Origin of the sequence: Aeromonas sp. PS2Canimalfood6, from assembly GCF_048276795.1 — a bacterium.
Taxonomy (GTDB): domain Bacteria; phylum Pseudomonadota; class Gammaproteobacteria; order Enterobacterales; family Aeromonadaceae; genus Aeromonas; species Aeromonas caviae.
The window spans coordinates 1-55,794 of record NZ_JBLUXC010000020.1 but is presented as its reverse complement, the minus strand read 5'-3'; the positions used below and the strand labels follow the sequence as shown (position 1 = coordinate 55,794).

The 55,794-nt window shown below is 60.8% G+C and carries 60 protein-coding genes and 1 pseudogene (2 of these 61 cut by a window edge); 44 read left to right on the top strand and 17 right to left on the bottom strand.

Annotated elements, in window-relative coordinates; translation table 11 throughout:
* Window positions 1-23 carry the start of a hypothetical protein gene (locus ACNPAA_RS10660; RefSeq protein WP_017411486.1) on the bottom strand. The gene continues 196 nt to the left of window position 1, outside the view, so the window shows 23 of its 219 coding nt (coding positions 1-23); its start codon is at window positions 21-23; its stop codon lies beyond the left edge, outside the window.
* Window positions 1-1,351, bottom strand: partial view of a hypothetical protein gene (locus tag ACNPAA_RS10655; protein WP_417891754.1) — the 5' portion only. The gene continues 14 nt to the left of window position 1, outside the view; 1,351 of the gene's 1,365 nt are visible here — the first part of the coding sequence; its start codon is at window positions 1,349-1,351; its stop codon lies off the left edge, out of view. The genes ACNPAA_RS10660 and ACNPAA_RS10655 overlap by 37 nt, the downstream gene beginning before the upstream one ends.
* Window positions 1,348-1,692 (bottom strand): hypothetical protein, encoded by a 345-nt coding sequence (locus ACNPAA_RS10650; protein ID WP_219143824.1) that lies wholly within the window; start codon window positions 1,690-1,692, stop codon window positions 1,348-1,350. Before ACNPAA_RS10650 ends, ACNPAA_RS10655 begins: the two co-directional genes overlap by 4 nt.
* On the bottom strand, window positions 1,689-2,627 hold the full coding sequence (gene rdgC, locus ACNPAA_RS10645) for a recombination-associated protein RdgC (protein WP_201955713.1): 939 nt from the start codon (window positions 2,625-2,627) through the stop codon (window positions 1,689-1,691). The genes ACNPAA_RS10650 and rdgC overlap by 4 nt, the downstream gene beginning before the upstream one ends.
* 20 nt (window positions 2,628-2,647) lie before the next feature.
* Complete coding sequence (locus ACNPAA_RS10640) at window positions 2,648-2,842, bottom strand: hypothetical protein (RefSeq protein ID WP_417891753.1); 195 nt, start codon at window positions 2,840-2,842, stop codon at window positions 2,648-2,650.
* Window positions 2,843-2,885: 43 nt separating this feature from the next.
* Window positions 2,886-3,464 (bottom strand): phage N-6-adenine-methyltransferase, encoded by a 579-nt coding sequence (locus tag ACNPAA_RS10635; protein WP_322130523.1) that lies wholly within the window; start codon window positions 3,462-3,464, stop codon window positions 2,886-2,888.
* Window positions 3,461-3,865 carry a hypothetical protein gene (locus ACNPAA_RS10630; RefSeq protein ID WP_128296010.1) on the bottom strand — a complete coding sequence of 135 codons (405 nt, stop codon included), beginning with the start codon at window positions 3,863-3,865 and terminating at the stop codon, window positions 3,461-3,463. Before ACNPAA_RS10630 ends, ACNPAA_RS10635 begins: the two co-directional genes overlap by 4 nt.
* A complete protein-coding gene (locus tag ACNPAA_RS10625) occupies window positions 3,862-5,079 on the bottom strand; it encodes a hypothetical protein (protein ID WP_417891752.1) in 1,218 nt (405 codons plus the stop codon). Before ACNPAA_RS10625 ends, ACNPAA_RS10630 begins: the two co-directional genes overlap by 4 nt.
* A 50-nt stretch (window positions 5,080-5,129) precedes the next feature.
* Window positions 5,130-6,218 (bottom strand): hypothetical protein, encoded by a 1,089-nt coding sequence (locus ACNPAA_RS10620; protein WP_113736119.1) that lies wholly within the window; start codon window positions 6,216-6,218, stop codon window positions 5,130-5,132.
* Window positions 6,219-6,266: 48 nt separating this feature from the next.
* A complete protein-coding gene (gene bet, locus ACNPAA_RS10615) occupies window positions 6,267-7,244 on the bottom strand; it encodes a phage recombination protein Bet (RefSeq protein ID WP_171269030.1) in 978 nt (325 codons plus the stop codon).
* On the bottom strand, window positions 7,241-8,086 hold the full coding sequence (locus ACNPAA_RS10610; protein ID WP_417891751.1) for a PD-(D/E)XK nuclease-like domain-containing protein: 846 nt from the start codon (window positions 8,084-8,086) through the stop codon (window positions 7,241-7,243). Before ACNPAA_RS10610 ends, bet begins: the two co-directional genes overlap by 4 nt.
* A gap of 388 nt (window positions 8,087-8,474) precedes the next feature.
* Window positions 8,475-8,840, bottom strand: a complete 366-nt coding sequence (locus ACNPAA_RS10605) for a hypothetical protein (RefSeq protein WP_223954923.1) — start codon at window positions 8,838-8,840, stop codon at window positions 8,475-8,477.
* Window positions 8,841-8,842: 2 nt separating this feature from the next.
* Window positions 8,843-9,034 (bottom strand): PA3496 family putative envelope integrity protein, encoded by a 192-nt coding sequence (locus tag ACNPAA_RS10600; protein ID WP_210556666.1) that lies wholly within the window; start codon window positions 9,032-9,034, stop codon window positions 8,843-8,845.
* Window positions 9,035-9,608: 574 nt separating this feature from the next.
* Complete coding sequence (locus ACNPAA_RS10595; protein ID WP_417891750.1) at window positions 9,609-9,911, bottom strand: hypothetical protein; 303 nt, start codon at window positions 9,909-9,911, stop codon at window positions 9,609-9,611.
* Between the two features lie 345 nt (window positions 9,912-10,256).
* Complete coding sequence (locus ACNPAA_RS10590; protein WP_104452577.1) at window positions 10,257-10,961, bottom strand: hypothetical protein; 705 nt, start codon at window positions 10,959-10,961, stop codon at window positions 10,257-10,259.
* Between the two features lie 18 nt (window positions 10,962-10,979).
* Window positions 10,980-11,750: a LexA family protein gene (locus ACNPAA_RS10585; protein WP_264818116.1), complete on the bottom strand. Its 771-nt coding sequence runs from the start codon at window positions 11,748-11,750 to the stop codon at window positions 10,980-10,982.
* On the opposite strand from ACNPAA_RS10585, the gene ACNPAA_RS10580 reads away from it, so the two are divergent.
* The 44 genes from ACNPAA_RS10580 (at window position 11,737) to ACNPAA_RS10365 (ending at window position 55,611) form a co-directional block, all read left to right on the top strand.
* Window positions 11,737-11,967: a hypothetical protein gene (locus ACNPAA_RS10580; RefSeq protein ID WP_104452578.1), complete on the top strand. Its 231-nt coding sequence runs from the start codon at window positions 11,737-11,739 to the stop codon at window positions 11,965-11,967. The two genes, ACNPAA_RS10585 and ACNPAA_RS10580, sit on opposite strands and share 14 nt — an antisense overlap.
* Before the next feature lie 33 nt (window positions 11,968-12,000).
* The gene (locus ACNPAA_RS10575; protein ID WP_264818117.1) at window positions 12,001-12,702 is read left to right on the top strand and encodes a phage antirepressor KilAC domain-containing protein; all 702 of its coding nucleotides are present in this window, start codon (window positions 12,001-12,003) and stop codon (window positions 12,700-12,702) included.
* 41 nt (window positions 12,703-12,743) lie between these two features.
* Window positions 12,744-13,133: a hypothetical protein gene (locus ACNPAA_RS10570; RefSeq protein ID WP_417891749.1), complete on the top strand. Its 390-nt coding sequence runs from the start codon at window positions 12,744-12,746 to the stop codon at window positions 13,131-13,133.
* Window positions 13,134-13,136: 3 nt separating this feature from the next.
* On the top strand, window positions 13,137-13,355 hold the full coding sequence (locus ACNPAA_RS10565) for a hypothetical protein (RefSeq protein ID WP_417891748.1): 219 nt from the start codon (window positions 13,137-13,139) through the stop codon (window positions 13,353-13,355).
* Window positions 13,356-13,408: 53 nt separating this feature from the next.
* Window positions 13,409-13,564 (top strand): hypothetical protein, encoded by a 156-nt coding sequence (locus ACNPAA_RS10560; protein ID WP_202040915.1) that lies wholly within the window; start codon window positions 13,409-13,411, stop codon window positions 13,562-13,564.
* Entirely contained in the window at window positions 13,557-13,688 is a 132-nt protein-coding gene (locus ACNPAA_RS10555; RefSeq protein WP_109421920.1) for an adenylate cyclase, read from the top strand. The genes ACNPAA_RS10560 and ACNPAA_RS10555 overlap by 8 nt, the downstream gene beginning before the upstream one ends.
* Window positions 13,689-13,749: 61 nt before the next feature.
* On the top strand, window positions 13,750-14,526 hold the full coding sequence (locus tag ACNPAA_RS10550; RefSeq protein WP_417891747.1) for a replication protein: 777 nt from the start codon (window positions 13,750-13,752) through the stop codon (window positions 14,524-14,526).
* Entirely contained in the window at window positions 14,516-15,928 is a 1,413-nt protein-coding gene (locus tag ACNPAA_RS10545) for a replicative DNA helicase (protein WP_045789802.1), read from the top strand. Before ACNPAA_RS10550 ends, ACNPAA_RS10545 begins: the two co-directional genes overlap by 11 nt.
* Window positions 15,921-16,133 carry a hypothetical protein gene (locus ACNPAA_RS10540; RefSeq protein WP_417891746.1) on the top strand — a complete coding sequence of 71 codons (213 nt, stop codon included), beginning with the start codon at window positions 15,921-15,923 and terminating at the stop codon, window positions 16,131-16,133. Before ACNPAA_RS10545 ends, ACNPAA_RS10540 begins: the two co-directional genes overlap by 8 nt.
* A gap of 75 nt (window positions 16,134-16,208) precedes the next feature.
* Entirely contained in the window at window positions 16,209-16,502 is a 294-nt protein-coding gene (locus ACNPAA_RS10535) for a hypothetical protein (protein ID WP_111896631.1), read from the top strand.
* Window positions 16,499-16,678, top strand: coding sequence for a hypothetical protein (locus ACNPAA_RS10530; RefSeq protein ID WP_143237284.1), 180 nt, complete (start codon window positions 16,499-16,501; stop codon window positions 16,676-16,678). Before ACNPAA_RS10535 ends, ACNPAA_RS10530 begins: the two co-directional genes overlap by 4 nt.
* Before the next feature lie 2 nt (window positions 16,679-16,680).
* A complete protein-coding gene (locus tag ACNPAA_RS10525; protein WP_264098072.1) occupies window positions 16,681-17,124 on the top strand; it encodes a recombination protein NinB in 444 nt (147 codons plus the stop codon).
* Window positions 17,121-17,438: a Ref family recombination enhancement nuclease gene (locus ACNPAA_RS10520; RefSeq protein ID WP_417891745.1), complete on the top strand. Its 318-nt coding sequence runs from the start codon at window positions 17,121-17,123 to the stop codon at window positions 17,436-17,438. Before ACNPAA_RS10525 ends, ACNPAA_RS10520 begins: the two co-directional genes overlap by 4 nt.
* Window positions 17,435-17,857, top strand: a complete 423-nt coding sequence (locus ACNPAA_RS10515; RefSeq protein ID WP_417891744.1) for a hypothetical protein — start codon at window positions 17,435-17,437, stop codon at window positions 17,855-17,857. Before ACNPAA_RS10520 ends, ACNPAA_RS10515 begins: the two co-directional genes overlap by 4 nt.
* Complete coding sequence (locus ACNPAA_RS10510; protein ID WP_182954114.1) at window positions 17,854-18,552, top strand: TIGR02642 family protein; 699 nt, start codon at window positions 17,854-17,856, stop codon at window positions 18,550-18,552. The genes ACNPAA_RS10515 and ACNPAA_RS10510 overlap by 4 nt, the downstream gene beginning before the upstream one ends.
* A gap of 168 nt (window positions 18,553-18,720) precedes the next feature.
* A complete protein-coding gene (locus ACNPAA_RS10505; protein WP_042880552.1) occupies window positions 18,721-19,035 on the top strand; it encodes a phage holin family protein in 315 nt (104 codons plus the stop codon).
* Window positions 19,035-19,517, top strand: coding sequence for a TIGR02594 family protein (locus tag ACNPAA_RS10500; protein WP_113070507.1), 483 nt, complete (start codon window positions 19,035-19,037; stop codon window positions 19,515-19,517). The genes ACNPAA_RS10505 and ACNPAA_RS10500 overlap by 1 nt, the downstream gene beginning before the upstream one ends.
* A 53-nt stretch (window positions 19,518-19,570) precedes the next feature.
* Window positions 19,571-19,795 carry a hypothetical protein gene (locus ACNPAA_RS10495; RefSeq protein ID WP_417891743.1) on the top strand — a complete coding sequence of 75 codons (225 nt, stop codon included), beginning with the start codon at window positions 19,571-19,573 and terminating at the stop codon, window positions 19,793-19,795.
* A 1-nt stretch (window position 19,796) separates the two neighbouring features.
* Entirely contained in the window at window positions 19,797-20,027 is a 231-nt protein-coding gene (locus tag ACNPAA_RS10490; RefSeq protein ID WP_210558058.1) for a hypothetical protein, read from the top strand.
* Window positions 20,028-20,098: 71 nt separating this feature from the next.
* A complete protein-coding gene (locus tag ACNPAA_RS10485; RefSeq protein ID WP_395263681.1) occupies window positions 20,099-20,260 on the top strand; it encodes a hypothetical protein in 162 nt (53 codons plus the stop codon).
* A gap of 312 nt (window positions 20,261-20,572) precedes the next feature.
* Window positions 20,573-21,151, top strand: a complete 579-nt coding sequence (locus tag ACNPAA_RS10480; RefSeq protein ID WP_417891742.1) for a hypothetical protein — start codon at window positions 20,573-20,575, stop codon at window positions 21,149-21,151.
* Between the two features lie 326 nt (window positions 21,152-21,477).
* Window positions 21,478-21,675, top strand: a complete 198-nt coding sequence (locus ACNPAA_RS10475) for a hypothetical protein (RefSeq protein WP_417891741.1) — start codon at window positions 21,478-21,480, stop codon at window positions 21,673-21,675.
* A 22-nt stretch (window positions 21,676-21,697) separates the two neighbouring features.
* A complete protein-coding gene (locus tag ACNPAA_RS10470; protein ID WP_210538423.1) occupies window positions 21,698-22,057 on the top strand; it encodes a hypothetical protein in 360 nt (119 codons plus the stop codon).
* 59 nt (window positions 22,058-22,116) lie between these two features.
* Window positions 22,117-23,814: a terminase gene (locus tag ACNPAA_RS10465; RefSeq protein WP_417891740.1), complete on the top strand. Its 1,698-nt coding sequence runs from the start codon at window positions 22,117-22,119 to the stop codon at window positions 23,812-23,814.
* The gene (locus ACNPAA_RS10460) at window positions 23,814-25,940 is read left to right on the top strand and encodes a portal protein (RefSeq protein ID WP_417891739.1); all 2,127 of its coding nucleotides are present in this window, start codon (window positions 23,814-23,816) and stop codon (window positions 25,938-25,940) included. Before ACNPAA_RS10465 ends, ACNPAA_RS10460 begins: the two co-directional genes overlap by 1 nt.
* A gap of 119 nt (window positions 25,941-26,059) precedes the next feature.
* Window positions 26,060-27,016 carry a Gp49 family protein gene (locus tag ACNPAA_RS10455; RefSeq protein WP_408804460.1) on the top strand — a complete coding sequence of 319 codons (957 nt, stop codon included), beginning with the start codon at window positions 26,060-26,062 and terminating at the stop codon, window positions 27,014-27,016.
* A gap of 131 nt (window positions 27,017-27,147) precedes the next feature.
* Window positions 27,148-28,074 (top strand): hypothetical protein, encoded by a 927-nt coding sequence (locus ACNPAA_RS10450; RefSeq protein WP_417891738.1) that lies wholly within the window; start codon window positions 27,148-27,150, stop codon window positions 28,072-28,074.
* Window positions 28,075-28,145: 71 nt separating this feature from the next.
* Window positions 28,146-29,363 (top strand): DUF4043 family protein, encoded by a 1,218-nt coding sequence (locus ACNPAA_RS10445; RefSeq protein WP_280094127.1) that lies wholly within the window; start codon window positions 28,146-28,148, stop codon window positions 29,361-29,363.
* A 65-nt stretch (window positions 29,364-29,428) separates the two neighbouring features.
* Window positions 29,429-29,818 (top strand): hypothetical protein, encoded by a 390-nt coding sequence (locus ACNPAA_RS10440; RefSeq protein WP_280094126.1) that lies wholly within the window; start codon window positions 29,429-29,431, stop codon window positions 29,816-29,818.
* 66 nt (window positions 29,819-29,884) lie between these two features.
* Complete coding sequence (locus ACNPAA_RS10435) at window positions 29,885-30,322, top strand: hypothetical protein (RefSeq protein WP_280094125.1); 438 nt, start codon at window positions 29,885-29,887, stop codon at window positions 30,320-30,322.
* A gap of 1 nt (window position 30,323) precedes the next feature.
* The gene (locus ACNPAA_RS10430; RefSeq protein ID WP_114522648.1) at window positions 30,324-30,905 is read left to right on the top strand and encodes a hypothetical protein; all 582 of its coding nucleotides are present in this window, start codon (window positions 30,324-30,326) and stop codon (window positions 30,903-30,905) included.
* Window positions 30,906-30,917: 12 nt separating this feature from the next.
* Window positions 30,918-31,595, top strand: a complete 678-nt coding sequence (locus tag ACNPAA_RS10425; RefSeq protein ID WP_417891737.1) for a DUF6682 family protein — start codon at window positions 30,918-30,920, stop codon at window positions 31,593-31,595.
* 9 nt (window positions 31,596-31,604) lie between these two features.
* Window positions 31,605-33,320, top strand: a complete 1,716-nt coding sequence (locus ACNPAA_RS10420; protein WP_417891736.1) for a phage head spike fiber domain-containing protein — start codon at window positions 31,605-31,607, stop codon at window positions 33,318-33,320.
* Complete coding sequence (locus ACNPAA_RS10415) at window positions 33,317-33,553, top strand: hypothetical protein (RefSeq protein WP_417891735.1); 237 nt, start codon at window positions 33,317-33,319, stop codon at window positions 33,551-33,553. Before ACNPAA_RS10420 ends, ACNPAA_RS10415 begins: the two co-directional genes overlap by 4 nt.
* Window positions 33,540-33,845: a hypothetical protein gene (locus ACNPAA_RS10410; protein ID WP_417891734.1), complete on the top strand. Its 306-nt coding sequence runs from the start codon at window positions 33,540-33,542 to the stop codon at window positions 33,843-33,845. The genes ACNPAA_RS10415 and ACNPAA_RS10410 overlap by 14 nt, the downstream gene beginning before the upstream one ends.
* Window positions 33,846-34,108: 263 nt before the next feature.
* Window positions 34,109-35,554: a hypothetical protein gene (locus ACNPAA_RS10405; protein WP_417891733.1), complete on the top strand. Its 1,446-nt coding sequence runs from the start codon at window positions 34,109-34,111 to the stop codon at window positions 35,552-35,554.
* Complete coding sequence (locus ACNPAA_RS10400; protein WP_417891732.1) at window positions 35,554-40,830, top strand: phage tail tip protein; 5,277 nt, start codon at window positions 35,554-35,556, stop codon at window positions 40,828-40,830. Before ACNPAA_RS10405 ends, ACNPAA_RS10400 begins: the two co-directional genes overlap by 1 nt.
* Complete coding sequence (locus tag ACNPAA_RS10395; protein ID WP_111896610.1) at window positions 40,830-41,189, top strand: hypothetical protein; 360 nt, start codon at window positions 40,830-40,832, stop codon at window positions 41,187-41,189. Before ACNPAA_RS10400 ends, ACNPAA_RS10395 begins: the two co-directional genes overlap by 1 nt.
* Before the next feature lie 8 nt (window positions 41,190-41,197).
* Window positions 41,198-41,836, top strand: coding sequence for a hypothetical protein (locus ACNPAA_RS10390; protein WP_111896609.1), 639 nt, complete (start codon window positions 41,198-41,200; stop codon window positions 41,834-41,836).
* Window positions 41,837-41,846: 10 nt separating this feature from the next.
* Window positions 41,847-42,221: a hypothetical protein gene (locus ACNPAA_RS10385; protein WP_042878069.1), complete on the top strand. Its 375-nt coding sequence runs from the start codon at window positions 41,847-41,849 to the stop codon at window positions 42,219-42,221.
* Window positions 42,221-42,478, top strand: a complete 258-nt coding sequence (locus ACNPAA_RS10380; protein WP_111896608.1) for a bacteriocin — start codon at window positions 42,221-42,223, stop codon at window positions 42,476-42,478. Before ACNPAA_RS10385 ends, ACNPAA_RS10380 begins: the two co-directional genes overlap by 1 nt.
* 9 nt (window positions 42,479-42,487) lie before the next feature.
* On the top strand, window positions 42,488-43,888 hold the full coding sequence (locus ACNPAA_RS10375) for a hypothetical protein (protein ID WP_417891731.1): 1,401 nt from the start codon (window positions 42,488-42,490) through the stop codon (window positions 43,886-43,888).
* A 130-nt stretch (window positions 43,889-44,018) separates the two neighbouring features.
* A complete protein-coding gene (locus ACNPAA_RS10370) occupies window positions 44,019-55,334 on the top strand; it encodes an LPD38 domain-containing protein (protein ID WP_417891756.1) in 11,316 nt (3,771 codons plus the stop codon).
* Between the two features lie 73 nt (window positions 55,335-55,407).
* Window positions 55,408-55,611: a hypothetical protein gene (locus tag ACNPAA_RS10365; RefSeq protein WP_270835507.1), complete on the top strand. Its 204-nt coding sequence runs from the start codon at window positions 55,408-55,410 to the stop codon at window positions 55,609-55,611.
* A 112-nt stretch (window positions 55,612-55,723) separates the two neighbouring features.
* Here ACNPAA_RS10365 and ACNPAA_RS10360 read toward each other — a convergent pair.
* A pseudogene (locus tag ACNPAA_RS10360) lies at window positions 55,724-55,794 on the bottom strand (IS200/IS605 family transposase); the annotation flags it as partial.

Below are 55,794 nucleotides of genomic sequence, written 5' to 3'. Positions count from 1 at the left end.
ATGATGGGCTCGCGGAATCGCACGGCTCACCTCCTTTGGCTTCTGCTGCCTCCAACATCAGCTGCACCACATCTGCAGCTGAGTTTGCATCGAGCACTGACAATGCGGTGGCTGCACTAAGCCCGGCAAAAACTTGTCCGGCCAGGGAGGGTTGTTGGTTGCAAGGCAGCCCCACTTGTCGTGGCGGAAGCTGGAAGGAGTCACCCGTCCACGGCACCTCCCCGGCGATCCGCTTGAGCAGCGCTGCGGCGTCGTGGGCTGGGTCCTCACTGAACCCGTTGGCGATGGACTGAAGCACCGTGGTGAGCTCGAACTCCTGGCCTTCGGTGATGGTGCGGACTTTCACCGATTCTGGCTTAGGGGCTGCGGAGAGCATCCTTCTCCATGCGTCCTGCGAGTCTTCCGACACGCCTGGCTTATCTATGACCACGACAGGACCAGTGAGCTGGATCTCGCGCAACATATCTGCAGACAGTTCTGGCAACTTGCCGAGAATGGCATGCTGCAGCGCTTGGAATTTGGCCGGGCATTGCTGGTAGTTCTCGGCTGATCGGTAGGCTGCCTCAATGACCGTTGCCACCTTGACCCCTGGCCGGAACACGACCCCTCCAATGCGGGCTGGTTTTGTAATCCAGTGTGCCAAATCAGCGCGCAGATACTCTATTTGGGTACCTCCCACGCTATCGGCGCACCAGGTTACCTCGCGGTTCCCCAACTCATCCCTGGTGGGGAACGGTTCATTGTGATCGCCAAAGTCATCGCTCACTTGCAACCAGATGCGCTTCGGCGCGGTGCGGGTTACCTCGGTGCAATCTGGCAAGCTTGTGAGTTCCGGCACCTGGCCAGCCAGCACAGAGTCGATGCTGGACACTATCGACTGCACGATCTGTATTTCAGACTCAGGGCACGATAGCGGAGAAACGTACCTGCGCGCACGCCGCAACAACTCCGCCAGTGCCTGCTCGTGCTTGTGGTGGTTTGCCAGCAGCTCCAGTCGCGAGCGCAGAGGGTGACGGTCTGGGACGATGCCGGAGAGAATGGCACTACTGATATCAATGCCAACCCGATTCCGTTCGCTAAGCAGCTCGTTGATTCTAGCGAATGCACCCTCAAGGCGAGCGCGCAGGAGGCGAGGCCCGGTGTGAGCTTCTAGTTCTTCGGTGGTGAAACCGTCGCAGGCATTCCAGCAAGCTGCCAGCCGCCGGGCATTGGCGGCGGTGACTGACTCGGCGACCAAGTGGCCGCCGTAGTATTCGACGGCATCGCTGCCGCTCATTTCTGGGACGGGGTGGTCTGCCACAACCGCCCCGGAATGGCCCACCCGCAGCAGGCCCTTGGTGTGTTCGTTCATACATCCCCCAGCATTCTGATTTCGTCGTCCGTCAGGCCAGCGGCCCGTGCCTTGTCCATAACGCGCAGCCGCTCGGCGTTGAGCGCGTCAGCGCGGCGATCTGCGTCGTTGGGCTCGATGATGCTCACCGGCGCCAGCCAACTGCCGCGCACCTTCACGGCGATCTCCTTGCTGACGTTGGCGTCGCTCCCCTGGACGCCCTTGCGTGTCGCCATGCGTGCGGCGGTGGATGCTGATCCGCAGACGTGGATCGGGTACTCATGCCCACGCCCCTCGGTGAGGTCGGTGTTGGTGTAAACCACCCAGACCTCTTTGGTGTCGGTAATGGTGATGTCGGTCATGCCGCCTTCTCCTCTGCCGGGGCTTGGTAGTCCATCATGGTGCAGAGGTCGGTGATGGCCTTCGACAGCAGGATGAGGTTTGCAGCGTTGCACTGGCGCCAGTGGTGGGCGTAGTCATCGGCGTCATCGTCGGAGTCGTAATCCGGCATGGCGATGGCGCGCAGGCTAAAATCACTGTTCAGCTTGAAGCTGATGGGTTCGTGCCAAAGCTCCAGCTCTTCCACCTGGTAGCCAGCTTCCAGCAGAGAAACCACATCGGATGCGCGATCCCCGTTGAGATCCATGCCCTTGAAGGTCACCATCTCTTGCGCGGTGTCGGCAGACTTGAGCTTGACGAACTGGAGCGGGGAGAAGGGGCCGAGCGCTTCCGGGCGCTCTGCACTATCGGTCAGGTAGTCTTTCAGGCGGTTGCTGATCCCCATCTTGATGTCGTCGATGTGGATGGTCTGGGTCTTGAGGGAGCCCATGCACTTCACCAGCAGGTGCATGACCACCTTGAGCGGGCGCTTGGTGGTGGTGTTGAGGTACAGCAACTCGTTGCTCTGGTCGTACAGGGCGTGGATGAGCGTGGTTTCATATTCAGCCGTGGCGGCCATCTCAACAATCAATTGGTCCTTCATGGCCAGTTTCTCTTTGCGAGTAACCTTCTCCCGCAGACCGGAGCTGATCAGCGCATCAACGCGCTCTTTGAGCTTGCGGTTGACGATCTTGGTCGGAATGAGCTTGGTATCTTGGCGCACGACGAATGCGTAGCCGACGCCTGGCAGGTTGGTAACAAGCTCGCCGGTCACCTGGTTGTTCTCGAACCCGGAGCAGCTGAGCTGATTTTCAGTGAGCGGAGTGAAGGAGAGCTCGGCCAGGTGTTCGCGCATTGCTGCGATGGCTGGGAGCTTGGCACTGTAGATGCTGGCGGATTTGATAACGGAATGGTTCATGGTCTGGGTCCTTTGGTCGGTTAGTTGCGGGCTTTCTTGGCCTGCAGGTCGTGGAGCTTCTTGGCTGCGGCCTCGGCGGTTTGCCTGTCGCAGGTGATGCCGCCTGGCAGAACGAACTTGCCGGGCTGCTTGGGATCGGGCATGACGACGCCCAACCCGATGACTACTGCACCGCAGTAGGGGTTTTCCGTGGCTTTCATGGGGGTCCTCGACATACCCACCGTTCCTGTGGGGATAGCGGTGGATGGGTTGGGGGTATCAGGCGGCAACGCTGATGGGCTCTGCTCCGGCCAGCAGCAGTGTCAGCTTGCTGACATCGCGGATCCGGCATTCACCGCGCCAGTTTGGAGCGAAGATGAGGAGCATGGAGCCCTTGGGGTTGCCCTTCATCTCCTCGCCGGTGGCCTTGTTGATGAAGCTCACCCGGCCGTTGCGCCATTTGCCATTGGCATCGTGGTAGCCGGTGATGTGGCGAACTTCGCTGGCGCGCTCACCGGGGTACCATTCCGTGCTGGTGTCCTGGGGTACCAGCATGACGGTACCAATGCCGCGCCCCTGCTGCTCGATGGCCTTCTCAACCCACGGCCCGATATCGGAGTAGGGTGGATTGAGCCAGGCCCATGGGGCCCGCGCCGACGGGCTGATAAAGTCGCCCCAGTCCACGCTCAGGGCGTCGATATCTGGCGTCAGGAACTTCTCGCAGAGCGCCGTTTCCGGCAGGGCGGCGGCATCGAGGGCGAAGTTGAATTCCAGATCCAGCGCCCGGAACAGCCAGAGCGGTGTCTGGGTCATGTCGCGGGTGGCTTCTGGAGTGGTGGAGCCGCGATAGTCGCTCATGCTGTCTCCCCCTCTGCTGCACCTACCTCAAGGAGCTCTCGGCCAAGTTTGGTGATGGTTGCCTTGGCGCGACCGTGCCGGATCCGCGCCTTTTTGCGCTGCTGGATTAGGGTGTGGGCCTTTCGGCAGTGCCCACAAATCCCGCTGCTCGCGATTTCGTCTAGGTATTCGGCGGCCTCCTCGATGGTTAGCCGGCGCTCTGACTGGTGGCCGCCATAGTGATCCTCAGTGGTGGTAGCCGTGTAGGCTTCGATCAGATGCGGGCGCTTCGGGTAGTCGGCCTCCTGCGGGCACTGCTCCAGCTCAAACGCGATCTCGCCGGTGAGCCTTTCGACTTCCTGCCGCGTCTCGCTATACCGGAGGATTGCCTGCATGGCGCGGTTCTCGAGCTTCGGTTTCACGCTGCCTCCTTGTGCTGCTCAGCGTGCTGGCCAGCTGCAAACTGCTCCTCCCACAGCTTCACCTTGAGCTCGCAGGCGTAGACGATCTGGCCTACCAGCTTCGCGCCGATCCCCCTGACCTTATTCAGTGCAGCTCCCTGATTGCTCAACACTTTGTAGAGGGTGTCGAGCCCGGCTTGCTCAAGCGGTCTGATCACGCGCGGCGGAAGGCCGCATTCATGAATGCTTACCGTCTTGGCCCAAGTGGCGCGCGGCAACAGGTGGGGATGGCTCTGCTCCAGGGCCTCCTGCATGAAGGCGAAGATGTCCCGAGTCATGTCGTCCGGGGCCCCGGAACCATAGGGCGCCGGGTAGATGGGGTTCATCCACTGGCTCAGCATGACCGAGCAGCCGGAGCCATCGGATTTCATGGCGTGCAGCTTCCAGCTGAGGTCGTTGATGAGGTAGGGGAGGTTTGATTTCAGGCCATGATCCACCATGTATACGTCCCAGAGCGTGCCATCCTCACCCTTGTAGGTTTTGCCGAGGTGTTTGTGCCAGATCAGCTTAGCGGCTCGGGCGCTCTCCAGCTCCATGATGATGGTGTGACGGCGCTCCAGCTCGCGATCCTGCTCGTTGATGGCGCTCAGCAGCTCACTGATACGGCGCCCCAGCTTTAACACTTCCGCACGGTAGGAGGCTTCGTTGCTCTTGTGCTTGGCGATCGCAGTGCGCTGCTCCTCCAGCAGCTCGTTCTTCTCCTTGATGCGGCGTTTCATGCCTGCCGGATCAATGGCGTTGAGGTCGGCCAGTTGACGCTCGAGCTGGCGGGTGGCGTACTGCAGGGCGCCGTACTTGGTCTGGACATCGTTCAGGATGCGCTGGGCCTTGTAGAGCTCGTCTGCCATGGCCTCCAGCTCGGCGGCGCCTTCTTGCCGTGCTGCTGCAATGCGCTGCTCGGCTTCGGCTACCTGCTGGCGCAGCTGGCTGACCAGGGCAGCCTGGGTGAGCAGCTCGCCATCCCGGCCTTCCAGCTCGCCGATCAGGGTGTTGAACTCGTCGATGTGGGCGTTGGCCGCCTCGCTGATCATGGTCAGGTTGGCAGTGAGCAGGGTTTCAAAGCTGCCAATGGCGGCTTTGGCCGGGCCGTCCGGCATCAGCAGGATGTTGCGGATCTGGCTGGTGAGGGTGTGCAGGGCGAGACTGGTAGCCTCGCTGGGGTTCAGCGTGGTCATGGTTGGTCCTCTGGAAGTGCAAAAGCCACCGTTGGTGGCGGGGCGGGTGATCAGTAGTTGATGGTCAGATGGTCGATCTTGTTGCTGGCGATGTGCTTGATGAGGTTGATGGCTTTCCCCTCATCGATCCCTAGGCCCATCAGGTCCATCAGGATGGCGTTGTTGACGGTGCGGCGGTGCTCCATGTCGGCGGCGCGACGCTCGTCTTCCTGCTGCTTGCGTGCCTGCTCCTGCTCGATGCGCTGACGCTCTTGCTCTGCGGCGCGGGCAGCAGCCTCCTCTGCCATGCGTGCGGCGTTGGCTTCGGCCTGCTGGCGGGCCAGCTCGGCGGCTTCGGCATCGCGCCGGGCTTGTTCTTCACGTTCACGGGCGACCTGGGCTTGGCGTTGGGCCTCCTGCTCGCGGTGCTGGGCGGCTTCACGCTCCAGGCGCTGGCGATTCTCTTCCTGAAGGCGGGCTTGCTCCGCCGCCTGCTCGGCTATCAGGCGCTCGCGGTCGATGCGATCCTGTTCGGCCTGCTTCTGGCGCAGCTGTTCCAGCTCTGCCTGTTCGGCTTCGTACTTCTGGCGGGCTGCCAGGGCCTCGCCGAGGCGCTTGGTTGCGAGCTCCTTGGCGACGGTCGCCTGGGGCAGCAGCTCTTGCCAGGAGTCGTCCAGGGCGTTCTGCTCGACCTCCTGCAGCATGACCTGCAGGTCGGCGGCGGCGATCTCGATACTGGCAGAGGATCCCAGTTCATTGAGGCGGGCCAGTCGGGATTGCAGTGCTGCCACCCGGGCCTCCTCTGCCGCTTCGTACTGGGTGAGCGGGGCGCGCACCTCGTCTTTCAAGGTGTCCAGGGTGTCGCGCAGGGTTTTGCGGTTGGCGTCGATGCGCTTGGGGATCTCCTTGTACTGGTCGGTCAGCTCTTTGCCGAGCCCGTCCAGGTAGGTCTTGGTGCGGGCGACAGCATGGGCGACGCTGGCGATCTCCTTGCGGCCCTTGGCGGTGGTGATGTCGGGTACCAGGCTGGTTGCCTTCTGGCGGATGTCGGCCAGCAGTTCAGCCACGCCCTGGCCCTCGGTGAACAGGGCGACGGCGGTAGTGGGTTCGATGACAACCAGCTGGGCTTGGGTATTGTCGGTCTTGGCTTGTTCGGTCATGACGGGTCCTTAGGATTGAAAAGGCCCGCAGTGAGCGGGCCTGATGAGTTATTGCTGGGCGCCGTTCCCGGCACTGAGTTGCTTCTTGCGCTCGCCGGCGATCTGCTTGATACCTGCGATGATGTTCTGGTCGCCGGTTTCGTTGGCCCAGGTCCAGGCGGTGGTGTAGGCCTGCTGCCATTCGGTGGTATCACATGCCCCCTCGATGGCGGCGCAGTGGTCGGCGTAGGCGTTGGCGTGGTCCGCCTGGGCGGGTTCGGCCATCTGCTCATGCTCCAGGGTGACCGATTCGGTGCTCTGGCCGCGGATGGCATCCAGGGTGCGGCTCTTTGCCGGTGCGCCATGCTGCGGTTGGCTACCTGGGATCTCGTTGATGATGATCTCCTTGCCCTCCATCTCCTCGGCGGTGGGCTCGCTACCGATCTCCGGCCAGGCCTTGCGCAGCGCCTGCGCCTCGGTGCACTTGGCGAGCTGGGCATAGGGCCGCTTGCGCCACATGGCGTTGGGGCACTCGGTCTTGCCGCTCTGGGTGGCGTAGTTCTCCTTCCAGCGCTCCAGGGCGTGGAAGGCAACCCGCTGGCCGTTGACCATCTTATAGACGGTGTACTTGCACCACTGCGGGTAGGTGACCTTGATCTTGGCGCTCTGGTTGTAGGGGTCTTGGAACTCTTCGGTGACATCCGGCCCGAACACGGGTTCATCGGCCCCCGCGTAGTTGCCGGAGCGATCGGCCTGGATCCGGTACATGCCGATCCCGGGCATCGGCACATCCCGCCAGACCTTCTCTTTGCTGCGGGCATCGGTTACCTGCATGGGGACGAGGTGGACCGGCTTGAGCAGAATATCCAGGCCGCGCGCCTTACAGTAGTCGATGGCCATGACCACCGAATCGGGGTTGGCTCCCGGGTAAATGGTGTTGCACAGGGCGTTCCAGGTCGGCTCGTCGATGCCTCGCTGGACAAGAATGGGGAACTGGGCGGCGAAGTTATCGGCCGCCTGCTGTTTGAGGCTGGTGATGTTGCTCATGCTGCTTTCCTTGTCGCCCAGGCTGGGCGCTGGAGGGGTTTGAAGTCGTGCCAGTCGTTGTTGACCCGGCAGTCGTGGAAGCGATGGAGGTCGCGGCGGAACAGGTCCTTGCCCGCATCCTTCCAGTCATCCGTCAGGGGGCGCACCCGCACCGGGTAGCGGCCACAGTTCACGCTGGTGCTGACAGCCAGAAAGACGAATTCCGGCTCCTCGCCCATCACCCGGTGGAAGCCTTCGGAGTACATGGCATCCTGCACGTGGTAGCGGAAGTCCTCGACATGGCGCTCGAAGCGCCCCATATCGTCCACCGACTTCACGTCGATCATGATGGGGTGATTGCTCAGGTGGCGGTCGGGGCGGATCCGGCACAGCTCCTGGGTCTGGGGGTCAATCCAGTAGAAGGAGGCCTCGCTGTGCCCTTCCTGCTCCAGCAGCCAGCGTGCGTCCGGGTGGGCCATCACGCTGTCGCGCATCAGGTAGAGCTTGCGTCCCTCCTCGGCATCCATCACCGTCTTGCCCAGCTCGGCGCAGCTGGCCAGGAACTCTGCCTCTTCTGCTTTGCCGGCGTTGGTGCGGCGGTTGAACGGTGGGGCGATGATGAAGCGGTCTTTGAACTCGTCGGGCTCCAGCAGCAGGCAGTGGATGGCGCTGCCCATGTCGAAGGCCTTGAGCTTCTCTTCATCGAGCGGGGCGTTTTTGGCCCAGATGTAGGTGGCCGGGCTTTCGGCGATCTGGTCGAGCTGGCTTTTGCTGACCCCGGGGCCAGCGTGGTACTCCTCGTTGGAGAGGCCGAACACCCGGCCCAGCGGGTGTGCGGCGGACGTGTCGGCGAAGGCGTTCATAGAGGACCTCCTTCTGCTGTCAGTCTGCGACCTATGCGAGTGATGGCGCTTCTAATTTGGCCAAGCCTCACCCTCGCCCTGACTCGCTTCAATTTGTACTCGCGCACTTTCTGGCACCAGCAACAAACCTCATCCTTATCGACGCACTCCCGATAGAACTCTTCGAACTCAATGCATTCGTAAGGGTCTTGTTTTAGTGACCGGTATTCATTCACAACCGTCTCGAGGCATGGGGTGCCAAAGGAGTGAAAGTTACTTCCCTCTCCAGCTGTATCAACGCTTTTGCACCGAGAATATGCCTCAGAACCCAGCGCCTTTAGCCTGCGAACCTCATCGGCCCAGAAGGCGTGATCTCGCACCAGCGTTAAAATGCCAGTTTCTGTGGTTTTCATGCTGCGCTCCTTTGCTGGTACTGCTCCCATTGCTGGTCGCTCATGGCGTCGTGCAGGGCGGCGAGGTGACTGCGCCAGGCGGCCTGAGCGAGCTCTGCCAGCCCTGCATCGACCACCTGGTCAATGAACTGCGTCAGCGGTGCTTGCCGGCCTTCGTGCATCAGCAGCCAGATAGCCTGGTTGTAGTGGCGGTGCTGGTCGGCATTTACCTCGGCGAGCAGGGTGGCCGGGTCGGTTTCAAGCATCCCGGCCAGTAGCAGAGGGCGGTTTGTCGCGACCCACTCGGCGATCCACTCGGCCTTGGCGTTGGCCTCGGCCTCCTGGCTCTCCAGCAGGGCAAGCAGGGCTGTTTCGTTGGTCATGGCTACATCTCCATTTCCAGTCGCAGGGTGCGCCGTTCGTGATACTCCTCGATGGCGCGGCGGGTGGCGGCTTTGGTCTTGGCCATCCGCTTTTGCTCGGCGGATGGGGCGGCATCTACGTGGTACTTGCGGCGGGTGGGTGGCACCATCGCGCCGCGAAAGCCCATCAGCTGGGCTTCGGTCAGATTTTTCATGGTCTGGGTCCTCTTGGTTATCCGAAGGCGGCCACAGCTTCGACGCTATGGTGTTGCCAGCTCCACCGGAGCCGCCTTGGGATACCCGCTGTTGCCAGCGGGCTTGCCGGTTACGTCATCCGGCGCCGCCTGGTCAGCCGTTCGTACTGTCGCGATATCGCCGCTAATAACAGGTGTCCACCCCAGATTTGTGGACTGCTCTACCCATGCCGCTTGGTTTATTGACCCTGACCAGATGCAAAGCTGGCCTCCCACGAGGGGAGCTCGGGGCGCCATCACTATTGGCGCATGGATTGGCCGCTTCTAACGGCTTTCGGTCACATCGTTCGCACTCCCTGTTGTGTTGATGTCGCAATAATCGAGTGATAAATCGTTCACGTTCACGCACCGCTTTCCGGTTTTAACGGGGTATCGGCGCATCCCTACCGGCATCGGGATTCGTGGTTGTGAGCCGGTTCCAGGTTGTTAAAGAGCAGGCCCAGCCGAATTAGGCGTGAGCGAAGCCAAAGCATCCTTGCGGTGCTTGAGAAAGAGGCTTTGGCTACGGCGCTATGAGGGAAGCGCCAGACCCGGGTCAGATGGCGTTGCGGTGAAACTGTATGCGCCAGTGGAGGAGGGCGCTGTGCCTGGTGAAACCTGTGTTGCGAAGCTGGGCGGCTCGAGCAGCAACAATCTGGTGCCGCTCGGTGGCCATCATGGCAACCGCCAAGCGTTGCTTGATGGCTCGGCGGCGAGCAGCGTTGCCGTTCAGGCGGTCGGCAATGGCGGCTACGATCTGGTCGGCGCGTTTCGCGGCCCTGGAAAAAAGGCGTCTGGTCATGATACAGTCTCCGTTGTTGGCGAGTTGGTCCTCGCTAATTCCCAGTTGATTCGTCATGCTGGGTCCTGATTGCTGGGGTTGGTCCCTCGGCTTTCACTGACCGGGTGGTACCCGGTCCTTCGAAGCCCGCCTTGTGCGGGCTTTGTCGTTCTTACGCGCTGGTCAGGCGCTTCACTGCTGCCCTGGTTGGGGCTGGGTCCTGTTGCCGGGTGGTACTGAATTTGTTACGTCTGGCTACCGGTCGATGCTGTCGCCCTGGCGGTGCTCAGTACAACGTGTACCTGATGCGGTTTATAGTGTACTCGCGGTTCATTTAATGCAAGTTTTTTTTCGCTCTTTCTGTGGGCGCTTTTCTGCGGGCATAAAAAAAGCCGCATTGCGCGGCTTTTGGTGGGGTCGTGGCTACTTGCGATTCAGGCAGTAACGGCACCATTTGGTTAGCTTATCAGGCCTGTTCTTATTTTCTTCAAAGTTTGTTTTCAGGCGGCGCATACCGCACTTAGGGCAAATCTTATAATGGCGCTCTTCGCCTGGCGAGGTCATGCAGTCGATACACCATTTTGTCAGGCCGTCCGGGGTGTTTGAGTTGGAGCGGAACGAAGGGGTGGGCTTGGTTTTCCGGCACTTAGGGCAGCGTTTGACTGATTGTGGGGTAGTTTTTATCGCCTCGATCACAACACCCTTGGCTGGGGGTTCATCAATCACGCTGTAGGTTGTGCGGGTTACTGTCGTTGGTGGTTGAGGGGCAGGCCGCTCAATGGGTTGTTGCTGGATAGGTTTGTGGGTTGTCACCGGGCTATTGGCCTTTGTGCTGGCGATAGCGGTGAGATGGGTGGCCGTGTCGCGGTTGATTATCGCTTGCTGGGGCTCGGTATTGACGGGGGGGACGTTTTTGCTTTTTTCAAACTGACGTACCCCCTCTCGCATGATCGCCATCTGCTTGGAGTCTATTTCCCGCTGGCGTTCATAGGTGATTGAGCCCGAGTCAGTGAGTATTGTTTTCCGCTCGGTGATTGTTTCGCGTGTGCTGGTTTTTGTTCGGTTGTTGACCAGCCAGTAAACGCCCCCTGCCAAACCCAATAGCGTGAGCACGTCTTCCATCTGCATGGGGTTCCTCCCTATTGCTTATAACGCCTTTCTGGTGCTGCGCCGATGCTCCACCACGACGCCAATCAACTGGATCGTTTGCAGGTCTGATCTCATGGTTGGGAATACATCATTGAGCGGTGCCAGCTCGAACCACTCCTGACCCTTATCATTCACTCCGCGCGGGCGGTATTGTTTGATCGTGGCCTCGCCGTTGCCGTTCTTGGCAACCACAAACTCCCCGGGGCGGGGGCTTGCGTCTGGGTCAATGAGCACAACATCGCCGGGGCGGATCTCTGGCAACATGCTGTCGCCTTTGACGCGCAGGGCAAACGCATTTTTCCCCATTCGTGGATCCGCATAGATGTATTCGGTGCTGCCATCAATATCAGTGGCCCCGCAAGCCTCCGTCCAGGCGCCCGCCTGAACGTAATCGAGCACTGGGATCAGCCGCTGCGGTGTGCGGGTCATTAACTCCAACTCCGATTCACCGTATTGAAGCCAGGAAACCGACACCCCGAGCATGTTGGCCAGGGCGATCATGGTGTCACGCGCAGGGATGGCCTCAGCATTAAAATATTTGCTGACGGCCTTTGGGGTGACCCCGAGGTGTTGGGCTATTTTTGCGCCTCGGCCACGACTTGGCAGGCCAGCAGCGTTAGCTGCTTTTTGGAGTCGCTGGGCGAAGGCTGCCCTTTCATCGTTAGTTTGTACCATGGGTTCAATCGTAACGATATCTTGAGTCTCAATCAGTTCACGTTTATTATGAACTGTGAGTACATCAAGGAGGCATATCATGTCATCGTTCAAGACCATTATCTCCCATTGCGGAGTCATCCATATCGCCAAGGCGGCGAAGATTAGCCCGCGCGCGGTATACAAGTGGCTGGCTCGCGACTGTCTTCCCCGCACTGAATTTACCGGGGAGACGAATTACTCCGAGATCATCAGCGACCTGTCTGGCGGGACTTATTCGCCTGATGAGGTGAGGGCTGCCGGTCGTTATCAACCCAACCAAGCGGCCTAACCAGTCGCCCAACCATCCACAGGACCCAAGACCATGACCAATCTGAGCCTTATCGCAAACACCGAAATGACCATGGGCACCCGCGAGATTGCGGAGCTGCTTGGTAAGCAACATAGCAACATCAAAATTTCCGCCCAACGCCTTGCTGCCTCTGGTGTTATCGGAACCCTTGCAACGCAAGAGTTCCCCCACAACGGCAACATCTATGAGGAATACCGACTCAATAAGCGCGACTCGCTGATCCTGGTGGCCCAGAACTGCCCCGAGTTTACCGCCCAGATTGTGGACCGTTGGCAGGAGCTGGAATCCCAACAGGGGCCGCAGATCCCGCAGACCTATGCCGCCGCGCTGCTTGAAGCGGGTCGCCTCGCGCTGGAGGTGGAACAGAAAAACCACCTGCTGGCAGTGCAGGCGCCCAAGGTGGCATTTGCCGATCGCGTTGCCGGTGACGACAAGGGCGTCAATATCGGCAACTACGCCCGCGCCGTTGGGCTCGGCCAGAACGTGCTGTTCCGGGCGTTGCGCGAACACCGCATCCTGATGAGCGGCGGGAATCGGCACAACCTGCCATTCCAGGACTACATCGAGCGTGGGTACTTCACCGTCAAGGAGGGCACCCGCACCCATAACGATGAGACCGTCCCCACCTTCACGCCCATGGTGACCGGCAAAGGTCAGCAGTGGCTGACCAGACGCCTGATCGACCTTGGCTATTTGAAGCCCATCGCCGCCTGACCACCGGCCAGCTTTCTCACCCAACACAGAGGACCAACCCCATGGGAAGAGTATCGCTCCCCGATCATGAAAATATGAGCACCCGCTCCCCGCTGCGGGTGCGCGGCACCCCAGCTCAGCGCCAGGTATGGCAGGAAGTCGGCGCCGAGTGTGGCATGACTGAAACCGCATTTGCCCGCACCTCGCTGCTGATCCTGCTCAAGGCCATATCTCAGCACGAACCCCAGATCCTGGCGAGGGCCGTCAAACGGGCCAATCGAAGCCTGCTTGACCAGGGATTTCCGCCCGTCACCGTCGAGGAGATCCTGGATGGCTCCGGTCTGCCCGAGCGCGGCCTGCTCCAGTTCAGCCAAGCAGACGAGGCCGCCTACAACGAGGAGCGCCCGCTGCGCCCCCTGCAAAAACTCATCAACTTTGTCCTCGGGAGGTAACCCATGACCATGCAATTACGTCCGCCGCGCCCGGCATCCCAGCACGTCAGCGATCGCGACAACATCATCCTGAAGTCGGTCATGCACGAGCTGGCCCTAGCCCTCGACGAGCCGCTGATTTCGACTGCGCATGCCGCCGGTACCGACCGGCAGGCCATGCGCCTGGCCCGCGAGCTGGAAGCCCGCACCCTGGAGCGTGCCGAAGCACAACCCAGCGCATAAGCAGCACCTGCCCGCCTCACCAGCTGGCAGCTTAAACACCACAGGACCCAACAATGACCAATTCAACCATGGCCCATGGGGGCCACCCCTTGCTGAACGACCTCAACCACTGCCCACTGTGCGGCAGTGATCTGCAGTCCGGCACCAATGACCGCGCCTACGAGTGCCCCACCTGTGAGTACACCGAGCAGGAGGTGGCTTATGGTTAACACCTCATCCGTTGCCACCTGGGAGCTCTATGAGCTCAAGAAGCGGGAATTGCAAGCAATGGGGTTATCCCAGCGTGAGTACGAGCTGGCCGTGCGCCAGCTTGCTGATGAGCTGGGGGTGTGAGATGGCGGCGCTTTTGAAGTTTCCAGATAGACGCCCACAGAGTACCCCACAGGAGGTTCGTGTGGCAGACCTTGACGATGGCTATACCCGCTTAGCCAACGAACTGTATGACGCACTCATTGAGTCTGATTTAAGCAAGAACGAGCAAAAGATTGCGCATGCTATCTGCCGTTGCACTTATGGGTTCAACAAAAAGGTAGATCGCATTGCTGATAGCCAGATAGCAAAGCGCACAAAGCTGTCTCGGCAGGCAGTTAGCCTGGCTAAGAACACGCTGATTCGCATGAAGGTTCTAGTGTGGGAAGGTAGCAAGATTGGACCCAACAAGAACCTGAGCGAATGGGACATTTCAGAGTGTCATAGGAAGTCTGACATTGTCAGAGAAACCATGACAGAAAGTGTCAGAGAAACCATGACACATGTGTCAGAGGTAATCGGACACACAAAAGACAATATACCAAAGACAGTAAAGACAACCACTGATGGGGCATCAGCTTGCGCTGAACCCCCAGCAGTAATCCCCGAAAAGCGACCAGGGAAAAACACGCCCTACCAAGCCATCCTGGACGCTTATCACGAAGTCCTCCCAGAGATGCCAGCCATCCGTGAGCTGACCGATTCTCGCAAAACCAAAATCAGGAACTTCTGGACCAAGTTCAAGTTCGACGAGACCCGCTGGCGCGCCTACTTGGATTTCATCGCCAAGAACTGCCGCTGGATGTGCGAGAGCCGCCCGCGCCGCGATGGCGAGTCGGCCTGGAAGCCGAAGAACTTGGATTTTTTGGTGACCGAGCGGTGTTATCTGGGCGTGCGGGAGGGGCGGTTCAATGACGAGTGATGCAATGGGGTTTGTGCCCCCTCACAACTTCGAGGCGGAGCAGTCTGTGCTGGGCGGGCTGATGCTGCGGGCTGACTCGTTCCACGACTTGGGCCTGTCTGAGCGCGATTTTTACAGTCGCCCGCACCAGATCATTTTCGGGGCGATCTCCCAACTGATCGCCGCCAAGCAGCCGGTTGACATCATGACAGTGCAGCACCGTATCGAGCAGGACGGCGAGCTCGATGTTGCCGGCGGGTTTGCCTACCTAGTCGAGATCGCCAAGAACACCCCAAGCGCGGCGAACATCGTGACCTATGGGGGGATGGTGCGTAGCGCTGCAGAGCGGCGCTTCGCTGTTGCCAAGCTGCATGACTGTATCGCGGCGATGATGGAGCCTGGATTCAGCAACACCGATGAGCGGTTCGCTGCGATGGGGTCGCTGTTGTCTGAGGTCGATGCCAAGCGCTCTGGGGGTGTGACCGGGATTGCGGTACACGCCAGCGAAATCGTGCGGGACTGGTGTGATGAGCTGGATCGCCGGGCAAGCCGCCGCCCAGGGGAGATGACCGGTTATGCCACGGGGATCGCGTCCTTGGATGAGTTGCTCTACCCAGGTGGGATCAGCCCTACGGCGCTGGTGTGTATCGGCGCTCGACCGAAGATGGGCAAGACCACGCTGATGGCGAGTCTGTGTAACCACACGTCGCTGGTCAAGAAGCTCCCTGTGGTTGGTTTTTCGCTGGAGATGACACGGGGTGAGCTGTTCGAGGTCATGGTATCGCAAGCGTCCGGTGTCTCCGGCAAGCATCTGAAATCAATGTCTGACCAGTGCAAGATGGACAAGGCCTACGCTGTTGCCGCAGAGCTTGGTAACTCCAAACTCCATATCGCAGATCTGCCTGGGCTGACTGTGCACCAGGTGGTGCGTGAGAGTCGCCGGCTGAAGCGACAGTTCGGTCAGCTCGGGCTGATCGCTGTTGACTACCTGACGCTGATGACTGCCGACAAGGCTGAGCGTAACGATCTGGCTTACGGCGCGATAACCAAGGCGCTCAAGATGCTAGCCAAGGAGATGGGTTGCCCGGTGATACTGCTGACTCAGCTCAATCGAGGGCTGGAGCAGCGTGCAGACAAACGCCCGGTTCCCAGCGACAGCCGTGACACCGGCCAGATCGAGCAGGATTGCGATGTGTGGATCGGCTGTTATCGCGATGAGGTCTATAACGAGGCTTCCCCGATGGCAGGAGTCATGGAGTTGCTGGTCAGGCTCAACCGAGGCGGTAAGACGGGAACCGCTTACTGCCAGTTCCATGATGGGGTGATCTCAAATATCGACCAGCAAGAGGTTGCGCGCATGGCACATGCTGCAGAAGTGGAACGCAGCAAATCCAAGCCAGCGAAAGGGGGGTGGGATGGCTGATTTTTTCAATCCTGACGTGATCGCCGCGCTGGGATACACCGACCAGCGGCGTGGCGCAGGGCATTGGCTGGTGCAGAGCACGACGCCGGAGCGAGTGGCGGAGGAAGCCGCACGGCTGAGAGCCGCGCCAGTGCTGGTGTTGCGGTGTGATGCTTCGTTTGGAGCTGTGGATAACTTCGAAGGGGAGGGCCTTGCCAACCAGTGACACAAGGGGTACCGCGCCGTACCATTGCCAGTGCCGGACCTAGACCACCCGGCCGTTGACCAAAAGGACCCGACCATGACCAAACCGCATACCCGAGATCTATCCATCGCGACCCAGTTGGGGCGCGTGATATCCATCATGAGCGACGGCAAGGCCCGCACCCTGCGCGACATCGAGCGCGAGTGCTGGAGCCGCTACGGCCACGCCGACACCCAGGCCGCCATCAGCGCCCGCCTGCGCGAAGTCTGCTGCCACGGCTGGGAGAAGCACTCCAGCAACCAGAATATCGACGGTAAGCAGGTGTGGCATTACCACCTGACCCCGTTCCCCACCACCGAGGCCGTTGCGGCTAAGGCGGTGGCAGCATGAGATTCACCCACGCTATCGCAGCCGTTCTGGCCGCCACTGCTGCCCAATCGCCCTGGTTCAACCCGCTTGATTTCAAGCCTGGCCATGGCTTCTGCATCCCCAACCCGCGCAATGACCGGGCCGCACAGCGTCAGCGTGCCGCCTCCAAGCGCCGCAACAAAGCCAAGCGGGGGTGAGGATGAGCCAATATCCAAAGCACTTCCTGCGCAGCCCTGAAATCCGCGCACGCGCCTGCCAGCTGGTAGCAAGTCTGCCGGTTGACCAGAACAAGCCGCTGGTCCTCGAAATCAAGGAGATGACCCGCAGCCTGGCCCAGAACGCTCTGTTTTGGGCGGTAATGACCGACATCGCCGAGCAGGTCAACTGGCACGGCCGCAAGCTCTCCAAGGAGGACTGGAAGCACGTTCTCTCCGCCGCCCTGTACCAGCAGGACGTGGTGCCGAACATTGACGGTAACGGCTTCGTGGTGCTGGGCAAGTCCACCTCCAAAATGACCGTGCGCGAGATGCGCGATCTCATTGAGCTGGCCCAATCCTTCGGCGCCCAGCAGGGCGTGAAGTTCGGGGATGAATCCCGTCGAGGTTTCGACTGGGTGGCGGCCTACGGGAGGGCTGCAGCATGAGCAAGACCAAGGCTGATAAGCAGTGGTTGGACGATGTGAGCTCTCTGTGCTGCATTGCTTGCCGAAATGCTGGCCTGGGGGCGAGCCTCGCCGAAATTCACCATGTGCGCTCTGGGTCTGGCATGGCCCAGCGCTCTGCTCACACCCAGGTGCTGCCTCTTTGCCCTCGCCATCATCGCGCCTGCTACCCCACCGGCTTCCACGCCGCACCGCGTTCCTGGCAGCAAGAGCACGGCAGCGAGGAGACCCTGCTGGAGCAGGTGGCCCAGGAAGTCGCTGAACTGCGCAAGAACACCATCGGGAGGGCGGCGTGATCCATCTATCCGCCCTCGATGCGACCCGGTTGCTGGGTAGCAGCCCGAAGGTCAGGAGCGCAGCCAACCAGGTGCGCAAGGCGCAGCAGGTCACCTCCCTGCACGACAAGGTGCTGACCCAGCTGGTCGGCCTTCCTGACCCCGCCACCGAGCTGTTGTTTCACCCCAAGCGCCGCTGGCGCCTCGACTTCGCCTGGCCCACCCGCATGATCGCCCTTGAGGTCCACGGCGGGATCCACTCCGGTGGCCGGCACACCCGGGGGAGGGGGTTCGTAGAGGACCGTGCCAAGATGAACGAGGCCACCTTGCTCGGGTGGACCGTGCTGGAAGTTACCCCGGAACACATCAAATCCGGCCAGTTGCGCGCCTGGCTGCTCGCCGCCTTCAATCAGGACCCAGACCAGAGGACCAAACCATGACCAACTCTATCGAAATGGCTCTGCGCCTTTTCTCACCGAAAGGCGCACTACATGAACCCTCGTCTGGTCGCTCCAGTACGCTGGGGAGGGAGGAGTTTCTGGGAGCCCTGCAGGTGGCCGCAAAGAGCAACCCGCAAGGACTTCAGTTCCTTATGGCTGACCACCTGGGGGATGAACAAGCCCTTGCGTCGCTGCTGGCCCACTTCTGCACCACTCTTGGCAGCAGCGATGCCGGTGGCATGGCCATGGCTATCCTGCTGCGCCGCCCGCTGCCTGAGCAGCTGGATCACCTGGTACTTTGCCACCCTCACTATGACAAGGAGCGCCGCCGGGCCGCCGTGGTGATGGAGAAGGCCAAGCGCGCCCACCGGTCCGGCAATGATCACGAGTACCAGCGCCTTCTGGCTGAGCGGAACGAGATCCTGTCCCTGGCCAATGACCACTGTGTCGCCGAGATGATGCAGTCAGGGCGCTGCCCGCACTGCAATGGCACCGGGATCCGCCCGCGCAAGGGTGACGGCTGCCCGAAGTGCCACGGCACCGGCCGGGTCGTGCCACACGTAGAGTTGGTGTCGCGCCGGTTCGGGCAGGAGATGAGGCAGGCCGTAGAGCGCGCTGTTGATGAGGTGATCCACCAGGCGTCAGACCTGTCAAAGATCATGGACCGACAGGTGAGGGAGATGCGGGCGGCTTAGGTGCGGAGAGTTCGCCGCCGAGCAGGCGCAACCCCATGAATAGACGCAGTGATTGAATCCACCCCTCCCCGGCGTTAGTATTGCTCAAAGATGGCCAGAGTCCCCGTGACCCTGGCCTTTTTCATTTCTGGCCCGCCTCGTGCGGGCTTTGTCGTTTCTGGAGGGGCGATGACGCCTGACAAGGATCCACAGAACTACAGCGTGCTCGCCTATCTGGCATTCGGCGGGCTGAGCGTATGGGGAGGGCTTGTGACCTACATACAGACGGTGAAACGCGAGGGAAGGCAGTTCCGATGGGCCGAGGCGCTGCTGCAGGTGGTGGTGTCAGGGTTCGCCGGGATGTTGACCATGCTGCTGAGCTGGTACATCGCAGCCCCGCTCCCGTTGTGCGGCTTCATGGCTGGCCTGGCTGGCTTGATGGGGTCGAAAGCACTGGAGCTGTACGAACGCCGGGCAACCGGCTGGATGGGAGGGAAGGAGTGATGGTGAAAATGCGTTGGGTAGATGAGGCCCGTCGGCATATCGGTCTGACGGAGATCAAGGGGCCCCAGCACAACCCCGAGATCGTGGCGATGTGGAAGGCCATCAAGCGGGGCGGGATCAAAGACGATGAAACCCCATGGTGCGCCGCCTTTGTCGGGGCGTGCCTGGAGCGGGTCGGCATTCAATCCACCCGGTTCGAGGGTGCGCGTTCCTATGCCTCCTGGGGGGAGAAGCTGGAAAAGCCGGTGGCGGGCTGCGTAGTGGTGTTCTCCAGGGATGGTGGCGGACACGTTGGGTTCGTAGTGGGGCAGGATAAGGCTGGCAATCTGCTGGTATTGGGCGGCAACCAAGCTGACGCGGTGAACGTGAAGGCGTTCCCTCGCTCCCGGGTAACCGCATACCGCTGGCCCGCCGGTGAGCCGAAGCCTGTAGGGGAATTGCCTGTGATGGCTGCGGCAGAGTTCTCGAAGTCCGAGGCATAGGCGCAAGCCTTGCCAATATCGCCGGGTAACCGGTAACAGCAGAGGAGAGTGCGATGGAACACATCGTTCAGGTGGTCATCAACTGGATTGTCATCCTGATGGCTGTAGTGGGCGGCGCGTCCATGGTGGTGCAGGGGCTGGCCAAGATCGCGGCCGTCACCCCGTCCACCCGGGACGATGAGGTGATCGGGAAGGTGCAGGCCTTCTTGGTTGGCCTGACCAAGGTGCTGGACAAGCTGGCTATGAACCTGCCGGCTGAGAAAGCCAGGAAGCAATAACATGAACAGCTTGCTCCAACTGCTCGACATTCTAACGGCCCTTCTGGGCCGTTGGCTTAAGCAGGAGAGGGCAAGGGAGGTGCAGGAAAGCCATGACAAGAATCATGCGGACCCACAGGGGCGTTTTGCTGAGCGTTTCGGTGCTGCTTCTGGCCAGTTGTCAGACAGCTCCAAGCCACACAGCGAACTGCCCGCCACCCACACCCAGGCTGACATGGAACCCCGCCGCTAATGGCGGGGTTTGTCTTTCTGGGGAATCCACAGCCGACCTACTGGACTATCTCGATGCACTGGAGCGATGCGGTGGTTAATGGCATTACCGTGACCGGTGTTATCACTCAGGTGAGGGAGTATGACGGGAGTCAGGCCCTGGTCACCCTGAATACTGGCGTCTCCGTCGTAGTACCGGCTACCCATGAGCCTGTACCTGGTGATGCCATCGTCGAAGGCGAGCTATCCATCTAAATGGCAAAGACCGACTGGGCACAGCTCAATGCAGAGTTCCTGCAGGAGCATGAAGCGACAGGCATCAGTGCGAAAGACTGGTGTGACAGCCGCGGCCTGAACTACAACTCGGCGCGTCGCTATTTGAAATCTCGGGGGCAATCCCCTGCGCAACCTGACAAATCTCGCGTAGCTGCGCAATCTGCGCATTCCGAAGTGCGCAAAACTGCGCAATCTGCGCAAAGTGCGCAAACCAAAGGGAATGAGGCAAAGGCCAAAGGGGGAGAGCGAAGAGGGGAGAAGTCCTCGGCATCCACTTATACCCCGGCCAGCTTGGACCAGAACTCGAAAACCAACTCGGGGCGCCAGCCAGATGGGCGCTTTGACAAGGGAAATCGGGAGTCCGTAGGCAACCAAGGCAACCAGAACCCACCGAATAAGTGGCAACCCGGCGACCGCCCGGCGCTGACCCATGGCGGTTATGCCAAGTTCCTCGATGCCGAGGAGCTGTTCGACCAGGCCCGCGAGCTGCAATTACGCGACGAGCTGGACTTCACCCGGGCTCGCGTCATCTCCGTCACCAAGCTGCTCAAGGGGTTGCAGCAGGACCTGGTCACGGCCAGCGAGATGACCGACCGGATTGCGCTCTACGACAAGATCCTGAAAGCCGAGCAAGCCCTCGACCGCAACATCCAGCGGATTGAGTCCATCGAGCGCACCCTGAGCGCCCTTCGCATCGACGAGGTGAGCGTGCCGAAGATTGAGGAGGACACTCGCCGGATCCGGGCTGCGGCCCGCAAGCTGACCGCCGAAGCAGATCGCCTCGAGAAGGATGGCGGCAGTGAGTCCACGCCGGTCAGTGAGATGGTGACTGAGTTGCAGGGCATGGGGACCGGGGGGCTGATGTCGTGATAGTATTTACAAATGTCATTAGCGCGGGTTGGTGAGATGAAAATTTACAGCGTGGGAGAATCAGGAGCTTTGGTGAGCATTGGTGATGATAGCGTGCTGCCAAAGGATGTAAGTCACGCCCTACGCCGTGGTGAGAGGCTAACCTATTGTCTGACGGATGCGATGGATGGCTTTGATGGTGGCTCTGTTACGTTTGAGCCGACATTGATATATCAAGATGGCAAACTTCATGAGTGTGGGTCTGTAATCCGGGATGCCAGAGAAGCTCAGGCATTCGCAGAGTATTACGAGCGTTACACAGAGCTCACCCCATGCAGGAGCCAGCCATGAAACAAAAAGAGCGCCAGGCCACCCAAAGAATTTTGGCTATTGAGGCTATCGCCAAGCTGCGCTCTGTGTCAGAGCTGTTTGGTGTTGAGGATGTCGGGCTTGACGATGAGCAGGCTACGGCTGACTTCAAGCGTTGGGATGAAAAGATCACAGAGCTTGAGCGGTGGATAAAAGATGAAAGCCCGATCGCCTGAACTTGCTTCCACTGGAGTAATAATGAGAATTTATCGCAAGAATGAGGCTGGGGAAGCGGTTTACATCGCCGATTGCTCATTGCCTCAGGAGGTGTGCGACGCCGTTGATTCAGGGCGTGAGGCGCAATACGAGTTGCCGCCAGTTCTGGGGCCATCGCGACAAATTGGTTATGACATCGAACCTGATTACGCCGCTACTGTCACCATTGAGCGCGTGCTCCTCGAGCCATACCGCCTTTACCGCAACGGCGCGCTGGTCGAGATGGGCGCAATGATTGCAGATCCCAGTCATGTGAGGATGCTGGCCGAAAACATTCAGCAGCGTGCCGCAGCCAGGGCAGAGGTCAACGCCATCACCGCAGCATGGCAAGAACGAACATAACTACAGCATCACCCACACCAACCCGCTTCGGCGGGTTTTTTATTGCCTGAGATCCCACGATGACCGAACTAGATACCTCCGCCATGACTGAGCAGGAGCAGATGGCCTACATCCGCTCGAAGCTCAGCGATAAGTGGTGGCGGATGAACAACCTCTACATGATCGAGAACGAGCAGGGCCAGCTGGTGCGCTTCAGGCTGCGCCCGGCGCAGGAGCTGCTGTTCCGGACCATGTGGTACCTGAACATCATCCTCAAGGCGCGTCAGCTCGGATTCTCCACGGCCATCGACATCTATCTGCTGGACGAGGCGCTGTTCAACAAGAACCTCAAGTGCGGGATCATCGCCCAGGACCTGACGGCCGCAGGTGAGATTTACCGCACCAAGATTGAAGTCCCGTTCGATAACCTGCCCGGCTGGCTCAAGGCCCAGTTCAAGGTGGTGACCCGGCGCGGCGGGGCGAATGGCGGTCACATCCTGTTCCGGCACGGCTCCAGCATCCAGGTGGCCACCTCGTTCCGCTCCGGTACCGTGCAGCGCCTGCATGTCTCCGAGCACGGGAAGATCTGCGCCAAGTACCCCGAGAAGGCCAAGGAGGTGCGAACCGGGACGCTGCAGGCGATCCACCCGGGCGCCGTGGCTTTCATCGAGAGCACGGCCGAAGGGGTGGGGGGCGACTTCCACGCCATGAGCATGAAGTCCCTCGAGCTGGCCAGGGCATCCGGTGAACTCAGTCAGCTCGACTGGAAGTTCCACTTCTTCGCCTGGTGGCAGGATCCCAAGTATCGCGGCGACGTCCCCGCTTCCGGTGTGGTGATGAGCAAGACCCAGGCGGAGTATTTCGCCGCGGTCGAGAAGTCGATGGGTTGCACCATTACCGACGAACAGCGGCAATGGTACGTGCTGAAGGAGTCCACCTTGGGCGCGGAGATGAAGCAGGAGTTCCCCAGCACGCCGCTGGAGGCCTTCCTAACCTCTGGGCGCCGGGTGTTCGACCCCATCCATACCATGGATGCCGAGGGCGATTGCATGGCCCCGCTCATCGTCTATGACATCGACCCAGTGACCGGCAGGCGTGAGAAGGCCCGCAAGCCGGAGAAGCTGGACGAGCGTGGCCAGCGCTCCCTCGAGAACATGCTGCTGGTCTGGGAGCTGCCAGATCCCGACGAGGATTACGCCATCGGCGCTGACGTGGCGGAAGGTCTCGAGCACGGCGACCGTTCAAGCCTCGACGTGACCGCCAAGAGCGACGGCCGGCAGGTGGCCCACTGGTTCGGGCATCTCGACCCGGGGCTTTTTGCCCAACTGCTTGCTCACGTTGGCCGGTTCTACGGCACCGCAGAGCATGGCCCGGCCTACATCGGCCCGGAGCGCAACAACCACGGTCACGCTGTGCTGCTCAAGCTCCGTGAGATCTACCCGACCCGGCGCATCTACACCCAGGAGCACATCGACCGGGACCGCGACGACGAAACGCCACGCCTCGGCTGGCTCACCACTCGGCAGTCCAAGCCGATCCTGGTTGATGGCCTCAAGGCCCTGCTGCGTGCCGGGCAGTCCGGGATCCGCTGGATCGGTACCATTTCCGAAGCCACCACCTACGTCTACGACAAGAGCGGCAGCATGAACGCCCAGGACGGCTGCTACGACGACCAGCTCATGAGCTACATGATTGCCCAAGAGATGCGTGCCCGGATGCCGGCCCGCATCGTCAAACCTGAATCCTTCCGCAAACCCAAGCACTGGATGGCCAACTGATGATCAACGCCCAACCCAAGGCCCCTGAAAAAGGCGGCCTCGATACCCCGCGCCTGCTCAAACTGATGAGCGATATCAACGGCCAGCCGGACTGGCGAAGCCTTGCCAATCGAGCTTGCGCTTACTACGACAACGACCAACTGCCACCTGCGGTAAAAAAGGCACTCGATGAACGCGGGCAGCCCATCACGATCCACAACCTCATCGCCCCGACTATCGACGGCGTGCTGGGGATGGAGGCCAAGAGCCGCACCGATCTGATGGTGATCGCCGATGACCACGACGACGAGCTGGAGCAGCTGGCGGAGGCCGTCAACGCTGAATATGCCGATATGTGCCGCCTGGGTGGACTGGACCGCGCCCGAGGCGAGGCGTATGGCGGCCAGATAAAGACCGGTGTGGGCTGGGTTGAGGTATGCCGCCGCGATGACCCGTTCGGCCCGCGCTACAAGTTCAGCAACGTCCACCGAGACGAGGTTTATTGGGACTGGCACAGCAGGGAGCCGGACCTAAGCGACTGCCGCTGGTTGATGCGCCGCCGCTGGGTCGATCTGGATGAGGCCAAGACCATGTTCCCGAGCAAGGCACAGGCGCTGCAGTGGGGCGTCAACGACTGGGAGGGGATGGTAAGCCTGACCGCCATCGAGGGGATGGATCCCAACCTAGTCAGTGCCTATGACGAGTGGAGTCAGTTCAGCGGCAAGGAGATAGAGTGGTGCAGCCGGGAGCGGGACCGGGTGCTGCTGCAAGTGGTCTACTACCGCACCTACACCATGCGTCAGGTGCTGAAGCTCGACTCAGGCCGGGCGTTGGAATACGACAAGACCAATCAACTGCATCTCGCTGCTGTGGCCATGGGGCGCGCCAAGCTGGAACGCTGCCCGGTGGCCGTGATCCGGGAATCCTGGTTCGTCGGCCCTCATCATCTGGTTGATCGACCCTGCTCTGCTCCCCACAACATGTACCCGCTGGTGCCGTTCTGGGGGTATCGCAAAGACCGCACCGGCGAACCCTATGGGCTGATTGCTCGAGCCATGCCGGCGCAGGACGAGGTGAACCTGCGGCGTATCAAGCTCACCTTCCTGCTGCAGGCCAAGCGCGTCATCATGGACAAGGACGCCACCAACATGAGCCGGGATCAGGTGCTGGAGCAGGTCGAGCGCCCTGATGGCTACATCGAGCTCAACCCGGACCGCGCCAACAAGACCAGCGTGAGCGATGCCTTCAAGGTGGAGCAGGACTTCAACGTGGCGGCCCAGCAGTTCCAGGTGATGCAGGACTCGGTGAAGCTGATCCAGGACACCATGGGGGTTTATGCCGCCTTCCTGGGCCAGGGCTCCACCGGGCAGTCCGGCGTGGCTATCAGCAACCTGGTGGAGCAGGGGGCGACCACGCTTTCGGAGATCAACGACAACTACCGGATGGGCTGCCAGCAAGTGGGGCAGTTGGCGCTGGCGTACCTGCTGGAAGACATGGCCAGCAAGCGCAACTACAAGGTGACAGTGAACCGGGATGACCCGCGCCGCCGCAAGGCTGTGGTGATTAACGTGGAGCAGGAGGATGGCAAACTCACCAATGATGTGACCCGGCTGCGGGCACATATCGCACTGGCGCCGATCCAGCAAACAGCCGCTTACAAGCAGCAACTTGCCGAGCGAATGACCCAGGCTATGTCCCAGCTGCCGCCAGAGGCCGCCGCTGCCTGCTTCGATTTGCTGGTTGAGCTGATGGATGTACCGCGTAAGGCTGAGTTCGTGGAGCGGATCCGCAATGCCCTGAACATCCCGAAAGACCCGGACGAGATGAGCGATGAGGAGCGCGCCGCTGCCGAGCAACAGGCTCAGCAGGCCCAGATGCAGCAGGAGCTGGCCATGCGCGAGATGCAGGCCAAGTTGGCAGAACTGGAAGGCAAAGCCGCCAAGTGGCAGGCAGAGGCCCAGCGCATCGCCAAGCTGACCGACTCCATCCGGTTTGAGGATGCTCTCAAGCAGGCCCAGACCGGCAAGACGTTGCAGGAGATGGAGCGCCTTGCTGCCGAGCAGCAGAGCATCCAGGGGGAGCAGGCTTTGCTGCAGGCCCAGCTGTTGGACACCATCCAACAGCAGATCGACGCCATCGCGCTCTGACAGTTGCTTTCCTGACCTGCCAGCGTTACGATTTCCCCAACATGGCCCAGTCTCTCGAGATTGGGCCTTTTCGTTTCCAGACCCGGCCATTGTGCCGGGTTTTTTATTTGGAGTGGGCCATGACCGACAGTGTTGAGTTGAAAGGTGTACTTGAAGCAGCCCTCAGCGAAGATGGCGGCATTATCCTCATCCGTAACGCGATGGCCGAGTACCAGTCGCACAAGAAGGTTCATGCGGCTGTAATCTCAGAAGTTCACCCCTGCGACGAGCATGGCAACTTCATGATCGACATCACCAACCCGCTCTATGACGGCATCACCATCCCTTACATGGTCACCCATGACATGGTTGCCCGCTTCACCCCTGGCGTTGGTGACTACATCGTGCTGTATGAGAACAACTATGTGTCATTCAGCCCGAAAGATGTGTTTGAGGGTGGATACCTCATGATCGAATGGCCATCCGTGTGCGCCAGTGAAGAAGATGCCGAAATGGAACGCGAGATCCAGACTCTCGGGCTGACAGCGCCGCGTGTTACTCCGGACCAGATCGATGCTCTGATGCGTGGCGTTCGCTATGAGGTGCAGGTTGTGCCTGGCACCACCACAACTCTGGCCACCGCCATTGCTGCCAACGACTTCACCCTTGCCATCGGCATGACCGCCTGCGCCGACCCTGCCAACTTCAATGCAGATCTTGGCGCCAAGTACGCCATCAAGGATGCCGAAGCCAAGGCCCGCCAAGAGCTGTGGAAGCTGGAAGGGTGGCGGCTCAAGTGTCGCCTTGAGAAACCTGTGCTGTTGGTGAGCGGCTACAGCCAGATATCAGGAGTCATTAACGCGGACAAGGTGCGCGTGGTTGATGGCGGAAGCCCCAAATCAAGCCACATTGAGCGCATGCACCAAGAACATGATCAACTGGCTGAGCGAACCAGCAAGCTGGAGGCTTTCACTGGGACAGTCAACTTTTGCGCCCTGAGCGCAGATGAGCAGAACCGGATGAAGCGCCAACTGGTCGCCATGCGTGAGTATCTGGCCGCACTGACTGAACGGATTGTGGCAGCAAAGAATCCTTAGCGATAGACGACAGACCTTGCCCGCCTTGTGCGGGCTTTTTTGTGCCCAGCCCCAGCCGGGGAGCGCTTTTACCGAGAGCCTTCCCCCGCTTGGGTAGCGATACCACCCACTGAAAACCCACGAGGACAACCATGGATAAGAACATCGACAACCTGAACGGCACTGAGAGCCTGGACGAACTGGAAGCCATGCTGGAGGCGATCGAGCGTGAGCCCGATGCCGAGCTGGATGATGGCACTGCTACCGAGCAAACGGACGTAGACCCCGCGCCGTCGGCGGGTGAGGTGGCAGCCGGTATCGAACAAGCCAACACCGAGCAGGGCGGTGAAGGGGCCACGGAGCCTGAGAAGGTGATCCTGGCCAAGAGCGGTAAACACACCATCCCGTATGAAGTGCTGGAGCAGGCACGCAATGAAGCCAAGCAACTGCGTGAGCAGCTGGCTCAGTCGCAGCAAGCCCAAGCTGAACGGGACAAGCTGCAGGCGCTGATGGAGAAGCACGGGATCAACCCCGACGTTGACCCCGACGACATCAGCCAGGAGGAGCTCGAGCAGTTGGCGCAGGACTACCCGGATCTCGGCAAGTCCATCGCCGCCATTGCCCGCAAGCTCCAAAAGCTGGAGCCCCAGGTCGCCCCGCAGCAGGTTCAACCCACCCTCAACCCGGTACAGGCCGCACTGCAGGCGGTACCTGATCTGGTGAGCTGGCGGGAAAAGGACCAGGACCGTTTCGACTTCGCCATCATCGTCGATGAAAAGCTCCAGGCTGATCCCACGTGGCAAGGCAAGTCGCTGGATGAGCGATTCGCAGAGGCGGCGCGCCGCACCAAGCTGGCCTTTGGTGATGAGGTCATCCCTCCCGCCAAGGCCCCCAGCAAGGAGGCGGAGAAACCTACCGACTTTATCCCGTCCAGCCCATCGGCTCTCGGCCAGACCCATCATGCAGCCCCCACTGGTGTGGAGCGCTTCGGCACCATGTCTCAGACCGAGCTTATCGGCGAGATGGGCGCCATGACGGACGCCCAAATGGAGGCGCTGCTGGAGCAGGCCGGGTTCTAACCCACCCCCCATTTCAATAAGCCAACCCCGACCACTGTGTCGGGGTTTTTGTTTTCATGTAGGAGAGGACCATGACCCAAGTCACCTCGGCGCAAGCCAACAAGATTTTGCAGGCCGCACTGTTTACGGCGGCCAACCGTTCCCACTCGCTGGTGAACATGCTGACCGAAGAGGCCCCCAAGGGCGCCAAGGTCAACGGCGGCAAGCAGACCAGTGCAGGTGCGCCGGTAGTTCGCATCACCGACCTGACCAAGCAGCGCGGCGATTCCGTAGATATGCAGCTGTTCCATCAGCTCTCCGGTCGCCCGAGCATGGGCGATCAGAAGCTGGATGGCCGCCTGGAGTCCCTGTCCTTTGCGGACTTCGCGCTCAAAATCAACCAGACCCGTCACGGCGTGGATGCTGGCGGCAAGATGAGCCAGCAGCGCACCAAGCACGACCTGATCAAGACCGCCCGCACGCTGCTTGCTGATGGTTACTACGGCCGACTGGTTGATCAGCGCGGCTTTGCCCAGCTGGCCGGCGCCCGCGGCGACTACTACGCGACCGATATCATCCTGCCGCTGGCGGATGACCCGGAATTTGCCGATATCATGATCAACCCGCTGACTGCGCCCACCTACGAGCGCCACTTCTTCGGTGGTGATGCGACCAGCTTCGAAGCTATCGACGCGGCTGACCGCTTCAATCTGGGCTGCGTGGACAACATGTCGCTGTTCCTGTCCGAGATGGCCAACCCCATCCAGCCGATCCGCATGGTGGCGGATCCGTCCGGTGGCGAGCCGCTCTACGTGCTCTATGTCACCCCGCGCCAGTGGCACGACTTCTACACCTCCACCTCCGGCAAGGATTGGCAGGCGATGCTGGCTGCCGCCATGGAGCGCAGTAAGGGCTGGAACCACCCCATCTTCCGGGGTGAAGGGGCGATGTGGCGCGGCATCCTGGTCAAGCCCTACAAGGGCATGCCGATCCGCTTCAACCAAGGCAGCACCGTCAAGGTGTGCGCCGCCAACTCCGCGACCGGTGCGGAAGTGGACAAGGTTGCCGGTACCACCATCGACCGGGCGGTCCTGTTGGGCGGTCAGGCGCTGGCTAACGCCTTCGGCTCTGGCGAGCAGGGCGGCTCCTTCGGCATGCACGAAGAGAAAACCGACCACGGCAACAGCACCGAGATCTCCATCAGCTGGGTATCCGGCCTGCAGAAGATCCGCTTCAAACAGCGCAACGGCAACATTCAGGACCATGGCTGCATGGTGCTGGATACCGCGGTGAGCGCCATCGCTCGCTAAGCCGCTGACAAATGGGGCGGAAAGGCCCCATCCCAACACTATCTGACCAGACAAGGAGCCATATCATGGCCAAGACTACCCTGATCGCACGAGCGTACCGCTGGTTTATTGGTTCGTTCGGCAACCTCTCTATCTCCCCGACTCTGGTGGCCAAGCTGGCGGCAGTGCCGTCCGGCGATGTCATCGCCTTTGGTGACAAGGTGGAGCCCAACCTGAAAGTGGTTGGCGCCACCCTCATCAGCGGTGCGCTGGGTGCCAGCACCACGCTGACCGTCACCGTCGGTTCGACAGTCATCATCAACGCCGAAGGCACGGCAACGGCGGTATCCAAGTATTTCCCGGTGGACGATCTGAAGACGCTGCCCGACCAGGAGATCACCCTCACCGTCGGCGGCGGCGCAGCAACAGGCACGGTCAAGCTCAAGCTGCACTATGAGGTGATCGGCAACCTGTAAGGCTGCCCGTCACGCCATGCCCGGCCCTGTGCCGGGCTTTTTCGTTTCTGAATAGGAGTCATCGCAATGAGCGACAAAATTGCCGTGGTTTATATCGGCGACAAGCTGAGCAAGAAAGACACCGTCACAGGCAGCCGCATGGTGTTCCCGCGCCATACCGCTGTTGATGTGGAAAGCCACATCGCCATGCAACTGCTGGAGTTCCCGAGCGTCTGGATCCGCCATGAGGCACTGGCTGGCGAACTGGAGCGGCAGGAGACCACTGCCCAGGCTGCCGCCGAAGAGCAGGAGCGCCTCGCCGCCGAGCAGGCCCGCCTGGCGGAAGAGCAGAGCATGGTGGTCGGTGAGCGTGACCTGGCCAAGATGACCTCTGCCCAACTGGCCACCCTGGTGGAAGGGGAAGATCTGGATATCGAGCCGCAGGGCCCGCAAGAGAAGGTGCCCGAATACCGGGTGCGCGTGCGTGATGCCCTGAAGGCCAAGCTGGCAGAGCAGGGGGAATAACATGCAGATGGTGTCGCGTGAGCAGTTCCTGCCCACCGTCAGGCTGCACATCACCGGCCCGCTCGAAGTCATGCTGGGTGAGGCCGTCACAGAGGCGGCCATCACGTTCTGCCGGGAGTCGGCCTTGCTGACCCTTGACCGACTACTGCCCAGCGCGTCAGCCGGCAGCCTGGTGGAGGTCTGCAACATCAGCGGGATGACATCGTGCAATGTGCTGCACCTGACCGGTGAAGGGGGCGCGCCATTTGTCAGTGGGCGTGACTACTTCGCCATGTCGGCCAATGAGCTGAGCATCCTGACTGATCTCAGCGATGCGCGGATCTGGTATGTGGCTGCCCCGGTCAAAGGCGCCACCGACCTCCCAGCCCAGCTCTACCACGATCACGCCGATGCCATTGCCCATGGCGTCGCTGCCTTGCTCTATGCCCAGCCAGACCGCCCCTGGTCTGACCCTAAGCGTGCAGGGTACCACCGGGCTGAGTTCGTCGAAGGTTGGCGTCGCGCTGGTCGGTTCCGCAAAGAGCACAGCGCCCCGACCCAGGTCGAATTCCACAACCCGCCCCGCAAACACACTTTTTTCTAAAGGACTCCACACATGGCAACCGTTACCGTTGACTCTATCTTGAAGCGGGTAAATACCCTGCTCAACGATCGCACCTGGGTTCGCTGGCCCAAGCAGGAGCTGCTGGACTACTACAACGATGCTGCCAAAGCGATCGTGTTGATGCGTCCGGATGCCCACACCAAGAACGTCCAGTTCAACTGCGCTGCCGGCACCAAGCAGAGCTTGCCAGCTGATGCCCTCCGGTTGATAGAGGTACTTCGCAATGCTGATGGCAAGGTGATCCGCTTCGTGCCGCGCCGTGCGCTGGATGACAGCTACCCGGATTGGCATGCAGGCAAGGATGGCACCAGTGTGGCGGCCTACACCTATGACGACCGCGATCCCAAGAACTTCTATCTCTACCCAGGCCCCGCCGCCGCAGTGAAAGTGGATGTGATCTACTCAGTTGCCCCGCAATCCAAGATGCTGCCGGATGTCGAGAGTGCAGGTTCTCCGGCACTAGCCGACCTGGATGACATCTACATCAACCCGCTGATCGACTTCATCATGTACCGGGCCTTCTCGAAGGACTCCGAATACAGCGCCAACTCCAATCGGGCGATCGGCCACTACAACGCCTACCTGCAGCAACTGGGTGAAAAGACCCAGGTTGATACTAACTTGGAGCAGCGCAAGACCGAAGGCTTCTCCCGCGTGACCGGGCAGTAAGGGGGCAGCATGGCTGGAGTGTGGAAGCGTGACGGCACGGTGGCCGTCACCAATGGTAACAAGAAGGTGACCGGTACCGGGACCACCTTCGCAGACACCAAGAACGGGGTGGCCAAGGGCCACCTTTTTTGTATCACCAGTGGCACCTCGGTGGATTTCTACGAGGTGGACTACGTGGTGTCCAACACGGAGCTGTATCTGGTGCAGTCATACCGTGGCACCACTGCCACAGGCAAAGCCTACGAGATCATCACGACCTTTTCTGATTCTGTTCCGGAGTTCGCCCGTCGCCTGACGGCCACCCTGAGTGCCTATCAGCAACAAAGTGATGCCTTCCAGGCGCTGCTGACGAGCAATGCAGCCATTATCGAGGTGACTGCGCCGGATGGCACCAAGCAAACGCTGATACCCTGGAAGCGCGTGACCAGCGAGGGGGAGGGGCAGGCCGCCCGCGCCAAGGCAGAGGCGGATAAGGCTGCTGCCAGCGCCGCGCTCGCAGGGGATATCGTGCTTCAGTCGGCTATGCCGCTGCCGGATGTATGGCTGCCGCTCAACGATGACCTGCGCATGATCACCGGCTTCGGTGGTGATGTGAAAGTGGGGGAGTTGACCGTCGCGAAGCGGGCCAACTTCGAGCGGGTAACCTCGGCGACCTACATTGACAAGTCAACGGGACTCCGCCTCGAAGTTCCCGCCAATACGCCCCGTTTTGAAGCGCCTGGCCTGCTGGTTGAGAAAGCCAGCACCAACTTGTTCACGGCGTACAACTTTACTGGCTCGAACATGACGAGCAACAACGTTGAAAACTCGATCCTGGTAAAGCAGACAGACCCGGCAATGGGCGGTGATTATGCTCAGCTCCGTTCTGTAACAGCTGTGGCTGCCAGTCGTTATATCTGGTTGCCGTCAGCCCCTGCAACCGAAGGGCAACCCTATACCGTAACCGTTACTGTTCGCCGCCCCATTGGGTCGCCGATCACCAGGGTGCGCCTAGGGTGTAATGATATGACGCCCGTCTCCGTTTATGTAGATCTTGTCGAGGGGGGAGCGGTTGATGTGGTATTGAGTGGCGTCCTGGCTGCGGGGAAAAATACCATTAAGGCGTTCGTGTGGCCGCATATAGGAAGTGACTCCACCCCAGCCGTCCCTGCCGGTGCCGCCCTGCTGGATGTCGGCGAAATTCAGATTGAGCCAGGCAATGTTTCCACTTCAAGGATCCGCAGCAACGGCGCTCAGACCCGCCGTGAGCAGGACAAGGTGTGGCTGCAAGAGCTTGGGAATATGCTGCCATTAAATCGGGACTTCACCTTGTCTTTTGCGGTTGCTGTTCAATACGACCCGGCAGAGTATGGGTGCTTGTATGCGGCGGGGATTTTCCCGGTCATAACGCAGCTGATTTTTTGGCCCACGGCGTCGGCATTGCTCCGCTTCTACGTCGGGGGCACCAGCTTTGCAGGGTTAACAGCCGCGCAAGTTTCAACAATATTACCGCCCAGTGTGCCCCGTCGAGTCACCTTGATTCGCCGGGGTGACGTTTCAGAGATGTGGATTTCGGGTGTGAAGGTAGCGACCAGCAGCTCATCCAAAGAGGCCGGTTTCACAAACGGTCAGATAGTGATCGGGGCCGACGATAAATTTGTGAGAGCAATGCCGCGTATGCACGTCAGGGATTGGAGGGTCTGGCACTTTGCAGCCTCAGATGCGCAGGCAAAAACCATCCGATGACCCGCTACTACTGCACGGGGCTTGGCCCCGTTTCTCCCGGTACTAATAGCTGCTGCCAGCAGCACGACCACGACTATGGCGCCAAAGGCACGGTATCTCGTGCCGTGGCTGACCGGCGCCTGCGCCAGTGCATGATTGCCCAGGGCAAGCCTGTTATGGCTTGGCTATTCTGGGCGGCCTGCCGCCTTGGCGGCTGGTATTTCTGGAAGGAAAAGACCCATGACCATGATTGATCTCTACCTCAAGGCGGGCAGCAAGTCGGCGATGACCACTGCACTCAAGACGGCAGGCTTTAGCCAGGACGCTGACAGCGGGGCGCTCTATCACCCTGCCGCCGCGCTCGATGTGATCGACACTATCTACCAGCCCACCGGAGAGACTACCCTGGTCGATGGCCAGGAGGTGCCGGTCACGGCCCCGGTGGATGGCTATCACGTCAACGTGCGCACCACGTCTGAGGCGCTGGCCGCCGCCCTGGAGGCCCTGCGCACCCACCCGGTGACGCCTGTGCGAGTGTGGGCCTGAGCCCGGTGCTTGCCTCCTGGCGCTGTCAGCGTTAGGATTTACCCATCATGGCCCCGCTCTCCCGAGTGGGGCTTTTTCGTTTCTGCCTCCCTGAGATCCACATGCCCGTACTCGATATCGTCACCATGCGAGGGACTATGCCGCGCGTGGAGCCACACCTCTTGTCTGATGAAGTCGCGGTGATTGCGCGTGACTGCCATTTTGACCATGGCGTTATCTCCCCGCTGGAGGATGACGCCAGTGCTGGTGTGGAATTGCCCATCGTGCCTACCACCCTTTTTCACTATGGCCAGCACTGGTTTGCCTGGAACAAGGTGGTGGAGGCCATTCGCTCCCCGATTGCCCAGGACCAGTATGGCCGGGTTTACTACACTGATGGCGAATACCCTAAGGTGACTCATGCCCAGATAGCCACAGGCGGCAGCAACAAGCCGACGGCGTGGTATCGACTAGGCATTCCAGCCCCAGGTGTTCCGGTCGGGATTGGCACGATCACCTCACCTGTTGGTGGTGTGGATGATGACCTGACAGATGACGAAACTCGCTTCTACGTGGATACCTTCGTCACTGCGATGGGGGAGGAAGGCCCCCCTGGCCCTGTCAGCGGAAAGGTGAATATCGGGATCCCAGGGTCATCCGTCACCTTGATGCTGAGCCCACCGACAACCCAGAACAGTAACATCACCAAGCGCCGGATATATCGGTCGGTGTCAGGTGGCGGCCTTGCCGATTACCTGCTGGTCGCCGAGCTGCCCATTGCCCAAGCTTCGTTTGTCGATACCCGGGAGGATGGGGAGCTGGGCGCCGTGCTGGAGACCTACGACTACACCATGCCGCCGGATGGCATGCGCGGCTTGTGTCAAATGGCGAATGGCATGTGTGCGGGGTTTGCTGGCAACTCCCTCTACCTGTGCGAGCCTTACCTTCCCTACGCCTGGCCGGAGAAGTACCGGCTGACCACTGAGCACGACATCGTGGCGATCGCTGCCATCGACACCACCTTGGTGATTGGGACCAAGGGGTACCCCTATCTTGCCCAGGGTGTGAGCCCGGCATCGGTGACCACCCAGAAGCTCAGCCAACTGCCGCAGTCCTGTGTCAGTGGTCGCTCGATGGTGGCTATGGATGGCGTCGTGCTCTATGCCTCCCCGGACGGGCTGGTCGGCATCGGTGCCAACGGTGGTCAGGTGGTCACCGAGGGGATCATCACCCGAAGCCAGTGGCGGGCAATGAAGCCAGAGAGCATGCGGGCATGGCACCACGAGGGGAAATATGTGGCCATGACCGACACCCACGCATTCATCTTTGACCCGAAAAGTGGCGACTTGCGTGAGCTGACGAACCGGTGGGATGCGGCTGTATCCGATATGGAGAGCGATTCCCTCTACATTGCCAAGGGGCGCAGCTTGCAGATTTGGCGCGGCGGGAGCTCCAGCAATGGTCAGTTCGTCTGGCGTTCGAAGCTCTTTATGGTGCCAGAGGGGGCGTCGTTCAGTTGCTGCAGGCTGCTGGCTGCGGACATCAGCCAAGTGGGGATCAAGCTGTTCGTTGACGGGGAGCAGGTAATGGAGCTGTCCCCTGGCAACCTGGTGCCCGGGGCGTTCAGGTTGCCCCCTGTGCGTGGCCGGTTCTGGCAGATAGAGGTCTTCGGTACCTCGGTGGTGAGCCGCATCACCCTCGCGAGCAGCATGGCGGAGATGGTGAACTGATGGCCAAGAAACCCGCTTATCGCGCCGGCCGTGACCAGGCCGCAACAGCCGAGAACGTGGAGCTGCTCACCGGGCAGCGTGGCGATCGCCTTGATAAGGCAGTCACTTTCCGGGAGCTGGAGGCATTGGGGCTGTCTACGCTTCGCCACGGGGCGGGTGGCGTGTACGTCCCCGGTAAGAACCCGGACCTTTTCCCTTCGGGCCAAATGGAGTTTCCCCACGCTCCGGTCAACGTGATCGCCAATGGTGCATTTCACACGGTCCTGGTGGAGTGGGATCCGCCGCGGTACCGGGGGCATGCTCATGCCGAGATCTGGCGAGCGGAGAGTGATAACCAGTCAGATGCCACCCTGGTGGGCACGTCGTCCGCAAACCTCTTCTCTGACGCCATTGGTAAGGGGGCCACGTTTTACTACTGGGTGCGCTTTGTCAACGGAAAGGATGATAGGGGCCCCTTCCAGGGCATGCAGGGCATCGTGGCGGAAACCAGTCGGGATGTGCAGGACATTCTGGACGAGTTGCAGGGCAAGATTGAAAAGAGCCACCTGGTTCAGTCGTTGCTCAACCCCATAGAGGATGTTCCTCAGCTCCAGTTGGATGTGTCGATCCTAAAGCCAAAGGTCGATGAAATCGAGGTTATCCGTCCCAAGGTCGCTGCCATCGAGGGCAAGATCCCCAGTATTGAGCAGGACATTGCGATCCTAAAGCCAAAGGTCGATGAAATCGAGGTTATCCGTCCCAAGGTCGCTGCCATCGAGGGCAAGATCCCCAGTATTGAGCAGGAGCTGGCCGGCCTGGATGAACGCCAGAAGGTAGCGCAAGAGCTGCTGGATGATGCCCAGCAGCAGCTGGGGATGTCGAGCATTGAGCTTGGTCTGGTGCAGGACCGCCTCAATGCCAAGCTGGACAAGTACAAGGGGGATTTCGACTCGTTCCGCGATGCGGTGTTTGTCGTCGATCCTGAAAACGGCAGCATCACCATGGATGCCATCAATGCGGTGCGAGATGAGCTGCACACCTCCATCACCGAAGTGCATCAAGATCTGGATGCCGTAGCCGGCCAGATAACCAGCAAGGCTGACAATGTCACCGTGGATGGCCAGGGCAAGCGCATCACTGAGGCAGAGCAGCGCATCAATGGCCTTGATGCCAGCCTGAGCCAAACCGTCACCCGGGGGGAGTTCACAGGCGAACAGCAGCGGGTCACCCAGATTGGACAGGAGCTCAACGCCACAAAAGGGGAGTTGACCCAGAAGGCCACCCAGCAAGAGGTGGACGAGCAGGGCCAAAGGCTGGCCAACGCAGAAAGCAAGCTGACGGTGCATGCCGATGCTCTATCCACCCAGGCCCAGCGAATCGACGGCTTGCAGGCGACCGTCAGCAGTAGCAGCGAAGAACTGGACGCCAAGATCACTGAGTTGGCTCGTGTGACGGCAGATGCCAACGGAGTGGCCGCACAACGCATCGATGGCCTGCAGGCCACCATCAGCAGCAGTGATGAAGAGCTGAACGCCAAGATCACCGAGCTGGCGCGCGTGACAGCTGACGCCGATGGCGTTGCCGCCCAGCGAGTCAGCGGACTGGAGGTGAGGGCCAGCGAGGCGGAGGGCAAGATCCTAGCGCTGGAGGAGGTTATCGAGTCGGAGGGCGGGATCACTGCTGGGCGGTTTGATGAAATTCAGGTCGAGATTGAACTGGCAAAGGATAAGGCGGAGGGGGCTGCCGATGTCGGCCAGGCTGCCATTGATGCCGCGCTGGCCGGCGATGAGCGGGATAGGGAAAATCGCAGCGCATTTGGCACCATTCGCACCCAGCAGCAGGTGATCGTGGATGAGCAGTCTGCTCAAGCCAAGCGCATCACCGATATGAACGTCAAATTTGAGGGGAGGGATGCTAACACCCAAGCACGGATCAGCGGCGTGGAGGAAGTTATTGCCAACGCCGGTAGCGCGCTGGCCCAGCGCATCGACGACCTGAGCGCCTCGACAGACACAGCCCTTGATGAGACGACCGCCACCATCAAGGCACTGGAGAAAGTATCGAGCGACGCTGACGCTGCGCTTGCACTGAGCCAGGATCAGATGCGCGTCGAGATGACCGAGGCTGATAACTCGCTGAGTGCGGATATCGCCAGTGAGTCTGAGGCCAGGCTCACCGCCGATGAGGCCATTTCGAGGCGAATTGTCGAAGTGGAGGCGCAGTTCAGCAGCGACCTCGAGGATACGAATGCGAGGCTTGCGACGGAGGAGCTGACCCGGGCGAGCCAGGGGGAAGCGCTCGCCCAGCAGATCAGCACTGTAGATGCTGCTTTCAAGGCCGCGGATACAGAGCTGTCTGCCTCCCTCGCTGAATCGAGCAAAGCCATGGCAGATGCCGACCGAGCACTGGGGGAGCGGATCAGTACCATCGATGTGACGGTTGGAGAGAACTCGGCCAGCATCACTGAGCTGCAGCGGGTCGTGGTGAGCAATGAGGAGTCGCTCAGCCAGCGCCAGGACAAACTGGAGTCAGAGGTAGATATCGGCGCCGCCAGCCTGGTCGAAGGCGCCCTAGCCGGAGATGAGCGTGACCGGGAGAACCGGAAGGCTCGCGGCACCATCCTCCAGCAGCAGAGCACGTTGGCGAATCAGCAGGAGGCGCAGGCCAGGACCATCGAGCAGCTGACGGCAGAGTTTGATGCCGAAACGGCAGATCTGAAGGCGCAGATCACCAACGAGCAGTTGGTCAGGGCGACGGCTGATGAGGCGTTGTCACAGCGGATCAGTGTTGTGGATGCCGAGTTCAAGGCGGCCAATGCGGATACCAATGCCGTTATCAGCGCTCTTGAACAATCGAACGCATCGGCAAACGAAGCGCTGTCTCTTCGCCAGAATCAACTGGCTGCCGCACTTTCAGATGCTACTGCCGAGCTTGTCGCAAACATCACCAGCGAGGAGTCGGCCCGGGTCACCGCTGATGAGTCGATATCGAAACGGGTAAGCGAGGTGGAAGCCCATTTTGGCGGCGAGCTTGAGGTGTCCAACGCAAGGATTGCGGCCGAGGAGCTGGCTCGGGCAACAAAAGACGAGGCGCTTGCCCAGCAGATCAGCACTGTCGATGCGGCGTTCAAGGCCGCCGATGCGGCGCTGTCTGCCTCCCTCGCTGAGTCGAGCAAGGCCCTGGCAGATGCCGACCGAGCGCTGGGTGAGCGGATCAGCACCATCGATGTGACGGTTGGAGAGAACTCGGCCAGCATCACTGAGCTGCAGCGGGTCGTGGTGAACAATGAGGCGTCGCTGAGCCAACGCCAAGACAAGATGGAGTCGGAGATCGGTATCGGTGCCATCAGCCAGGTTGAAGGTGCCCTGACCGGGGATGAACGCGACCGGGAGAACCGAAAGGCTCGCGGCGTCATTCTCCAACAGCAGAGCACGCTGGCAAATCAGCAGGAGGCGCAGGCCAGGACCATCGAGCAGCTGACCGCAGAGTTTGATGCCGAAACGGCAGATCTGAAGGCGCAGATCACCAACGAGCAGTTGGTCAGGGCGACAAAGGATGAGGCTCTATCTCAACAGATCAGCGTTGTTGATGCCGAGTTCAAGGCGGCCAATGCGGATACCAATGCTGCCGTGGCTGCTGAAGTGCGGGCGCGTAGCGATGCTGATAGCGCGCTGGCTGAACAGTTGTCCACGATGGATGCAGAGTTCAAGGGGGCTGAGCAGACCCTGGCTGCCAGCATCGATGAAGTGTCACGGGTCAGCGCCGAGGCAAGCCAGTCCCTTTCTGAGCAGTTGAGTCAGGTGAAAGCCACTGCTGAATCGGCGGGCGCCGCTGCTGCAGGAGCACAGGACAGTGCTGACCAGGCGAATCAGGGTGTCGCCCAGAACAGTGCGGCCATCAACAACGAAGCGAAGGCGCGGGCTGACGCAGATTCGGCCATGGCCCAGCAGATCCAGCAGGTGTCGGCGAGCTATCAACAGGGGGATCAGCAACTCGCCAGCCAGATCACGGCGGAGTCGGTTGCCCGTGCGAATGCCGTGCAATCGCTTGGCAGCCAGATCAACACGGTATCGGCGGTCGCTGGCAGCAAGAACAAAACCTTTTTCCAAGCCTCAGCCCCCAACACCGGAATGGGGACCGGTGATCTGTGGTTCGACACTGACAGCAACAATCGGCCATACCGCTACAGCGGCACCGCCTGGGTTGCCACCGACGACCCGAGGATTGCCGCCAATGCTGCGGCCGTTCAACTCCAGAGCCAAGCTATTGCCGACTTGCAAAATGGGGCCCAGGCGATGTGGACGGCCAAAGCCAGTGCTGGCCAAATTACTGCTGGTATTGGTCTGATAGCCAAATCGGACGGCACCAGCCAGGTCGTGGTGTCTGCCAGTCAGTTTTTTGTGTTCAACCCGAACAGTCCAAGCACCACCGCGCCACTGTTTGCCATCGACAATGGCCAGGCGGTCATTGCCGAGGCCATTATCCGCAAGGCCACCATCCAGATCCTGAACGCTGAGAAGATCACCGCCGACTACATCAAGGCCGGGGCGAGCATCACAACCCCGTTGATTAACGGTGGCCAGATCGATATGGGCAATGCCTTCCTGTCTGGAGGGGCTGCAGGGTTCGGTAAAGGCGGGCCATATAGTGGTTGGTCATGGATGTGGCATACGATCATCTATGCCGATGGCTCGCTCTACACTGACCGTTTATTCGCCTCGAACGGATCATTTACAGGTACAGTCAACGCCAATGCAGGCACATTCCAGAATGTCACCATCGAGGAAACCTGCAATGTGAAAGGCACTGTCTATGCCAACAAGATTGTTGGGGATGTGCTGAGTGCTAAGGTTGTCAGTGCGAACTCAACAGACAGCGCAGGGAGTGGTCATGTAGTGGCATCGGCGTCCGTAAAAGGTTCGAGGACTCATGCCGCAAACTTGTATTGCCTTGGGGTAACAGTTGAGGTGTATGCGTCGGGTGGATATCGGCCAGGTGGTAACGATCAGGATGTGCCGGCGACCATATCGGGCCGCCTCGTTCTGACAAATTCAGCCGGGGGCATCATCGCGACAGCCCCATTCAAGGTGAGATCAGGAAGCAACATTTCAATTGCCGCAGCCAGCCAATCGATAACAATCCAGGGTGGGTTTGACGCTGGTACTGGCGCGGCCTCCATATCCTGCGCGGTCATCATAGATTCTCAGTCTGCGTCATACGGCGGTAGTGCAGGTGTTAGGGTCCCCGCTCAAAGCATTGCATTCTGCTTGCTACCCTCAGGGAGCCAGTTTAATTGATGAAAGCCGCTCTGGGCCGGATAGGAAAATCGGTAGGAGAGCCCAGCCTACCAAGCAACATCGCCAGCGCCTGCCGTCAAAAGCAGGCGTTTTTGTTCTTGCGTGGTGATGATGGGTTTGTGCTCAAGCCACAGGCAGAAGATGGCGTGATCGGTGTCCTGGTCTGGGTGGGGTGGGGGGATGGTGGGGCACCTGAGCGCCACCTGCCGGAGGTGAAGCGACTGGCCCGCATGATAGGTGCCCGCTGGTTGCGCTTTCACTCTGCGCGCAAGGGGTGGCTCAGGGTAGCGCCAAGAATGGGGTGGGTGCGTCAGCCAGATGATGCTGACGGGCTCTTTGTGTTTCAGATCAACTTGTGAGGTGAGCGATGGGCAAGGGTGGCTCTAACGAAATTCAGGAGACGGAAGCCCAGAAAGCTGCGGCTGACGTGGCCATGGAGCAGTGGCAGCTCTATAAAAACGACCTGCAGCAGTATGAGGACATCTTCATGGACAAGGTGGATGACCTCAACAACGAGAGCGAGTACGACAAGCTGGCTGGCACGGCCGCGCTGGGTACCGCTCAATCCTTTGGCGAGGCACGCGCCGGGCTGGCCGACTCTATGGCGGCAGGCGGCGTGGATCCGACCAGCGGCAAGTACCAGGCTGCCATGTCCAATCTGGAGACGGATCAGGCGCTGAGCCAGACCGACACCACCAATCGCGCCCAGTCCAGCCAGCAAGATAAGTATGTTGCTGGGCTCAAGGACGTGGTGAGTATTGGCGCGGGGCAGAAGGCTGAATCTATGGCTGGTATGGGGGATGTGGCCACAACCAGCCTGCGCAAGGCCACCAGTGACGCCCAGAGCTCATTCCAGAGCCAGCAGGCGACAGCTGGTCTGGTTGGTACGTTGGCTGGAGCTGGCACGGCGTATGGGCTCAAGGAGCTGAAGGCGCCTGCAACAACCGCAACCGTGAGCAAGAAGATCAGCCCGACAGCCAGCGTGCTGCAAGGCAAGGGCTATTAAGGGGTAAACGATGGGATACGCCGCAGATACATTTGCACAGATCACTCGCGAGAGCTACCAGGACTGGAAAGACCGCTTCTACCCGAAGCAGAAGGAGCTTATGGAGCTGGCCACCAACGGCAAGTTGCTGCAGGAGCAGCTCGGCCGGGTGGATGAGAACAACGCCAACGCCCTGCGTTCTGCCCAGCAGGCTACGGCAAACCGCAATGCCCGCATGGGGGTGAGCAGCAACACCAACGACAACAGCCAGGGTTTGCGGGCTGCCCTGATGACGGCGGGCACTGAAAACGGCCTGCGCGAGCAGGAGCAGGCACGCCAGATGGGGATCTTGACCGGCGCCGATGCCGGCCTGCGTGAGGCAATCAAAACTGGTGGAGGTATGTGATGGGGTACGGACTGCTTGATATTGGCGCCCAGACGCGCCAGCAGGGTATGGCAGGGTTGCGTGATGCGGCCAACAGAGAGTCGGAGATGGAGGCTGCCAACAAGAGTCTCAAGACCGCTCGCAAGGGGCAAACCCTGAGCACCATCGGCACTGGCGCATCGATGGGCGCCATGTTGGGCATGGCGGGTTCACTCGGTGGCCCTCTGGGCGCACTGGCAGGTGCTGGGGTTGGGTTTCTGGCAGACAGCTTGTTTTAAGGGGGCATGATGAGCGTATCGGGATTGGCGGAAGGTTTTCTGGCTGGCTTCAACACCATGGACCGCTACCAGCGGGGCCAGAAAGAAGATGAGCGGATGGATAAGGCCATGGGCCTGCGAGATGCCATGTGGCAGAACGAGCAGGAGCGGCAGAAAGTGGCAGATGAGCGCTACCAGAGCGAGCTGGCGTACCGCGAGGGGCGCGATAAGCTGGCGGATGCCAAGTATGACAAGCAGTTCGCCCTCACCGAGCGGCAGATGAAGGCGTCAGAGGCGCGAGCCGGTGCTGCTGAACGGCGAGCGGCGGCACAGGAAGCTCGGCAGCAGCAGGAGTATGAGTGGCAAAAGACACTGCGGGACAAGCAGCTTTTCCAGCAGGAGAACCTGCCGATTATCCAGTCTGGCTGGCAGGCTGTGACCGAAGGCAAAGACCCGGGCCAGCAATTCTGGAGCGTGGTGCGCGACCCGCGCGCAGGCTCATTCAATCCGGAGCGCTATCTGCAGCAGGACTACGCCGAGGCTGGCAAGACTTTTGTCACCTATGCGGGCAACCTGGTGCGCCAGGCGCAGGAAGGAAAACTGGATCCAACTACGCCCGAGGGGCACGCTGCCGTCAATAACCCTGACTTCATCAAGGCGGCCGGCACCCTCTATCAGGATGAGGTCAGCAAAGGCGTGGGCGACATCGATCCGGAAAGCGGCAAGACCATCACCAGCAAGCAGTTGAACAACATCATGATCACCCCGGACGGGCGTGGCGTGGTATTGGGAGTGGAAGTCACCTATGACGACGGCAGCAAGGCCGTGCGTCCGGTCACCAACAACCGCACTTCTTCGCCCGATGATCATCCCAAGGTCATCCCCATCAACGACTCCTTGAAGCCTGCCTACCAGCGGGCGGCACTGGCCAAGCACATGATTGGCAATGCAGATCAGTTGCGCACCTCTCTCGGTCTGACGGCTGGGCCTGACCAGGTGGGTTACAAGAAGGCGGTCACCGAGCTGGAGAAGCAGCACGGCCAGAACAGGGCGCGCATCTCTTCCAGCAACGCAGAGGATAAAGACTTACAACTGGATGCGCTGGACGCCCAGCTGGAGCAGAGCAAGGCGGCGTTGGCCGACACCTTCGGCATGACTTCCAAAGCTGAGGATAAGGAGGCGGGTACCCCTATCAAAGAGTGGACTGGCGGCGATCCAGAGCGCCTGCAGTTCGTGAAGGAGGCCAACCAACATGGCAAACTGAGCAGTCTGCTGGATTCCCCGGCCAAGATGAATACGGCCTTTGAGCTTTGGCGCCAGCAGGCAGCCAAGCAGAGGCAGGCTGAGCAGGCGGTGGTCACAGCTAATCGACTGAGAGACACCGAGGCCAACGCCTATCAGGCGATGGGCCTGGCTCAGGCACGCCGCTAGTTGCCTTTCACCCACCCCAGCGTTAGCATCTCTCCATCGTCGATCAGTCTGCATGCTGATCGCCCCATCTCAAAAGCCCCGAACGGTTCGCCGCTCGGGGCTTTTCTTTTGCTCGAAATCCGAGGACACCATGGACAAACCTGGACTGCGTGACGCCCTGCCACAACCGCGACAATCTGACACTCGTAATGACCCCTTCTGGAGCTCGCTCGATAGCAGCCTGTCTGCCGCAGCGGCTGCAACACCCCAACCAGCCGAGCATGTAGCCAAACGTGATCTTGATGTCGGCCTGGGCGATGTCGCCCGTGGGGTGGGCGCTGGCGCACTGGATCTCGTGGGCGGCATTGGTGAGCTGGCACGGCAGGCAAGCAACTTCGGCAAAGAGAATGCCGGGAAGCAGGGGGGCGACTACCTGGAACAGGCTCGTGCCAATATGGCCAATAAGCTGAGCCCGTTGCTGGATGTGGTCGCAGGTGCAGGCGATCTGGCCGCATCTGGGGCAGAGTCTCTGAATGATGGGATGAGTGCTGACGCCAAGGAGGCACTGGGACGCCGACTGGTCGATGAAACGCCAGAAGGCCGGTTGACCCTGGGGGATGGCGCAGGGGATATCGATGTCTGGGCGATGAAAATGGCGCAGGGCGTTGGCTCTTTGCTACCGACACTCGCCGCTGGCGGGGTGACTGGGGTGGCCGCCAAAGCCTCTATCGGCCGCGCTGTCACGGCATCCATGGTCAAGCGTGGCGCGACCCAGGAGGTAGCCGAAGCGGTTGCCGCCAAGGCCGTGTCCAAAATTGCCACCGGCGCCGCTGTGACCACCGGGGCGACCGGATCGGTGGGTAGCGCGGGGGTGAATACCCGCGAGTCAGTGCTGGGCATGAGCTTTGATGAGCTTTCCCGCAGCGATACCTTCCGCCAGGCATTCACCCGCATCGACCAGGATCAGCAGACGCAACACCTCTCTGATGAGGAAAAGCTGTCGTTGGCCCGGGAGGAGACTGCCAATGTTGCCAGCCGAGCCACCATGAGCGACGCCAAGGTGTGGGGAGCTGCCGCCATGGGCTCCATGATGGGCGATGCCATGCTGTTCAAGATGCTGGCTGGCAAGGCGGCCACCGGTGGAGTGCTGAAAGGTGCTGCCAAGGGGGCGGCAGGTGAGGGTATCAGCGAAACCCTGGAGGAGGGGGTGCAGCAATACGCCGTCAACGAATCCCTCAACGAGGTGGCCGCCGCTGATATCGACCCGATGAAGGGGGTCATGTCGAGCGCGATCGAGGGCGGCCTGATCGGCATGGGTACCGGTGGCGCCCTGGGTGGCATGGGAGGGCTGCGCGGCAGCAAGTCACAGCCAGAAAGCGAGGGGGGAGCACAGGTAGATCCCGCCACTGTGGAGGATGTAGCGCCTGTTGAGTCTGGTGATCCTGTACAGGTGAACCCCGCTGTATCGCCGGCAGACCCAGACTTGGCGCCTGCTGCTGACGCCATGGCCGATCCGGTGGTTGCACCATCTGGCGAGCAATCCCCGCTCGGCCCCAGCGCCAGCCAGTTTGACGAGCTGCGTGATGTGCCGGCCTACCTGCGCCGCGACGATACCGCAGAGCGGTTCAAAGGCATGGCTGCTGATAGCGAGGTGCAGCGCGCCTTGGCGGGTGAGTTCGGCCAGACCGTGCAGGAGCTGGTTGCCTCCCAGATGAAGGCTGGCGATCAGGGCAAGAGCCTTTATGAGCGAGCTCAGGCTGGCGAGCTCGGGCTTGACCCGTTCGCAGGCAACAAGAGCGCCCAGCAGGTAGCCATGGAGAACCAGCGCCTAGCCCTGCCGCTCAAGGATGTGATCTTTGCGGGCGATGCCAATGCTAAACCCAAGGGGGAGGCAGTGGCCGCACCTGGGGATCACGATGACCAACAGGCTGGCCCCGGCCCGCAATTCCGAGGTGGTGAGCGTACCCGCTGGCAGAGCGGGCAGGAGGGGGATGTGTTGCCGCCAGAGGCATCTTCCACCAAGCCCGCTGGCGAGCTGCCGGGCGCGGTGATTGAGGGTGAGGCCCGCGAGGTGGGTAACGAGTTGCCGCACCGCAATGTGGTCTATGGCAATGACTTGCGCGCCGAGCAGCAACGGGCCGCCGATCTGGCCCGCCGTGAGCGCGAGCTGAACAACCAGCCCCTGCAGATCGGTCAGTCAGAGACCCTCTTTGCCGGGGGCACACCGGGCGCTGACCCGCGCAATAGCGCCTATACCCCGCCCAAGCTGTCACGGGATCAGGTCGATACCAGCATGGGCGAGCAGTCCACCCGCGATCCGCGCAGCCCGGTGGCGCAGTCCATCGAGCAGGCAGGCAGTGCCACCGATTCGGTATTTGGCCCGCTCCAGACACTCCGAATCACCCGCAAAGGCAAGCCGTTCGCAACCGAGAAAGAGGCGGCCATGGCCAGCCGCAAGGGCCAGGAGATGCCGGTGCCGCTCAATGGAGGTGGCTTTGGGGTAGCGGCTATCGGTGAGGTGCAACAGGCCCAAGCGCAGCAGGGCGGAGTCAAGCAACCGTCAAGCAATTCGGCCCAGCAGGATCGCCAAGACGGAAAGACTGAGATCGCGCAAAATGGCATGGTGATCGTTCATGGTTCCGGCAATCCAGGCATGAGCGAGCAGGATATTCAGATTGTCCGCGCAAGTGGTCAGAAGCAGGGCAAAAAGGGCCGTGTCTATGGTGGCTTCTATGGCACCAGCGAGCAGGACGCGCACCAAGCGCAAGCCTACGCCGATATGATGGGCGGCACGCCCACCCTGTACGATGTCAAGATTAAGCCTGGCACCAAGGTGTTGCACAAGCAGGGTGATATTACCCGCCTTTCTGAAAGCTACATCAACGAGTTGGTGAGTCAGGGATATGGTGTGGTCACCGGCACCGACCCGCGCGGCCAGACAGAGCATGTAGTTATCGACAAAAGCGCCGTAGCAAGCATGGCCCCGCGCGGCGCGCAAGCAACCCCGTCCCAAGTCAACGACACGAATGTCGCTGACATAAGGCAACCATCTGATCAGCCAGCTGCAAGCGTAAGCGCTGAAACAGTTCCGGCGCCGTCTGCCACCGCGGGCGAGGCCAGCCAACTAGCACCAGCCATCGATACCGGATACCGCGAGGTGATCCCCGTCAAGCAACCCAAGACAGAGGTGAGCAATGAGCCAGTTACCCCAGTACCTGCAATCAGCAGTGAAGGACAACGCGATCAGCCTGGCGCAGGCGAACCGGCTGCAGCAGGCGCTGGACCAGCCGTTGCCGGACTCGCCGACCGAGCTAGATCCGGAAATCCGGCAGACAACACTCCTGCTCCACCTGTACCTGATGGACAGCAGCAAAATGACCCAACACTGACAGCCCCGGCCACAGATGCCGGGGCTGCTGTTTCTGGCCGTATTGGCGAGGAAGAGCTGCGAGATCGCGACCTGCTAAAAGAGCATGGCGGGCACTGGAAGTATCGTTCTGCAGTAGGCGCAGGCTGGTTTACTGCCAACACCAAGGAGGCCGCCATTGAGCGTGCCGAGGAGGCATACCGCAAGGCAGTATCCAAAGGCGAGCCAGTGCCCACCAGGGATGAGCGGTTCGCACAGGCAGACGCAGAGCTGTTTAGTGAAATGGATCGCCGCTACGGAAAGATGTCAACTCCCGAGCTTGAAGCAGAGTACCAGCGACTTGGTGGCGAGGTTGGCGATTTGCAAAAATCAGGCTCTGGCGAGTTCAACGGCAATGGCGGCCGCCGCACTGGGGCTGCTGTATCCAATGAAGGTGCTCGCCAGGTTGGTGAGGAACGCTTGCGCCTTGGCGTTTACATGAAGATGCGCCGCGACCGCGATACCGCGGGGTCGGGAGCCAAGTCGCAGCAGATCGAGCCAGCCAACGACTGGCGCGGCGCCAAGAGCGCAACGGATTACCACGCCGCGAAGCGTCGCCTGTTCTCTGGCGAGATGGAGTTTTCTGAATTTCAAGCGATGAGCCGTTCCGCTCTGGATAACGCCCCCTCCCTGCGGGCTGAGCTGGAAAAGAAAACCAAGCAGGATTTGCTTGATCAGATGAGCCGCTTCAATGCTGCCCGCTACAAAAATGACAAAAAGGCCGTCGTGGTCGAGGCCGCATACAACCAGCTGATCGGTGATCTGCGCTGGGCTGCCAATGGTGATGGCAATACCATCAGCGAGACCTATGCCATCGGCGGCGCCAGACAGAGTATCGAAGAGCGAGTCGCCAAGGCGCTGGATGGCCTCACCCCTGAGCGGTATCAGCAGTTCGTCAACAAGCAGCGGGCGGACGTGGCCAAGCGCGATGCCGAGTTGGCCGCCACCAAGGAGGCGCTGCGCGACCCGCAGACCCTTGAGCAGTTCAAGACCTTCCTGAAATACCGCTCGCTGGACAAGCTGACCCCTGAGCAGCGCGCCCGCTATGAGGATTTGATCGCCGCCAGCAATCTGGACAAGCGGGATCAGGCCAACGAGGTGAAGGCTGCCACCGCCGTGACCCCGACCGCCAGCGGCGACATTATCAAAACCAAGCACACCAAGAGCGGGGAAGACCTCTTTGTGGTGCAAATGGGCGACCGGGTTGACCGCGACACCTATAACCAGATCAACGCGCACGCCAAAAAGCTGGGCGGCTGGTATTCCTCTTACAAGGTCGGTGGCGCCGTGCCGGGCTTTCAGTTCAAGGATGAGGCCAAGGCCACCGAGTTTCGTGGTTGGTTGACCGGTCATGGGGCTGCCAGTGCAGCCCCGTCTGCCGAGGCAGCCCCCACCGAGGTAACCGACCCCGACCAAGACAACAGCAAGAGCAAGCAGGTCGAGACCCTGCGCACCCGTGCCAAGACATTGCGTGACAAGGCCACCGCCGCACTCAATGCCGAGCGCAAGGAGAACACCAACAAGCGCATGACCGAGGCCGCCAACGCCCGCGCCAATGCTGAAAGTGAGTTGCACTTTGCCGGGTTGCTCGATGCCATTGCCGATGGGATTGAGTCTGGCGAGGTGACTTACCTGCGCAACCTGGCTAACGGCACCCAGTTGACCGAGCTAAACCACGCGCTAAGCCGCAGCTTGTGGAATTTGCCGCCAGCTCGCCGCGAGGCGCTGACCAGTCAGGGGATGATTGAGCGCACCGAGGATGGCCGGGAACGTTGGTCTGCCAAGGCCACCCCGGAGATGATGGCAGAAGGGGCGCAAATGCCCGGCATGGATTACTTCGCCCGCAACCTCAAAGATGTGGCAACCAAGATGCAAGGGGCAAGCGGCTTCAAGCAGGCCGGGGCCAAGATCATGGCGCTGGTCAATGCGGCGATCAATCGTGACAGCAAGACGGTTTCCATTACCGATCCTGAGCTTATCGCCAAACTCAAAGCCTACACCAGCGGGGTCAGCGACTACGACGCCAAGGCGGTCAAGGAGCAGATTGGCGGCTACAGCCGCCTGGAGCGAATGGGCATTACCAATCATACCGAGTTGCGCGCCGCCCTGCGTGAGCTGGCCCGCCTGCAAGCCTGGTTGAAAAAGCAGGCCGTGCCGCGCGACCCCTTGGCCGAGAAGATGGTCGCGCTCAAGCGCAAGCTGGTCGGTAACCGTAATGCCTTTATCGACTTCTTCCCGACCCCTGAAAGTCACGCCGCCGATCTGGTGGCGCTGGCCGGGATTGAGCCGGGCATGACGGTGCTGGAGCCGTCCGCCGGACATGGCATGTTGGCCGAGGCGGCGCGCGCTGCCGGGGCCAAGGTCGATGCGGTGGAGCTGGCTGGCGACCTGCGCGAGATATTGCAGGCGAAAGGGTTTGGTCTGGTGGGTAGCGACTTTATGGCCACCACCCCGGCCCAGTCTTATGACGCCGTGGTGATGAACCCGCCGTTCTCTGGTGACATGGATGTTGACCATGTGCGCCATGCTTATGACCACCTCAAGCCGGGCGGGCGATTGGTGGCCATTGTGTCCGCCACCGCCGGGGATCGCCAAAACAACAAGAACAAAGCCTTCCGTGAGTGGTTTGACGGGCTGGGTGGCAGTGAGCAGGCGATGCCGGAGGGGTCATTCAAGGCGTCGCTCAACCCCACCGATGTACGCACCAAGATATTTGTCATCGACAAGCCCGCCAATGAGGCCAAGCCGCTGCCGTCACCAGAGGGTAAGCGGGTGACGGTCGCCACCCCCAAGGGGCAGAGCGTCGAGGTGCAATACCGGGTGATGGAGGCTGCCGATCTGGTGGCGTCTCACGACTTTGAGGGCAATCTCAACCACGACTACCCGCAGCAATTGCAGCCGCGCGACCGCAGCAAGCAAACCTATCGGGTACAGGTGGGGCAGATCGCCGCCGCGCCGGACGGGGCACGCCTGGCCGCCAGCCCGGAGACCGACCGGGGCGCGCCGATTGTGCGTGACGGCATTGTCGAGAGTGGAAACGGTCGCTCTATCGGGCTGAGGCAGGCTTACCAGCGCGGTGACGCCGACGCTTACCGCCGCTACATCGAGGCCAATGCGGCCGACTTCGGGATCGACCCGGCCGTGATCGGCGCCATGAAGCAGCCCGTACTGGTGCGCGAGCGGATCACCACCATGACCGACGACCAACTGCGTGACTTCGTGGTGGACTCCAACATCGACGCCAAGATGGCGAACAGTGCCGCCGAGGATGCCGGCGCCGACGCGGGCAAGCTGACCGACGACATGCTGGATCTGCTCAACATCCCTGAGGGGGGCGACGTACTGGCGAGCCAGAACAACCGATTCCTCCAGGCGTTCCTGTCTGCCATCGGCGAGAACCAGAGCAACAGCTATGTGAGCCGGGACGGGCAGTGGAATGATGCCTACCGCAAGCGGGTGACGGCGGCCATCTTCGCCTACGGCTACGACAACCAGCGGCTGCTGGATGCGGCCACCGGCGAAGTGGACGCGGACGGCCGTAACATCACTACCGCCCTGATCAACAACGCCGTGGGCATGGCCAAGTTGCGCCAGCACTCGCCGGAGCGGGCCAAGGTTATCTCCAACTACCTCGCCGAGGCAGTGGAGAGCATCGCCCGCGCCAAGCGCAGCGGGCAGTCCCTGCAAGAAATGGCCGCTCAGTCTGATATGCTGGGAGGCGACACCAGCCCAGAGGGCAGCCTGCTGGCCCAGGCCATCGCGGCCAGTGCCCGCAGTGCCAAGGCGATCACCGGCATGGTTGGCGACATCCTGACTATGCTCAACAAGACCACTTCCGCCGACATGTTCGGCGCGGCGGTGGACCCTGCAACCCCGGAGACAGCGATCAATGAAACCCTCAAGGCCATCAGCGCCTACAACCAGCAAAAAGCCAGCCAACCCAAGCCCGGCGGCGATCTTTTTGGCCTCGCCGGAGCACGGAATAACCACGGCGCAGCGCCAAGCGTTCCGCGATCTGGTGACGCAAGCGCAGCAAAAGGCGCAGGAGGAGTAACCGAGGGGCGCCTCGAGCTGGACGGGGTAAGTATCCGTATTCCGGCCATCGACGAGGAGCAGCAACGCCTCTACAACCAAGCCACCCACCGGGGCCAGGGCGTGAACTTTGCCAGCGGCATCAGCACCGGCGTGGGGCGGATCCTCAATGACCTGAAGGATGCCGGCCTACTGGACACGGTAGAGCAGAGGGCGGCCGCCGAGGCTGAGGTGCAAGCCTGGGCCAATGAGGAGGCCATCAACGCCCGCAAGCTGATGCGCGACGGCATCAAAAACCCGAGCTGGGCGATCACCGGCCGTTCTGGTCGCAAGGCCCAGAGCAGCGCCGCCCAGGACGCCGAGAACCGCCGCCAAGCCGCCCACCACAAAGACCAGTCAGACCGCATCACGGCCCTGCGCGGAGAGCTGAAGAAGCTGCGCCCGAAGGAGGTGATCGGGAAAGAGTCGTTCAACTACGCATGGGGCAAGGCCAAAGGCATGATCGCCGACTACGCCAGCGCCCAGAGCAATGGGCAGCCAAATCTGCTGGCCAGTCTGCGCAAGAGCATGAATGCCGAGCTGGCCCGCTACCTGCAATCCATGGGCAAGATCGACGCACCCAACTTCATCAAGACCCTGAAGGAGCAGGATCAGCGCCTGAAGGCCGCCGGCCATGACGGCTTGGTGGCCATCGTGGGTGCGCGCTCCAACCCGGGCAAGATCATCTCCAACGCCATCGATGGTCGGATCCGCTTCTCCAAGCAAGCCATGTCACAAGGGATGCGACCTGCTAAACACCTGACTCGCAAGGAGGCTGAGCTGGTAACCAAGGGGTGGTTCAAGCAGTACCGCGGCGCTTCCGGCATAGATGTGCAGATCCACGCAACCCAGGCTGAACTGGAGGAATCCCTCGGGCTGGATGCCAAGGAGGGATTGATCCGCCGCGCCGCGTTTGACGACGATGCCGGCACCCTGCACGTTGCTGCGGACACCATTTCCGACCCCAAGCGGATGCGCGAGATCCTGCGCCATGAGGTGCTGGCACACTATGGCCTGGCCAACGTCCTGGGTGACGGGGAATATACCAAGCTGATGAGCCGCCTCATCGGGTCCCAGAAGGACCCCAGCATGAAGCCGGTGTGGGACTGGGTAAACACCCATTACGCCGACGAGGACATCGGCACCAAAGCCGAGGAAGTGGTGGCTCATCTGGCGGAATTGGAGCAGGGGGCCTGGGGCCGTGGCTGGGATCGGGTCGTGGCCTGGGTCACCCGGGCGCTGCGTGCGGTCGGCTTTGTACCTGATGGCATTACCGCCGCGGAGACGCGTTCCCTGATCGAGGGGCTGGGCAAGAAGTTGCAGCGTAGCGGCCCAGACGACAGCGGGCCGGATGGCGGGAAGAAGTTCAGCCAGGAAGCCGAGCGGCCAACCCAGAAAGGCGGTATCAAGATGAGCCAGGCCAGTACTGCAGCTGATGCGGCCATGGAGAAGCTCAACCTGGGCCCCAAGCCCGACATCATCGACAAGACCAAGGCCAGCCTGAACAAGCTCCGTCAAGTTGACCGAGGCGTGGTCAGCTCATGGATCGATCGCGTCATCAAGAAAGCCAACACCGAGGTGCTCGACGCGCTGGCCCCCATCAAATACGCCGAGGAGGCTGCCGGCATTACTGATGCCGCAGACTCCGGTTATGTGGCGGCACGGATGGCGACGGGGGCCGCCTCCACCATGCAGGCGACCATGCTCTATGGTCTGCCGGAGTGGAATGACGGAGTGATCCAGCGCAAGGCGGGTACCGGCGAGAAAGACGCGCTGCTGGGCATCTTTGCCGACCTGGGAGCTGATCTGCACAACTGGCTTGGCTGGATGGCTGGTCACCGGGCGGAACTGCTGATGGCGCAGGGCAGAGAGAACCTGCTCGATGCCAATGACATTGCGGCGCTCAAGGGGCAAGGCAAGGGCAAGGAGGCCAAATTCCTTGATGCCAAAGCCCGCTGGAACCGCCTCAATGCCGCAACCCTGGACCTGGCACAAGAAGCTGGGCTCTTCACCAAAGAGGCGCGGGCCGAGTTTGAAAGCGAATGGTACATCCCGTTCTTCCGTGAATCAGATGACGGCGACGTGATCGCCCCCTTCAAGACGAAGGGCATTGCCAACCAGAACGCCGGCATCAAGAAGCTCAAGGGCGGGGAGGCCAACACCAACGACCTGCTCGAGAACATCTTCACCTCCACCTCCAAGCTGATCGACGCGTCCATGAAGAACATGGCGGCCCAGAAGACGGTTTGGAACCTGGCGGATACCGGCATCATCGAGGTCATTCCGAAGCCAAACAAGATGGATTACCAGGCCCTTGCCAATGGCAAAGACAGGATCATGGTCAAGCTGGAGGGGGAGGACTACATGATCCGGGTTGAGGATCCGGACCTCTATCGCGCTATGACCTTCTTCGACCGCAAGCCGTTCGGCGCCATGGTCAATGTGGCGGCCAAGGCCAAGCGCCTGCTTACTGCTGGGGTCACTGCATCTCCCGAATTCATGCTGCGCAACTTCCTGCGCGACTCACTCTCCAGCTGGGCGATCAGCAAAGACGGCTTCAGGCCGGTGATCGACTCCATCAAGGGGGTGAAAAAGACCCTGGCGATGGACGGCAGTACCATTGATGTGATGTTCAGCGGAGCCTCCTTCCTGGGCGGCTACGTGAATGGCAATGACCCAGAGGCGATGGCCGATACCGTGCGTAAGTCGCTGCGACGCAAGGGGATGACGCCCGAGCAAATCGCCCGCTACGAAAAGAGCATTATCCGCAACGCCGCTCAGGCAAAGGGCGTGGTTGCCAATGTGTGGGAGAAGTACAACCGCTATGGCGAGGCTTTCGAGAATGCCAACCGCGAGGCGGTCTATGCCGCAGCCATCAAGGCTGGCAAGAGCCACGCCCAGGCGGCGTTCGAGTCGAAGGACCTGATGGATTTCTCCATGCTGGGTGCCTCACGCACCATGCAGGTCATGACCCAACTGCTGCCGTTCTTCAATGCCCGGGTGCAAGGTCTAGGCAAGCTGACCCGCGAACTGCGAGACAACCCGCGCGCCATCGCCAAACGTGCAGGCATGATCACGGCTGCGAGCCTGGCTCTGCTGGCCGCCAACTGGGACGATGAGCGATACGAAGAGCTGCCGGATTGGGACAAGGATGCCAACTGGCACTTCTTTGTCGGCGATCAGCACTTCCGGATCCCCAAGCCGTTCGAGATTGGGGTGTTGTTCGGCACCATCCCGGAGCGCATGGTGCGCGCCATGGGCGGGAAGGACACTGGCGCGCAACTCGGCAAGGCGATAGCCAGGGCGGTCGGTGAAACGTTCGCGCTCAACCCCACGCCGCAGATCGTCAAGCCGTTGGTGGAATCCTACTTCAACTACGATGCCTTCCGTGGCATCCCCATCGAGAACGCGCAGGACCTCGCAGTGCAGGCGGAGGCTCGCTACAACGAGCAGACCAGTCTGATGATGCGTGAGCTTGGCGAAACCCTGGGTATGTCACCCAAAAAGCTGGAGCACCTGCTGATCGGCTACACGGGCACCATGGGCAGCTATGTGATGGCTGCCGCTGACGGGCTTATCCGGGCTTCGCGCCCTGGTGAGTCAGCAAGCTGGCGCGCCGACGAGATCCCGCTTGTGAAAGCGGTGTATCGCGGCACTGGCCCTGCAAAGTCCACCCAGCACATGGAGGAGTTCTACCGGATGCTGAACGAGGTGAATCAGCTCAAACGCACCGTTGACCAGTACCGCAGCGAAGGGCTGACCGACAAGGCAAACGAGCTACTGGAAGAGCAGGGCGGGATCCTGAAGTCGCGCCGAAGCCTGAGTCGCACTCAGCAGCAGGTACGAGTGGTGCGCAACAAGATTGAGCTGATCCAGCGGGACCGCACCATGGCGGCAGAGGAGAAGCGCCGGCGCATTGACGAGCTGCTGGCCCGCCGCAACGACCTTGTATATCAGGCGGTAAACAAGAACAGGGAGAACTGGGAGTAAGGGAGAATAGCGGCCCTGGCTGAGCCTCTGTGTTAGGGGTAAGCTAGGGCCTTAACCTATAGGGACCCAGGCCATGTGGATACTGTTCGCGTTGGTAATGATGGTGGTGGCGCTGAAAGCGTTCAGTTTCAGCTTTACGCTGGCCCTGATCCCCTTTGCTGCAGGGTGTTGGTGTTTCAGTAAGTCCAGTCGCGATGACCTGGACACCTTCATGGCGTTCAGTTTCTTCGCTGTCTTGATAGGGTTCGCGTTGAACTTTCTCATTAGTATCTGGTGATATTTGTGCAGGGATTTAAAGAAAGGCACGACACTGATGGGGCTAGGGCCCCATCTTAAATGCGAAAGGGGACTCCCTCCGACGTAGGTGGGAGGGGAATTTCGCCGGGGCGTCAGCCCCGCTGGTTTTGAATGTATTGCTTGATCACCTCCAACGGTGCTCCGCCGCAAGAGCCCGCAAAGT

Bases quoted from the DNA above. Each gene is read 5' to 3' on its own strand.
- ACNPAA_RS10430 (WP_114522648.1), top strand. From the start codon at position 30,324: ATGCAGATGGTGTCGCGTGAGCAGTTCCTGCCCACCGTCAGGCTGCAC.
- ACNPAA_RS10610 (WP_417891751.1), bottom strand. From the start codon at position 8,086: ATGAACGCCTTCGCCGACACGTCCGCCGCACACCCGCTGGGCCGGGTG.
- ACNPAA_RS10640 (WP_417891753.1), bottom strand. From the start codon at position 2,842: ATGTCGAGGACCCCCATGAAAGCCACGGAAAACCCCTACTGCGGTGCA.
- ACNPAA_RS10525 (WP_264098072.1), top strand. From the start codon at position 16,681: ATGAGCCAATATCCAAAGCACTTCCTGCGCAGCCCTGAAATCCGCGCA.
- ACNPAA_RS10370 (WP_417891756.1), top strand. From the start codon at position 44,019: ATGGACAAACCTGGACTGCGTGACGCCCTGCCACAACCGCGACAATCT.
- ACNPAA_RS10445 (WP_280094127.1), top strand. From the start codon at position 28,146: ATGACCCAAGTCACCTCGGCGCAAGCCAACAAGATTTTGCAGGCCGCA.
- ACNPAA_RS10520 (WP_417891745.1), top strand. From the start codon at position 17,121: ATGAGCAAGACCAAGGCTGATAAGCAGTGGTTGGACGATGTGAGCTCT.
- ACNPAA_RS10440 (WP_280094126.1), top strand. From the start codon at position 29,429: ATGGCCAAGACTACCCTGATCGCACGAGCGTACCGCTGGTTTATTGGT.
- ACNPAA_RS10510 (WP_182954114.1), top strand. From the start codon at position 17,854: ATGACCAACTCTATCGAAATGGCTCTGCGCCTTTTCTCACCGAAAGGC.
- ACNPAA_RS10505 (WP_042880552.1), top strand. From the start codon at position 18,721: ATGACGCCTGACAAGGATCCACAGAACTACAGCGTGCTCGCCTATCTG.
- ACNPAA_RS10410 (WP_417891734.1), top strand. From the start codon at position 33,540: ATGACCATGATTGATCTCTACCTCAAGGCGGGCAGCAAGTCGGCGATG.
- ACNPAA_RS10555 (WP_109421920.1), top strand. From the start codon at position 13,557: ATGGTTAACACCTCATCCGTTGCCACCTGGGAGCTCTATGAGCTCAAG.
- ACNPAA_RS10650 (WP_219143824.1), bottom strand. From the start codon at position 1,692: ATGACCGACATCACCATTACCGACACCAAAGAGGTCTGGGTGGTTTAC.
- ACNPAA_RS10580 (WP_104452578.1), top strand. From the start codon at position 11,737: ATGTCATCGTTCAAGACCATTATCTCCCATTGCGGAGTCATCCATATC.
- ACNPAA_RS10420 (WP_417891736.1), top strand. From the start codon at position 31,605: ATGGCTGGAGTGTGGAAGCGTGACGGCACGGTGGCCGTCACCAATGGT.
- ACNPAA_RS10575 (WP_264818117.1), top strand. From the start codon at position 12,001: ATGACCAATCTGAGCCTTATCGCAAACACCGAAATGACCATGGGCACC.
- ACNPAA_RS10500 (WP_113070507.1), top strand. From the start codon at position 19,035: ATGGTGAAAATGCGTTGGGTAGATGAGGCCCGTCGGCATATCGGTCTG.
- ACNPAA_RS10380 (WP_111896608.1), top strand. From the start codon at position 42,221: ATGGGGTACGGACTGCTTGATATTGGCGCCCAGACGCGCCAGCAGGGT.
- ACNPAA_RS10365 (WP_270835507.1), top strand. From the start codon at position 55,408: ATGTGGATACTGTTCGCGTTGGTAATGATGGTGGTGGCGCTGAAAGCG.
- ACNPAA_RS10395 (WP_111896610.1), top strand. From the start codon at position 40,830: ATGAAAGCCGCTCTGGGCCGGATAGGAAAATCGGTAGGAGAGCCCAGC.
- ACNPAA_RS10625 (WP_417891752.1), bottom strand. From the start codon at position 5,079: ATGACCACGCTGAACCCCAGCGAGGCTACCAGTCTCGCCCTGCACACC.
- ACNPAA_RS10460 (WP_417891739.1), top strand. From the start codon at position 23,814: ATGATCAACGCCCAACCCAAGGCCCCTGAAAAAGGCGGCCTCGATACC.
- ACNPAA_RS10490 (WP_210558058.1), top strand. From the start codon at position 19,797: ATGAACAGCTTGCTCCAACTGCTCGACATTCTAACGGCCCTTCTGGGC.
- ACNPAA_RS10465 (WP_417891740.1), top strand. From the start codon at position 22,117: ATGACCGAACTAGATACCTCCGCCATGACTGAGCAGGAGCAGATGGCC.
- ACNPAA_RS10635 (WP_322130523.1), bottom strand. From the start codon at position 3,464: ATGAGCGACTATCGCGGCTCCACCACTCCAGAAGCCACCCGCGACATG.
- ACNPAA_RS10425 (WP_417891737.1), top strand. From the start codon at position 30,918: ATGGCAACCGTTACCGTTGACTCTATCTTGAAGCGGGTAAATACCCTG.
- ACNPAA_RS10540 (WP_417891746.1), top strand. From the start codon at position 15,921: ATGGCTGATTTTTTCAATCCTGACGTGATCGCCGCGCTGGGATACACC.
- ACNPAA_RS10455 (WP_408804460.1), top strand. From the start codon at position 26,060: ATGACCGACAGTGTTGAGTTGAAAGGTGTACTTGAAGCAGCCCTCAGC.
- ACNPAA_RS10435 (WP_280094125.1), top strand. From the start codon at position 29,885: ATGAGCGACAAAATTGCCGTGGTTTATATCGGCGACAAGCTGAGCAAG.
- ACNPAA_RS10600 (WP_210556666.1), bottom strand. From the start codon at position 9,034: ATGAAAAATCTGACCGAAGCCCAGCTGATGGGCTTTCGCGGCGCGATG.
- ACNPAA_RS10415 (WP_417891735.1), top strand. From the start codon at position 33,317: ATGACCCGCTACTACTGCACGGGGCTTGGCCCCGTTTCTCCCGGTACT.
- ACNPAA_RS10495 (WP_417891743.1), top strand. From the start codon at position 19,571: ATGGAACACATCGTTCAGGTGGTCATCAACTGGATTGTCATCCTGATG.
- ACNPAA_RS10375 (WP_417891731.1), top strand. From the start codon at position 42,488: ATGAGCGTATCGGGATTGGCGGAAGGTTTTCTGGCTGGCTTCAACACC.
- ACNPAA_RS10470 (WP_210538423.1), top strand. From the start codon at position 21,698: ATGAGAATTTATCGCAAGAATGAGGCTGGGGAAGCGGTTTACATCGCC.
- ACNPAA_RS10545 (WP_045789802.1), top strand. From the start codon at position 14,516: ATGACGAGTGATGCAATGGGGTTTGTGCCCCCTCACAACTTCGAGGCG.
- ACNPAA_RS10605 (WP_223954923.1), bottom strand. From the start codon at position 8,840: ATGACCAACGAAACAGCCCTGCTTGCCCTGCTGGAGAGCCAGGAGGCC.
- ACNPAA_RS10595 (WP_417891750.1), bottom strand. From the start codon at position 9,911: ATGACGAATCAACTGGGAATTAGCGAGGACCAACTCGCCAACAACGGA.
- ACNPAA_RS10535 (WP_111896631.1), top strand. From the start codon at position 16,209: ATGACCAAACCGCATACCCGAGATCTATCCATCGCGACCCAGTTGGGG.
- ACNPAA_RS10560 (WP_202040915.1), top strand. From the start codon at position 13,409: ATGACCAATTCAACCATGGCCCATGGGGGCCACCCCTTGCTGAACGAC.
- rdgC (WP_201955713.1), bottom strand. From the start codon at position 2,627: ATGAACCATTCCGTTATCAAATCCGCCAGCATCTACAGTGCCAAGCTC.
- ACNPAA_RS10450 (WP_417891738.1), top strand. From the start codon at position 27,148: ATGGATAAGAACATCGACAACCTGAACGGCACTGAGAGCCTGGACGAA.
- ACNPAA_RS10400 (WP_417891732.1), top strand. From the start codon at position 35,554: ATGGCCAAGAAACCCGCTTATCGCGCCGGCCGTGACCAGGCCGCAACA.
- ACNPAA_RS10530 (WP_143237284.1), top strand. From the start codon at position 16,499: ATGAGATTCACCCACGCTATCGCAGCCGTTCTGGCCGCCACTGCTGCC.
- ACNPAA_RS10565 (WP_417891748.1), top strand. From the start codon at position 13,137: ATGACCATGCAATTACGTCCGCCGCGCCCGGCATCCCAGCACGTCAGC.
- ACNPAA_RS10590 (WP_104452577.1), bottom strand. From the start codon at position 10,961: ATGCAGATGGAAGACGTGCTCACGCTATTGGGTTTGGCAGGGGGCGTT.
- ACNPAA_RS10385 (WP_042878069.1), top strand. From the start codon at position 41,847: ATGGGATACGCCGCAGATACATTTGCACAGATCACTCGCGAGAGCTAC.
- ACNPAA_RS10620 (WP_113736119.1), bottom strand. From the start codon at position 6,218: ATGACCGAACAAGCCAAGACCGACAATACCCAAGCCCAGCTGGTTGTC.
- bet (WP_171269030.1), bottom strand. From the start codon at position 7,244: ATGAGCAACATCACCAGCCTCAAACAGCAGGCGGCCGATAACTTCGCC.
- ACNPAA_RS10570 (WP_417891749.1), top strand. From the start codon at position 12,744: ATGGGAAGAGTATCGCTCCCCGATCATGAAAATATGAGCACCCGCTCC.
- ACNPAA_RS10475 (WP_417891741.1), top strand. From the start codon at position 21,478: ATGAAACAAAAAGAGCGCCAGGCCACCCAAAGAATTTTGGCTATTGAG.
- ACNPAA_RS10390 (WP_111896609.1), top strand. From the start codon at position 41,198: ATGGGCAAGGGTGGCTCTAACGAAATTCAGGAGACGGAAGCCCAGAAA.